We start from the raw sequence: 55817 nt of genomic DNA, 5'->3' as shown, positions 1-55817 counted from the left end.
CCTGCCACGCCTCGTACGGCCCGGTCTCGGAACCCGTCACCGGGTCCAGGTCCTTCTCCCGGTCCCACCCCAGGAACGCCAGGTAGGCCAGCGCGGCGGCGGCACCGAGCGCCACCATCCAGAGCACCGGCCGGGCCGGCGGGCGTGACTTCTCGTCCATGCGAACACTCTGCCGATCCTGGATCGAAAATGAGAAGGGTACGCACACCCGGACCGCGCCACCGTGGAAGGAGCGCTTCGGTGATCGACGAGTCCAGCGTGGTGACCTGGGTCCGGCGCTACGAGCGCGCGTGGCGGAGCGCGGGCACGAACCAGCTCGACGGGCTGTTCACCACCGACGCGACGTACCGGATGACGCCGTTCGCGCCGCCGCATCGCGGTCTCGACGCCCTCCGCGTCCTGTGGGACGCCGAACGTGCCGGCCCGGACGAGGAGTTCGTGATGGACTTCGACGTCGTCGCGGTCGACGACCCACGGGCGGTGGTCCGACTGGAGGTGCGCTACGGCCCGCCCGACCCGCAGCACTTCCGCGACCTGTGGATCCTCGACTTCGCTCCCGACGGCCGGTGCCGGGCCTTCGAGGAGTGGCCCTTCCGCTCCGAGCGTCCCGCACCGCACCGGGCCCCCTGACCGGACACCACCCCCGCGATGCGCCAGACGGCGTTCTGATACATCCGGGCCGGATCTCTGGCACCCTGCGACAAAAAGATGTTCGCCGATGCGTTGGCTGTTCTTCGGGCCCGTTCACCTCGGTAGATTCCGGGGACCATCCGAGGCCCACCCACTCGCTGAGCGAGTGTCGGACCGGCCTGAGCAGAAAGAGGCGTGGAGATGGATTTCCCGCGCAGGGTGACCGCCGTACGATCCCGTCGACCTGGGCTGGCGGCCGTGGCCGCCCTCGCCGCCACCACACTGGTTGCCGCCGTCCTGGCCACTCCGGCCACCTCGGCCCCCCGACCCGACCGGGTTCCGGGCCCCGTCGGAGAGATCCTCGGCGCCGGCTCGACCGCCGTCCCCGACAGCTACGTCGTCGTCCTGGCCGACAGCGCGGTCGGCGGTCGGGCCGGCACCCGCCAGTCCGCTGCCTCCCGGCTCGCCGCCGACGTGACCAGCCGGTTCGGCGTCCGGCCGGACCGGGTGTGGGGAGACGCTCTCAACGGCTTCTCGGTACGGATGTCGGAGGCGGTCGCCCGCCGCATGGCCGCCCACCCGGCGGTGGCCCACGTCGAGCGCGACCAGACCGTCCGGACGGCCACCATGCAGCCGAACGCCCCCTGGAACCTGGACCGGCTCGACGTCCCCCTCGGGCTCAGCACCACCTACAACTACGTCAGCGAGGGCTACCCCGCCCGGGTGTACATCGTCGACACCGGAATCCACATCAGCCACCAGGAGTTCGGCGGCCAGGCGTACTACGGGTACGACGCGGTCGACGGCACGTTGCCCGCCAACGACTGCACCGGCCACGGCACGCACGTGGCCGCCACCGTCGGCGGGACGACGTACGGGGTGGCCAAGGACGTCGCCCTCATCGCGGTCAAGGTCTTCGGCTGCTCGGGCAGCACCACCGTCTCGACGGTGATCAACGGCATCAACTGGGTGACCGCCCACCACGTGCCCGGCGACCCGCCGGCGGTCGCGAACGTCGGGGTGACGACCGGCCCGACCCTCGCGCTGAACACGGCGGTCGCCAATCTCGTCGCCGACGGCGTCACGGTGACGGTGCCCGCCGGCAACTCGAACGCCAACGCCTGCAACACCTCGCCGGGTGCGGTGCCGACCGCCCTGACCGTCGGCGCGACCCAGTCGAACGACGCCCGGGCGAGCTTCTCCAACTGGGGCACCTGCCTGGACATCTTCGCCCCCGGCGTGAACATCCTGTCGGCCACGTACACGTCGAACACGGCCACCACGTCGTGGAGCGGCACGTCCCACGCCTCGCCCCACGTGGCCGGAATGGCCGCGCGGGTGCTCAGCAACAACCCGACGTGGACCCCCGCCCAGGTGGCCAGCTACCTGACCACCGTCGCCAACCCGGCCGTGATCAACCCGGGCACCGGTTCCCCCAACCGTCTCCTGTACATGTCGCCCCTGCTCTGAACCGACCGGACCGCCACCGGAGAACCGGGACGTCTCACCGGCCCTGCGGCCGTGTGGTCAGGACAGGACACCGTCCCGGGGCTCCGGCCGGCGGCCGCCCGGGACGAGCAGTGGCAGGACCGACCGGCGCATGGCCGGGAAGAGCAGCCACCGGGGCAGGTGCCGGCCGGACCACGCCTGTGCCTTCGCCACCACCCCGGGGACGACCTCCCGCCGGTTGGCGGCCAGGCCGGCCAGGCCCGCCGCCGCCACCTGGTCCGGAGTCAGCCAGCGCAGCCAGCGGTGCTTCCGGATGCCCGGCACGCCGGCCACGTCGTACAGCTCGGTGCGCACCGGCCCGGGTGCCAGCAGGGTGCAGCGCACCCCGGTGCCCCGCAGCTCCTCGTGCAACGCCTGGCTGAACGAGTTGAGGAACGCCTTGGTCGCGCCGTAGGTCGCCGCCATCGGCACCGGCTGCTCGCCAGCGGTCGAGCCGGTGACCAGGATGCCACCCCGGTCGCGGGCCAGCATGCCCGGCAGGACGGCGGTGGCCAGCTGGTGCACCGCGACGACGTTCACCTCCACCTCGCGGGCCAGCTGCGCCGGATCGTGGTCGCGGAGGTGACCGCAGCTGGAGAAGCCGGCGTTGGCGCAGAGCACGGCGATGTCCCGTCCGGCCAGCTCCGTCGCCAGGGCGTCACGCGCCGTCCGGTCGGCGAGGTCGACCGGGCGGACGTCCACACCCACCCGGTACGTCTCGCGCAGCTCGGTCGCCAGCGCCGCCAGCCGGTCGGCGCGTCGGGCGACCAGCAGCAGGTCGTAGCCCTGCCCCGCCAGCCGGCGCGCCAGCGCGGTGCCGATTCCCGACGAGGCCCCGGTCACCACAGCCGACCCCGCCGGTCGGGTCACGGCCGCCCGCCGGCGAGCCGCGCCGCGATCCGCGCGCCGGCCTCGTGCCCGGACCGGAAACAGCCCTCGATCGACACCCCCCGCAGGTAGTCACCCGCCAGCGCCAGGCTCGGCACGTCGCCGACCAACTGGTGCACGCCGGCCAGGAACTCGCCATGGAACGGCGCGTAGCCGCAGTAGGCGGCCGGCCAGTGCCGGACGACGGACCGGACCCGGCGCCCCGGGGTCAGTCCGAGGTGCCCGCTGACCCGCCGTTCCGCATCGTCCACCCACGCGGCGACCAGGTCGTCGGTCAGCTCCCGCGCCCGGCCCTGCCGCCCGCTGAACGTGTACCGCACGATGTGCCGTTCGTCCATGCCGTAGGACCCGGCGTTGGTGCAGGGGCCGTCGTCCATCGCCAGGGCCCGCACGTCGGTGCGGAAGAACGGCCGGTCGTACTCCACCAGCACCACGGTGGACGGGAAGTACGTCGGTTCGCTGAGCCGCTTGGCCAACGCCGGGAACTCGCCGCGCAGGATGTCCGCCGCGGCGTGGGCGGTGGTGGCCAGGACGACAGCGGCGTACTCCCGGGTCTGCACCGGGCCGCCCCGCTCGCTCAGCCGCAGGCCCACCACGTCACCGTCCCGCACCACCGGCGCCACCACGGTGGTGCCCAGCCGGACGGGCACCCGTTCGGCGAACGCGGCGAGCACCGGCTCGATGCCGTTCTCGAGCTGGTCGTACGTGTCGAGCAGCATCGCCAGGTTGGTGCCGAACGTGCCCAGGTACACCTCGTCCGGCTCGGCCCCGTTGTTCCGGATGACCATCGGTCGCAGCAGCACCCGGGTCACCCGTGCACCGAACTGCTTGCTGAGCGGTTCGTGGTCGTTGGCCCGGGCGAGCTCGGTGAACAGCGGCGAGCCGAGGTAGCCGTTGGCCCGGTCCGCGCGGATCGCGCGGGCCAGCCGGACCAGCCGCAGCATGTCGCGCGGGGAACCCATCCGGGCGAAGTGCGCGAAGCTGCGCAGCCGCCGGTCGCTGTCGAGGGTCAGCACCTTCCCGCCCTCGACCCGGGACGCGTTGATCCCGAAGGGCACGTACGGGTGCTCACCCATCGCCGCGGTGAACGTCCGGAACAGCTCGTACCGGCGGCCGATGTTCTTGCCACCGGTCATCACCGGCCGGTCGCCGAGCCGGTCGATTCCGAACCGGCCACCCGGCACCTCACCGGCCTCGATCACCTCGACCCGGTGGCCGAGCCGGTGCAGGTGGTACGCGGCAGCGAGCCCGCTGGCTCCGCTGCCCACCACCGCGACCGTCGGGCCGTCCGCCGCCGTGGGCGTCATACCGCCACCTGCCTCTCCGTCACCGGGCCCCGGACCGGCCGACCGTCCGGCGGTCACCGGACCACCGGCCAGGACACGAGGGTGATCGTTCCGTCGATGAGCTGCTCGTCGAACTGGTGCATGGCGACCGCCACGTCGACGGCCCCGTCGGCCGTCACGCCCCTGACCCGGGCCACACACTCCAGCGGATGGTCGAGCTGGCCGAACGTGCCGAACGCGACGTCGCACCCGGTCACCACGCTGACCGGATGGGGCAGCGCACCGGCCCTGGTCGCCGCCAGCACCGCCGTCTGGCGTAGCCCTTCGACCGCCACCGGGCCGGGCAGGTGGTCGTAGGAGTGGTCGAAGAACGACGGGTGCCCCTCGTCGAGGACCAGCCGGCAGCGCACCTCGCCCGGCCCGGCGTCGGTCGGGGCACCGATGACGACGTTGCGCTCGTCGTAGCGGCCCACCAGTGCCGGCGGCACCGTCGGCACCGGCGCTGCCGGCACACTCTCCGGCTGCCGGGCCCGCTGGAACGCCCGCATCACCTCGTAGTCCCCGGGCGGCATCCCCACCACCTCGGCGGCGACCTCCATCGCGAGCCGACCGGCCAGGAACAGCTCACCGCGCAGGGTGAGCACACCGACCCCGGTGGACAGCCCCGTCCGGTTGCGGGTGCGGTACCGGAGCAGGCCCTCCGGCGGGGTCCGCCGGTCGTCGGCGAACGCGGTGAGGTCGACCACCCGCAGGGTGAAACTCCGCAGGGTGAACGGCTGCTCGCGGGGGATGCCCAGGTACGTGTGGACCAGCACGAAGACGGACTGGCGGGCCGCCTCGCCCATCGCGAACGGGTCGTGGCAGTCGATCCGCCGGTCGCCCCACAGGCTGTGGGCCCGGGGGACCTGCACGGCGAAGACGAACTCGTCCCGGTCGACCTGTGCGGAGTCGGCCACGAACACCTCGCCGAGGGCCCTGCGGTGGGCGATGGCGCAGGGCACCGTACGGCTGAAACTCAGGTCGACGTCCGGCACGTCGACGGCGTCGTAGCGGGTCATCGGCACCCTTCGGTCGATGCCCCGGCGACCACCGTCGGGGCGGTGGCAGCTTCGTGCCGTGGACGGCGGACCAGGCGGGCCCGGCGGAACTGGTCGCCCACGGCGGCACCGAACTCGGCGAGTACCCGGCGCCGTGGCACCCGGCCCCCGGCGAGCAGCCGGCCGACCGCGCCGACCGCCCGGCCGGGACTGAGCACCGTGGTCGGTTGTGCGTCGTGGCTGAGCACGGCCAGCAGGTCGGCTCCCCGGCCACGGTCCGTCATCCGCCGGACGATCTCCGGCAGGAAGGTCGGGATCTCGCCGGACCGGCCCAGGTCCGAGCCGACCCAGTAGTGGGCGAGGAACTCCCGGTCGCGCCACCGGGCGAAGGCGGCGGTGGCCCCGTCGAGGTCCCGCGCCGACCCGTCGAGCACCCCGGGCAGGGTGGCGGCGAGGGCGTCGACCTGACGGAACGCGTCCCCGATGCCCCGACCGGCGGCGGGGTCCTTGAAGTGGCCGGCGTCGCCGATCAGCACCCATCCGGGCCCGGCACCGTCCCGGAAGTACCCGTCGAACCCGGTCAGGCCGAAGATCCCGGCGACCCGTTGGGCTCCGGCGAGGGCCTGCGCCACGGGTGGGCAGGAGGTGGCGTCGGCCAGGAAGTCCTCGGCCGTGCAGCGATGACCGGCCGGTCCGCCGACGGGCAGGGTGTGCGCGGTGCCGACGAGGTAGAGGCCGCTGTCCGTCGGCGCCCCGAGAACGAACTGGTCGCCCCAGCGGTGGAAGACGAACGTCGGCGGCCCGGCAGGCGTCGCGTCGGCGAAGTAACTCCAGTGGTAGGCACGCGTCCCGGGCACCACGTGGTACCGGCGGGCCCCGACCAGGCGGGCGACGGTGGACTGCCGGCCGTCGGCCCCGACCACCAGCTTCGCGGCGATCTCCACGGGTCCGGATGCGGTACGCAGCCGCACCCCGGTCACCCGGCCGTCACCGATCAGCAGGTCGGTCACCTTGGCGCCGAGCACCGGTTGCACCCCGGCCCGGCGGGCGGCGACCAGCAGCAGCGGGTCGAGCATCTGCCGGCGCACGCAGATCCCGCCACCCGGGCCGTGCGTGGCACCGGGATACCTGAGCAGCCCGTGGAAGTCCTCCAGCCGGGTGTCGGCCGCGACGAACGGCGGCGCGCCGGTGGCGAGGACGTCCGGCAGGACCCCGAGCCGGTCCAGGAAGCGGAGCGTGTCGGCCTGCATGATGTGCGACGAGAGGGTGTTGCCGATCCGTTCGGCCCGGTCGACCAGGGCCACCGTGCGCCCGGCCCGGGCCAGCAGGGTGGCCAACGGGGCGCCGGCACACCGCGCGCCGACGATCACGACGTCGACCTGACGCGGCGGATCCGGTACGGCGTCCGCCGGTCCGAGCGCGGTTGAGGTGGATACGGACATCAACCACCCTCACCTCACGTCACCGCCGATGCCACTGTGCACCGACCAATATCGACAGTGAGGTTAGCCCCGGTCCCGCGGTCTGTCACCAACTGATTCCCGGTGGACAGCGCACATAGGACCGGCGTACCGGGGCTGCTACGCTGCGCGCTGCTGTGAGCGTCCCAGGAGGGAGCACCCGTGGCTGACCGGCACTCGGACCAGACGCCGTTCGTCACCCGGATCGGTGCGCAACCACCGGGCCGCCGCGCCGAACTCGTCCTGGGCATGGTCCGCGAGCTGACCGCGGCCCTGCTGGGCTGGGACGCGGCGGCGGTCGACGCCGACCGCCCCTACCTGGACTACGGCTACAACTCGCTGGCCGCGGTCGAGCTGACCCGGATGCTCTCCGTCGAACTGGGCGACACGCTGCCGCTGACCCTGCTGTACGACCATCCGACCCCGAGGGCCGTCGCGGCGCACGTGCTCGACCGGCTCGGTTTCGCCGAGGCCCCGGCCGACCACGCCGTCGCCGACCACGCCGTCGCCGACCGGGTCGACGACCCGGTCGCGGTCGTCGGGATGGCCTGCCGCTACCCGGGCGGGGTGACCGGGCCCGTCGGGCTGTGGCGGCTGGTGGCCGACGGGGTGGACGCGGTGTCGCCGCTGCCCACCGACCGGGGCTGGGACCTGGCCGCGCTCACCGACTCCGACCCCGACCGGCGCGGCACGACGATCGCCCGGGCCGGCGGTTTCCTCGACGACGTGGCCGGCTTCGACGCGGAGTTCTTCGGCGTCTCCGCCCGCGAGGCCACCGCGATGGACCCCCAGCAGCGGCTGCTCCTGGAGAACACCTGGTCGCTGCTGGAGGACGCCGGCATCGACCCGCAGTCCCTGCGCGGCTCCCGGACCGGCGTTTTCGTGGGCCTGAGCACCCACGACTACGCCCCGCTGGCCAAGTCCGGTCCCGACGAGTTGCAGGGGCTGTGGGGCATCGGGACGGCCGGCGCGACCGCCAGCGGCCGACTGTCCTACACGTTCGGCCTGGAAGGGCCGTCGATGACCGTCGACACGGCGTGCTCGTCGTCGTTGGTGGCCATCGACCTGGCCCGCCGGTCGCTGATGCGCGGCGAGACGTCGCTGGCGATCGCCGGCGGGGTCGCGGTGCTGGCCACCCCCGAACTGTTCGTCGAGTTCACCCGGCAGGGCGCCATCAACGCCGACGGGCGGTGCCGGTCGTTCGCCGACACCGCCGACGGGACGGGCTGGGCCGAGGGTGTCGGGCTGGTGCTGCTGGAACGGCTGTCCGACGCGCGGCGCCACGGCCACCGGGTGCTCGCGCTGCTCCCGGGCAGCGCGGTGAACTCCGACGGCGCGTCAAACGGGCTGACCGCGCCGAACGGGCCGGCCCAGCAGCGGGTCATCCGCCAGGCCCTGGCCGACGCCGGGCTGACCGCCGCCGACATCGACGCGGTGGAGGGACACGGCACCGGCACGGTGCTCGGGGACCCGATCGAGGCGCAGGCGCTGATCGCGGTCTTCGGCACCGACCGGCCCACGGACCGCCCGCTGCGACTGGGGTCGCTCAAGTCGAACATCGGCCACGCCCAGGCCGCGGCCGGTGTCGGTGGGCTGATCAAGCTGATCCAGGCGCTGCACCACGGCGTCCTGCCGCGGACGCTGCACGTCGACCGCCCCAGCACGAAGGTCGACTGGTCCGGCGGGGCGGTGTCGCTGCTCACCGACCCGGTGCCGTGGCCGCGCGGGTCACGTCCCCGGCGGGCCGGGGTCTCCGCGTTCGGGGTGGGCGGCACCAACGCCCATGTCATCGTCGCCGAACCACCGGTCGAACCGGCCGACCCTCCACCCGCCGCGCCCGCGTCCGCCGCCCCGGCCGTCGTGCCGCTGGTGCTGGCCGGGCGGTCCGCCGGGGCACTGCGCGACCGGGCCCGCGACATCCGGGACCTGCTCACCGCCACGCCGGAGCACCGGCCGGTGGACGTGGCCACGGCGCTGCTGCGTGCCCCCGGCCGGTTCGCGCACCGCGCGGTGGTGCTCGGCGCCGACCGCCGCACCCTGCTCGACGGCCTCGAAGCCGTCGCCGCCGGCCGGCCAGCCGACAGCGCCGTCGTCGGGGTGCCGCGCCGCAGCGGCCGGACCGCCTTCGTCTTCCCCGGCCAGGGCTCCCAGTGGCCCGGCATGGCGCTCGACCTGCTGGAGTCCGCTCCGCCGTTCGCGGCCCGGTTCGCCGAGTGCGTCGACGCCCTGCTGCCCCACGTGGACTGGGCGCCGTACGCCGTCCTGCGCGGTGAGCCGGGCGCCGCCGACCTCGACCGGGTCGACGTGACGCAGCCGCTGCTGTTCGCGGTGGCGGTGTCCCTCGCCCAGCTGTGGCGGTCGTACGGGGTCGTCCCGGACGCCGTCCTCGGTCACTCCCAGGGCGAGATCGCCGCCGCGTGCGCCTCCGGCGCGCTGTCGGTCCGCGACGCCGCCCGGGTGGTGGCGGTCCGCAGCCGGATGATCGCCGGGATCGCCGGCGGCGGCGCCATGCTGTCGGTCGGCGAGTCGGCCGACCGGGTCCGCGAGCGGCTCGCCGAGGTCGGCGGCAGCCTCGCCGTGGCCGGCTTCAGCGGGCCGAGGTCGACCGTGGTGAGCGGCGACGCGGCCGACGTGGCGGCGTTCGCCGCCGCCTGTGCGGCGCAGGACGTCTGGACCCGTCCGATCCAGGTCGACTACGCGTCCCACTCCGCCGGGATGGAGCCGCTGCGCGGCCGGCTCGCCGGAGCGCTCGGCGGACTGCGGTCGGCAGCCGGCGACGCCGAGTTCTGGTCCACCGTCACCGGCGGGCCGCTGGATCCGACGGCCACCCCCCTGGACGGCGAGTACTGGTACCGCAACCTGCGCGAGCCGATCCTCGCCGAGCAGACCGTCCGCCGGATGATCGACGCCGGGTACCGGACGTTCGTGGAGATGAGCCCGCACCCGGTGCTGTCGGTGCCGATGGAGCAGATCTTCGACGCGGTCGGTGGCGCGGACGAGGACCGGCCGGTCCTGATCGGCTCGCTGCACCGCGACGACGGCGGGCTGGACCGGTTCGCCCGCTCGCTGGCCGACGCCGACGCGGCGCAGGTGCCGGTCGACTGGAGCCCACTGACCGGCCCCGGGGACCCGTCCCGGGTGCGGCTGCCCGGATATCCCTTCCAGCGCCGCCGGTACTGGGTGGCGGCCCGGCCGGCCGGCTGGGACGCCGGGGCGGCCGGGCTCGGCCCGTCGACGCACCCGATGCTCGGCGCCGCGACCCGGCTCGCCGACGGCGGCGGCTGGGTGTTCACCGGGCGGGTCGAGCCGGGGCGGCCCGGCTGGCTGGCCGATCACGCGGTGCACTCCTCGGTGCTGATGCCCGGGACCGGTTTCGTCGAACTGGCCCTGTACGCGGCCACCGCGATCGGCTGCGACCGGGTGGCGGAGCTGACCATCGAGGCACCGCTGGTGTGCACCGACTCCGCGGTACACCTCCAGGTGACCGTCGGCGGCCCGAACGACGCCGGGGAGCACCCGGTCGCGGTGCACTCCCGACCGGCCGACGCGGATCCGCTCGACCCCGAGGGCTGGACCTGCCACGCGACCGGCTCGGTGGACCGGGCCGGGCCACCGGTGCCCGCCGACCCGGCACCGTGGCCCGGTGCCGCCGCGCCACTGCCGGTGGACGGGCTCTACGACACGCTGGCCGACCGCGGGCTGGAGTACGGCCCGGCGTTCCGTGGGCTGCGGGCCGCCTGGGTCGACGGGGCCGCGCGGCTGGCGGAGGTCGCCCTCGACCCGCAGGCCGTGGACACCGTCGGGCGCTACCTGGTGCACCCGGCGCTGCTCGACGCGGCGTTCCACGTCGGGCTGCCCGGCGACGACCAGACGTACCTGCCGTTCCGCTGGTCCGGGGTGCGGGTGCACCAACCGGGACGCGCGGCGCTGCGGGTGCGGCTGACGGCGGCGGAGCCCACCCGGGCCGCCCTGGTCGGCTACGACGACACCGGTATGCCGGTGGTGAGCGTGGACTCCGTGACCGCCCGCCCGGTGTCCGCCGCCGCGCTGGGCCGCCCGGCGGACCCGGTGTACCGGCTGGCCTGGGGCCCCGCCGGGACGGGCCCGTCGACGCCACCGGCATCCGTCGAGCGGTTGCCCGAGTTCCCGGACGCCGATCCCACCGCCCGGGTCCGGGCCGCGACCGGCTGGGCCCTGGCCCTGCTCCAGGAACTGCTGAGCCACGAGTCCGCAGGCGCACGCGTTGCCGTCGTCACCTCCGGCGCGGTGGCCGTGACGCCCGGGGAGGCACCGGACCCGGCGGCGGCAGCGGTGTGGGGGCTGGTCCGGTCGGCGCAGAGCGAGAACCCCGGCCGGGTCCTGCTGGTCGACGTGGACGTCGACGAGCCGCTCCCGACCGCGCTGCCCGACGACGAACCGCAGCTCGCGATCCGCGCCGGGACGGTGCACGTGCCCCGGCTGGTGCCGGTGACCGGTCCGGCACCGGACGGGCCGGTGCTGCGCACCGACGGCACCGTCGTCGTCACCGGCGGAACCGGCGGGTTGGGTGCCGTCGTCGCCGAGCACCTCGCCGCCGCGCACGGCGTACGTCACCTGCTGCTGCTGAGCCGGCGCGGGCCGGACAGCCCGGAGTTCGCCGGGCTGTCCGACCGCCTGGCGGCGGCCGGCGCCACCGTGCACGCGGTCCGCTGCGACGTCGGCGACCCGGCCCAGCTGCGCGCCGCGCTCGCCGGTGTGCCGGCGGACCGCCCGGTACGCGCGGTCGTGCACGCGGCGGGCCTGCTCGACGACGGGCTGGTCACCGCGCTCACCGCCGACCGGCTCGACCGGGTGCTGCGGCCCAAGGCGGACGCCGCGCTGCTGCTGGACGAGCTGACCGCGCCGCTGGACCTCGACGCGTTCGTGCTGTTGTCCTCGGTCGCCGGCACCCTCGGCGGGCCGGGGCAGGGCAACTACGCCGCCGCCAACGCCGTGCTGGACGCGGTGGCGGCCCGCCGGCACGCCGCGGGGCTGCCGGCCAGTTCGCAGGTGTGGGGCCTGTGGGGCGAGACCGGGGTGATGGCCGGGCAGGTGCGCGACGCGGACCGGGCCAGGGTCGCCGCCGCCGGGATCGCACCGATGTCCACCCTGGATGGCCTACGGCTGTTCGACCGGGCCCTCGGCGGAGCCGAGCCGGTGCTGGTGCTGGCCCGCTTCACCCGCGCGCAGCTGCGGGCCCAGGCGGCGGCCGGGCTGCTCCCGTCCGTGCTGCGCGGGCTGGTGCCGGCAGCCGCCCGGCCGGCCGACACCGGGCCGGACCTCGCCGAACGGCTGCGCGGCGTGCCCGAGCAGAACCGGGCGGTGGTGGTGGAGGAGCTGGTGCTCGACGCCGTGGCCGCGGTGCTGGGGCGCCCGTCGAGCGGCGGACTGCGCCCCGACCTGACCTTCAAGGAGCTGGGGTTCGACTCGTTGCTCGCGGTGCAGTTCCGCAACCGGCTGTCCCGCGTCACCGGGCAGCGGGTCGCCACCACCGTGGTGTTCGACCACCCGACACCGGCCGCGATCGCCGCTTTCCTGCTGGCCGGGCTCGATCCGGACGCGCCCGACGGGTCGACGGACGTCGACGCCGAGCTGGACCGGCTGGCCGTCCTGTTCGCCGGACTGGCCGCACCGGACCGGCCCCGGGTGGCCGCCCGGCTGCGCGGCCTGCTCACCGAGGTCGAACCCGCCGAGCCCGCCGAACCCGGGGCCGACGACGCCCTGGCCGACCGGATCTCCTCGGCCGGCCGGGCCGACCTGATCAACCTCATCGACTCCTGGGGGCTGGCGTGACCGGCACCGACGACGACACCCTGCTGGAGTACCTCCGGCGGGTCACCGCCGAGTTGCAGGACAGCCGCCGACGTCTGCGGCAGCTGCGCGACCGGGCCGACGAGCCGATCGCGGTCATCGGCACCGCCTGCCGGTTTCCCGGCGGGGTCAACGACAGCGCCGACCTGTGGCGGCTGCTCGACACCGGCGGCGACGTGACCGGGGACTTCCCCACCGACCGGGGCTGGGACCTCGACGCGCTGTTCCACCCGGACCCCGACCGGCCGGGCACCTCGCACGCCCACGCCGGAGGGTTCCTCGCCGACGCCGCCGGATTCGACGCCGACTTCTTCGGCATCGGGCCCCGCGAGGCGCTCGCGATGGATCCGCAGCACCGGCTGCTGCTGGAGCTGGCGTGGACCGCCGTCGAGGACAGCGGCATCGCCCCGCACTCGCTGGCCGGCTCGCGTACCGCCGTGTTCGCCGGGCTGATGTACCAGGACTACGGCTGGCTGACCCAGGCTTCGGACGCGGAACTGGGCGGCTACCGGGGCATCGGGGCGGCGGCGTCCGTGGCGGCCGGGCGGATCGCCTACACCCTCGGCCTGCACGGACCGGCGGTCACCGTGGACACCGCGTGCTCGTCGTCCCTGGTCGCCACGCATCTCGGGGTGGCGGCGCTGCGTCGCGACGAGTGTGACCTGGCCCTGGTCGGCGGCGCGACGGTACTCGCCACCCCCGGCGTGTTCACCGAGTTCTCCCGGCAGGGCGGGGTGTCCCGGGACGGTCGGTGCCGCTCGTTCGCCGAGGGCGCCGACGGCACCGGCTGGGCCGAGGGCGGGACGGTGCTGGTGCTGGCCCGGCTGAGCGACGCCCAGCGGCTCGGCCACCGGGTGCTCGCCGTCATCCGGGGCAGCGCGGTGAACTCCGACGGCGCGTCCAACGGGTTGACCGCGCCGAACGGGCCGGCCCAGGAGCGGGTGATCCGGGCCGCGCTGGCCGCGTCCGGCCTGACGACGGCCGACGTCGACCTCGTCGAGGGCCACGGGACGGGAACCAGCCTCGGCGACCCGATCGAGCTGGGGGCGCTGCTCGCCACCTACGGACGGGACCGGCCCGCCGACGCGCCGGTGTACCTCGGTTCGGTGAAGTCCAACCTCGGCCACACCCAGGCCGCCGCCGGGGTCGCCGGAGTGCTCAAGGCCGTGCTGGCGCTGCGGCACGGCCGGATGCCCCGGTCGCTGCACGCCGAGCAGCCGACCAGCCGGGTGGACTGGTCGGCCGGCGGGGTGGCCCTGCTGGGCACGGCACGCCCGTGGCCGACCGGTGCCCGGCCGCGCCGGGCCGCCGTGTCGTCGTTCGGGATCAGCGGTACGAACGCGCACCTGATCCTGGAGGAGGCGCCGCCGGCACCGGAGCCGGCACAGCGGCCGACGGTCGACGGTCCGGTGCCGGTGCTGCTGTCGGCCCGCTCGGCCGCCGCCCTGCGCGAGCAGGCCGCCCGGCTGGGCGCGCGGCTCGCGGGATCGGCCGGGGAGCCGGAACCGCCACTGGTGGACGTGGCCCACGCGCTGGCGTCCGGGCGTACCCGGATGGCGCACCGGGCGGTCCTCGTCGCGGCCGACCGCACCGAGCTGCGGGCCGCGCTGGACGAGGTGGCCGCCGGCGGCTATCCCGAGGACGGCGCGCTCGGCGTGGCCGGCGCGCCCCGCCGTGGGGTGGTGGCGCTGTTCACCGGGCAGGGCAGCCAACGGGCCGGGATGGGCCGCGAGCTGGCCCGGCGGTACCCGGTCTTCGCCGAGGCGCTGGAGGCGGCGTGCGCCGCACTGGACGCCCATCACCACGACGACGGTGACGACCCGCCGGTACGGGTGGCGCTGGCCGTCGAGCCCGGGTCGGCGCGGGCGGAGCTGCTGCACCGGACGGGCACCGCCCAGCGGGTGCTGTTCGCGGTCGAGGTGGCGCTGTTCCGGCTGCTGGAGAGCTGGGGCCTGCGGATCGACTTCGCCCTCGGGCACTCGGTCGGGGAGCTGGTCGCCGCGCACGTCACCGGCATGCTGTCGCTGCCCGACGCGGCCCGGGTGGTCAGCGCGCGGGCGCGGCTGATGCAGGCGCTGCCCGGGGCCGGGGTGATGGTCGCGGTGCAGGCGGACGCCGACGAGGCGGCGACGCTGATCGCGGGGGTCGCGGACCGGGTGGCGCTGGCAGCGGTCAACGGGCCGGAGGCGGTGGTGCTGTCGGGCGACCCTGCGGCCCTCGACCCGATCGTCGACCGGCTGCGGGCCCAGGGCCGGCGGACGAAACGGCTGGTCGTCAGCCATGCGTTCCACTCTCCGCAGATGGACCCGATGCTCGCCGCGTTCGCGCGCGAGATCGACGGGGTGTCGGCGGAGGCTGGCCGGGTGCCGGTGGTGTCCAACCTGACCGGGCTGCCGCTGGCCACCCCGGACGCCGGCTACTGGGCGCGGCAGGTGCGCGGTACGGTCCGCTTCCTGGACGGGGTTCGTTGGCTCGCTGCGGCGGGCGCGGGCACCTGGGTGGAGTTCGGGCCGCACGGCGTGCTGACCCCTGCGGTGCGGGACTGCCTGCCGGACAGCGGAGTCGCCCTGCTGGTCCCGACGTTGAGCGCCCGGCGGCCCGAGGTCCAGTCGGTACTGACCGCCGCCGCCGAGCTCGACGTGGCCGGGGTCGAGCTGGACTGGCCGCAGGTGCTGCGCGGTGACCAGCCCCGCCCGGTGCCGGTACCCACCTACCCGTTCCAGCACCGGCGCTTCTGGCCCGAGGCCCGGCTGGCGGGGCTGGCCAGCGTCGGGCTGTCCGCGACCGGGGACGGTCCGGCCGAGGACGACCCCGTACCGGCCACCTCGCTGCCGGACCGGGCGGCGGTGGCGGCGCTCGTCACCGGCCAGGCCGCCGGTGTGCTCGGGCACCCTCCGGGGACGGCGGTCCCCGGCGACCGCCCACTGCTCGAACTCGGTTTCGACTCGATGGGCGCGGTGAACCTGCACCGGCGGTTGGCCCGGGCGACCGGGCTCGACCTGCCGCCCCGCACGCTCGTGGAACACCCGACGCTGGACCGGCTGACCGACCACCTCTGGTCCCGGCTCGGCCGGCCGGCCGGGCCCGCACCGGACGGCGGGCCCGACGAGCCGGGCGGCGAGCCCGCGACCGGCGGCGAGTCGAAGCTGGGCAGCGATTCGAAGCTGGGCGGCGAGCCCGCGCCGGGCGGCGAGTCGAAGCTGGGCGGCGAGCCCGCGCCGGGCGGCCGGCCGGAAACGGTGCGGGGGTCCGGGCCGTTCACCGCGATGCTGCGTACCGCCGCCAGCGGGGACGACCTGCCGCGCGCGGTGCGGTGGCTGAGCGACTCCGCCCGCTACCGCCCGAGCTACGCCACCGCGTCGGAGGGCCCGGCGCCGGTGAGCGTGCTGATCTCCGACGGGACGGCACCCACCCTGGTGTGTCTGCCGTCGTTCCTCGCCGGATCAGGGCCGCACCAGTTCGCCCGGTTCGCGGCGGCCCTGCCGACCAGGCGGCGGACGACGGCGGTGCAGCTACCCGGTTTCGGCCCCGGGGAGCCGCTGCCCCGCGACTGGGACGCGCTGATGGACAGCCTGTGCGCCGCCGTCCTGCACGCCGCCGGGCCGGACGATTTCCTGCTGGTCGGATACTCGATCGGCGGAGTGCTGGCGCAGGGCGTGGCGGGCCGGCTCGCCGGCACCTCCCGGGCCCCCGGCGGGCTGGTCATGCTCGACACGTTCGAGCCGGGGCGGGCCGACCGGGCCGACACCTTCGCCTGGGCGATGGGCGCGATCCTGGACCTGGATCACGAGTACCTGTCGATCGACGACGACGTGGTGCTCGCGATGGGCGGCTACCTCGGGGCGCTGGACGGCTGGGCGGCCGAACCGGCCCCGGTGCCGACGCTGCTGGTGCACGCGCAGCCGACCGACGGCTCGGACCGGTGGCCCCGCTGGCAGGTCGCCGGCACGGTGGCCACCGTCGCCGGTGACCACTTCTCGCTGCTCCAGGAGGACGTGAAGGCGACCGCCGCAGCGGTCGACACGTGGCTGACCGGGCGGGAGGGCAGGCCGGGCGGGCGGTGACCCCGCCCAGCACGGCTGACCGGGCAGCACGACGGGCCGGACCGACGGTGACCCCACCCCGGCAGAGCGGGGTCACCGGTCCGGGTCAGGCCCCGGCCTGCCAGCGGAACGCGGCGGCGGCGGCGAAGTCCCCGGCGTGGGCGAACCCGGCCACGACCACCAGGTCACCGGGACGGACCCGGCCGCCGCGCAGCGCGTGGTCCAGGGTCACCGGCAGCCCCGCGCCGTAGAGGTTGCCGAGGTTGTCGTAGGTGTCCACGTGCCGCTCGGGTGGGATGCCGAGGGCGTCGCGCCAGTTGCGCAGGAAGGTCCGGTTGGGCTGGTTGGTGATGAACACATCGATGTCGTTCACCTTGACGTCGATGTCCTCGCACAGCTCACGGACCACCTCGGGCACCACGCGGTTGCCGAGGTCGAGTGTCTGCTGGGTGCGGGCCGGGTCGAACCGGACGTCGACCTGCCCGGTCCCCGGCTCCCAGTACTTGCGGCCCTCGGCGGCGACGCGCAGGTCGGCCGCTGCCGACGGGGTGTTCCGCACGGCGGTCCCGAGCAGCGGTGACCGGTCGTCGGCGGTGAGCACCGCCACCCCGCACCCGTCGCCCGGCGTACGGGCATGCGGCAGGAGGCGGACCTCCGACTGGCTGAAGACCTGACCGCCGGCGTTCTGCACGTTGGCCAGCAGGGCCGTCCGCGCCTGGCCGGTGGAGATCAGCGCACCGGCCAGCCGCATCATGTACGCGAACGAGGCGCAGCCGGTGTTGTGTAGGTCGATCGTCCATTCCGGGGCGCAGCCGAGCAGCGCGGCGGTCTCGGCTCCGCACCCGGTGAACAGCTCGTCGGGCACCAGCACGTTGGTGAGCAGGATGTCGATGTCGGTGGCGGCGATCCCGAGGCGGTTGAGCAGCGGCGTCGCCGCCCGGTGGATCATGTCGCTGGCCCGCTGGTCGGGTGCGACGTGGTGGCGCAGCGGGGGCGGCCCGACCAGCGGGCTGTGCAGCATCGGGTCGTCCGGCAGCGGTCCGTCGAAGAAGAAGTCCAGGCCCACCACCTTCTCCGGCAGGTAGGCACCGACCCCCGCGACGCTGACCGCGCGGCCGGCAGTGGACCCGCCCGTCACTGCGGTGCCCGCCCTCGCCCGTCCGCGTCGTCGGTCCGGCGCAGGAACTCGCGCAGCGCGGCGACGAGCGCCTCCGGCCGGTCCTCGGGGATGAGCGCGTACGAGTCGTCGATCTCGACCAGCTCCGCGTCGGGGAACTCGCGGGCCAGGCGACGGCCGTGCTCGACCGGCATGACCCGGTCCTCGGTCGCCCACACGATCAGGGTCGGCCGCTCGAAGGCGACGGCGCGCTTGGCGATGTCGGCGAGTTCCGCCTTGTCGGGGACGCTCAGCACGTACTTGCGCAGGTCGCGGCGGATCGCCGGATCCGTCTGCATCGGCTGCGACCAGCGGCGCATGACGTCGCGGGGCACCGGACGCTTGGCCATCAGGCCGAACGTGGTGGGCAGCCGCTGGAGCAGTCGGAAGCGCAGGGCGGTGGCGGCGAGCAGGAGCCCCCCGGGCAGCTTCGACATCTGGAACAGCGACTTGCCCGGCTGGCCGGGTGGGTAGTTGTCGTACGCCTCGCACGAGGACAGCACCAGGCGGCCGACCCGGTCGGCGAGCCCGTCGGCGATGAGCACCTGCGGCCCGCCCCAGTCGTTGGCGACCAACGCGACGTCACGCAGGTCGAGCGCGTCGAGGAACTCCGCGACCAGCTTCACCATGCCGTGCATGCCAAGGTCGGCGTCGGGACGCATCGGCCGACGGTGCCCGCCGAGCGGCAGGGTGGGGGTGATGCAGCGGTAATCCGGGGCCAGTGCCGGCACCACGTTGCGCCACAGGGAAGCGTCCATCGCCACCCCGTGCAGCAACACGACAACGGGCCCGGCACCTCCGGTGTCGTCGTAGTCGATGGTGCCCGCGGACAGGGTCACTTCCGGCACGTGGCCTCCTCGGGTCGCGACCGAACCTCCGGCACCGACAGCCCGATGCCCGGCGTCACTTTTCCAACAGCGGCAGAGGGCTGGCGACGTGTCGGAAAACATGGCGACTTCTGCCGCCAACCGGTCCGATGAAGCATCGCATCCCGCACCCGATCATGCGCGCCGATCGTATCCCGGGCGGGTCGGGGCGGGCCACCCGGACCGGCGCGGGTGTTCCTTATTGGAGGGAGCAGTCATCCCTATTGGAGGGATGGGGCCCGGACAGTCCGAGCGCGCCGGTCAGCGACACCGGCGGGCGTTGAGCCGGGCGGCCTGTCGCGTCAGGTGGTTGCGTTCGGCGAGGTTGAGGGCCTTCCGGGCCGCCTCGGCGTACAACCGTGCCGCCGTCGCCAGGTCGCCGTCGCGCTCGTGGAGGTACGCCGCCACGGCCGCGTGCCGGGGCAGTGAGTCGTCCAGCGCCGCGAGCGCCGCCAACCCGGCACGCGGTCCGTCGGCCTCGCCGACGGCCACCGCGCGGTTGAGCCGGACGACGGGGCTGTCGGTCAGGCGCGCCAGCTCGTCGTACCACTCGACGATCTGCACCCAGTCGGTCTCCTCGGCGGTGGGCGCGTCAGCGTGCAGTGCCGCGATGGCGGCCTGGGCCTGGAACTCGCCCAGCCGGTCGCGGGCCAGCGCCGCCTGCAGGATCTCGACGCCTTCGGCGATCGACGTCGTGTCCCACCGGGCGCGGTCCTGCTGGGCGAGCGGCACCAGACTGCCGTCGGGCGCGGTGCGGGCGGCGCGCCGGGCGTGGTGGAGCAGCATGAGGGCGAGCAGTCCCGCCACCTCGGGGTGGTCGATCGCGGCCGCGAGCTGGCGGGTGAGTCGGATTGCCTCGGCGACGAGGTCGACGTCGCCGGAGTAGCCCTCGTTGAAGACCAGGTAGAGGACGCGCAGCACGGTGGCGACGTCGCCGGGCTGGTCGAACCGTACGCCGGAGACGGTGCGCTTGGCCCGGCTGATGCGCTGCGCCATGGTGGCCTCGGGCACCAGATAGGCCTGGGCGATCTGGCGGGTGGTCAGCCCGCCGACGGCGCGCAGCGTGAGCGCGACCGCGGACGCCGGTGTCAGCGACGGGTGGGCACACAGGAAGTAGAGTTGGAGCGTGTCGTCCACCGCGGGCGCGGGCCCGGGAGCCGGCTCCTCGTCGACGAGATCCTCACGGCGGCGGCGGGCGGCGTCCGCCCGGGTCGCGTCGAGGAACCGGCGCCAGGCCACGGTGACCAGCCAGCCCAACGGGTCTCGTGGCGGGTCGGCCGGCCAGGCGCGGACCGCCTCGACCAGCGCGTCCTGCACGGCGTCCTCGGCCGCCGCGAAGTCGGCTCCGCGGCGGACGAGGATCCCGAGCACGCTCGGCGTGAGGCTCCGCAGCAGAGCCTCGTGCAGCGGGGAGTTCACTCCGTGATGGTGGGCGGCTCGGTCAGGAAGGGGCGCAGCTCGAGCCACTCGTGGATCGGCTTTCCGCCGGCCCCAGGGGCAGCCGACAGCTCCCCGGCCAGCTCGATGGCGCGCTCGTAGCTGTCGACGTCGATCACCATCCAGCCGGCGATGAGATCCTTGGTCTCGGCGAACGGGCCGTCGGTGACCGGCGGGCGCCCCTCACCGTCGTACCGGACGAAGGTCCCCTCGGGGGCGAGCGCCTGGCCGTCGACGAACTCGCCGGTCCCCTCGAGCCGGGTCGCGAAGTCGCTCATGTACTGCATGTGCGCCGAGATCTCCTCCGGCGTCCACTGATCCATCGGTACGTCGTTGACCGCAGCCGGAGCGCCGCGGTAGTGCTTGAGCAGCAGGTACTTGGCCATCGTGTTTCTCCTCGGTGCTGGTGCGACCCATTCTGGTCAGCTTCACCCCAGGGACGGAGCCAGCCACGGGTTCTCGACATCACCACCCGAAATTTCTCGGCCCCCGTCATGGCGAGCGCCTCCATGACAGGGTCGGACAGCCGGCACCGACCCCCATGACCACGGAGTCCAACCATGAAGCTGCCCCCGGAGCCACGGGCTTCAACCCGCCGCCCGGCGACCAGGCCGGCCTCAGGGCCGTCACTGACCAGATCACCTGCTGGCGGCCGGCCACCGTCGGCGAGCTGCTGTTCAACTTCTGGGACTGAACACCAGAACCCGGGCGCACGTGTACCGACGCTCGCCCTCAGCCCTGGACCGACTTGCCGGGTCCGGTCGGTTCCCGCCACGTCCGGCGCCGGTTGGCTATCGCGTGGACCAGGATGGCCACCCAACCGATCGCGGCAAGCACGCCGGCCACGGCGAGCCCGGTGAAGAGCAGCCAAGTGCCGCCGCCCTGGGCGGCGAAGACACCCCTGCGGGCACCGGTGTCGCGGGCCGCCACGGTGGCCCCCGAGGTCAGCTCATCCGGCCCGTCGTACACGATGACGTCGTTACGCGGCGTCCCGCCCCCGTCCGGGACGAAGTCGCCGTGCCAGGTGCAGTTGCGGCCGCAACTCTCGTAGCGCGCGGTGAATGTGCCCGCCGTACCGTCACCGGACTTCGCCTGCCAGGCCGGAGCGACGTCGGGTACGCCGAGGGCCAGCCCGAGGAGGGCGAGGAAGGGAAGCCCGACCCAGAGCAGGAACTTCATCCCCCAGCCAGCTGTCCCATCCGCCACGGGCACACCATAACGAGACCGGTCCAGCTGTCACGACTCACTGCCCCGCAGCACCGTCCAGTGGTCTCGACGTAGGGTCCGGCTCATCCGGCCTGCTGAGGCTCGTCCGGGTCGGGTGCGGTCGGCTCGGTTGCTGCACTCCGCTGCGGTACCACTTTCTCGGCGGTGCGGAGGACGTTCCGGGCGGCCGTCGCCACCGGGCAAGCTGCTGCCCGGCAGATCGGGCAGCGTCCGTCGGGTCCGGGTCGGTGGTCGCGGAGGATCGCTCGGGCGGTGAAGATCAGCCGGTTGCGGATCTGGGCCAGGGACAGGAACGGCGCGGTCACCGCTCAGCCCACCCCGAGGGCGGCGGCGAGGTGGATGAGCGTCGGCGGGGCGGCAGGGTCGCGGGCGACCTGGGCGAGCACATCTCGGCCGGCTGGTCGGTGGCGGATCTCGGCCGATGCGATCCGGTCGGCCTCCATCAGGATCCGGCCGGCGCTGACCGGGTCGTCGGCATGGAGGTACGCGCGGGCGATGTCGATGAGGTGGGCGGCCCGGTGTTCGGCGGCAAGCCACCGCCACCCGTCCCGCGTGATCACCTTCTCGTGCCGGGCCACGGCCTCCTCCACGTCGCCCCGTTCGACCGCCACGGCGATCCGGGCCAGCTCCACGGCCGTGGGTCCGAACCCGGTCCGGTGGTGGTCGTGACCGTCTCCCACCCACGCCGCCATCTCGGCAGCCTCGTCGACCAGCTCGACGGCGGTGCGGTCGTCCCCGTCGTGGGCGGCGGCCAAGGCAGCCTGCACCAGCAGCGTCCCGCACAGCGACAGCTCCGCCGGGGCACCGAACTCGGCCACCGGCGAAGCGATGCGGTACGCCGCCGTCAGCGTTACCGACTTCGCCACCCGAAGCCGCCCCGAGACACGCAAGACCTGACCGAGTTGCACCGCAGCGGCAGCCACCAGCACCCGGTCACCGGTGGCGGTGATCATGGCCCGGTCGACCGCCAGCCATGCCACGTCGGGGGCCCCGAGCTTCAGCAGCAGCGACGCGGTCACGCGGTACGCCTCCACCAACGGCACCCGGCCCGCCTCGGAATCGTGGGCGTGGGTGCGCTGCGCGTCGGCCACCAACTCCGGCACCAAATCGATGACCTGCGGGTAGCGGGCGTGCTGGAAGGTGGTCCACACGTGCGCGACCTCCTGCACCAGGCGGTCGGCCGGCAGCACGCGGCGGGCCGCCGGTCGTTCCAACGCGATCTCGTACGTCGACAGAGCTGCGCGGATCCGTTCCACACCTTCGACGCGCTCGGACACCCCGGCCGGCTGGGCGTCCCGACCGATCAGCACCGCCGTGTCGATCCGCAAGACCGCGGCGATGTCCTGAAGCGTCGACACCTTGTCCAGCGAACGAACACCCCGCTCGACCTTGTCCACCCAACTCTTCGACTTACCCAGCCGATCGGCCAACACCTGCTGCGACAGCTTCCGCCGCGCCCGCCAGTACGCCACTCGCCGGCCGACCGGAAGGATCTGCGGCCGATTCACGTTCATCCGGTCCACCCAAGAAACCGGTGATGCAGAACCCCGGCGGGCACCCAGGTCAAGTCCTCGGCGGCCCGCACCAACTGCCCGCTGAGGTAGAGCGACAGTGACACCGGAGCCTTGTCGAACTCGGCAAACAACTCCCGTTTTCGAGTAAGGCAGGGCCAGGAGCAGCCGCAGCCCCAACAGGTCCACGATGGTGGGACGGGTCCGTGCGTCGTCACCGAATATCACCCTTCCCTTCGCAAAACGCCCGGCCGCTATCTACGGACTCAGGCCTGGCACACTGGGTAACGGTGACGCTACGATCGCAACGGCGAGCGTTGGACTCACCCGCAGTACGAATGAACTCATCAGGGTCACCCTCACGTCGCTGTCCAAGACGGGAAACGTCGACTGCCGGTCAACGTAGGGATATCGATGACGCAGTTCGAACGATCCGCCCTGACGCGCGGCGATGTGACCGGCTACCTGCTGAAGCTGATTCGGGAATCCATACCCCTGACACAGGAACAGCTCGGCGTGGAACTCGGCGTCGACCGTGCGACCGTCCAGAGCTGGGAATCAGGACGGCGGCCCTTCCTCGCCGTCCCGTTCGGTCAGGCCGTCAGAACTCGACAAAGGCTCGGCAGCCTCGGGGCGAACCCAGTACTGCTCGATGCCGTCGCGGACGCGACCGAAGCGGATGTCATCCTCGCGGCCATCCTCGACCCGAGGATCGAGCAGGCAGACATCACCACGCAGCCCCTCGGCTCCGCTGTGCTCACCCACCGACTGACCGATTTGATCCTCTGGGCGGTGCTCGGCCAGACACCGACTTTCATCAGAAGTCTCCCGACCTCCCGCCGTCGACGCGGCCCCGTTGCCTCCGGTCCGACCCTCTACGCCGAGGAACAGCGTGCCTTCTTCACCAACCTGCACGTCCTCGCCGAACGCGCCACAGGTCAGCGCCGTCCGAAGGTGCTGCTCCACCGGCAGGCGTGCTTCCTCGCCGGCATGGACCCCACCGGCGCCTCCGCCGCCTGGCTCGCCCACAGCAACGCCCGCAAGGCGCACCGGGTGACCACCTTCCACACCTGGTCACCGCTGTGGCCCGACGCCCGCTCCGTCGTCACCTCCCTGGCCAACCAGGGAGACCCCGAGCCGCTACGGGAATTCATCGCTTACGCGCACCCCGACGACGCCTGCCAACGGGCGGCCCTCAACTACTCGGCCTACTGGGTCGGCGAAATTCCCTACCGCCAACCCGACGACTCCTTCATGCCCACCACCAACACCGACTGGCGCGGCACCCGACTTCTGCGCCACCTGGTCGAACGTCTCGACGCCGATCACCCGTTCATAGACCTCAACATCCACAACCTGTGGGCACTGCTCACCGCCCGACGCGGACTCGTCCACGACCACCCCACCACCGGACAGGCCCTCGCCGACCACGCCATCACAATCCTCGACAGTGACCGGATCTCCGCACAGTCCCGGCAGGAACTAACCTCTATCGTCTACAGCCTGCGGACAGAGGGAATCACCGGCACAGGGACGGGCAGATGAGCGACGACCACGACGCCGCAGCGATGAGGTTCATCTTCGAGGCCGGCGTCCTCAAACGCGCGGCCCGCACCGGCTGGTGGTTCGTCGGCGTCAAGCACCCCGAATCCATCGCCGAACACTCCCACCGCACCGCCCTGATCGGAATGATCCTCGCCGCCATGGAAGGAGCTGACCCTGCCCGGGTGACGATGCTTTGCGTCCTGCACGACACCCAGGAAACCCGGATCACCGACATCCCCCACATCGCCAAGCGCTACCTCGCCGCCGCGCCCAACACCACCGTCACCGCAGACCAGGTCGCCGACTGCCCACCCGCCGTCATCGACACCATCACCGCCGCCGTGACCGAATACGAAACCGGCGAAACCCGCGAAGCCATCGTTGCCCGTGACGCCGACAAACTCGAATGCCTCGTCCAAGCCGTTGAGTACCGCCACCAAGGCTTCGGCAACGTCCAACGCTGGATCGACAGCTCCCGCGCCGCACTCAAAACCGCATCCGCGCACCGCCTCGCCGACGCCGCGCTGACCGGACAGCCCCTCGGCTGGCTCACACCAGCTCCGAAACCGGAATAGCTGACCCCTTGCTGGTAAGCCTCTGGGCGCTCCGTCCAGCGGGTTCGTCAGCGTCTCTGGCCTCGGGCTACCGTCCGGCACCGCTCGGGAGAGTCTTTGGCTCCGTCCGCGCCGGTTACTCTCGCCGCTGCTGTCGACATCTACGGGAGCCGCTGCTGTACTTCGCTGCTGCACAAGATCGAAAAAGGCCGTCTCCGACTGGCGGAAACGGCCTTTGAACTGGGTGGAGCTGAGGGGATTTGAACCCCTGACCCCCTCGATGCGAACGAGGTGCGCTACCGGTCTGCGCCACAGCCCCTCCGCCGGCGAACCGGCTTCGGCCCCACCCGGCGTTCACCGGGCGGGCCGGCGACAAGGCTAACAGGTCCCCCGCCCCGAGAGCGAATCGCCCCGCCCTCCCGGGGGATCGTGGTGGGAAACGGCCCCCAGGAGGGCCGAAAGGCACCACGATCCGGCGCTCGGGAGGGTGCCCCGTCTGTGCGGGCAGCTCTACAGGACCAACGACCCGACCCGCCGCCCTTGACGACCACCGGGGGCGGTCGGGCGGGATCAGCGGCGGGACTGGTAGGGGCGGCCGCGCAGCCCGCCGGTGCGGCGGTAGGAGACCGAGCCGCCCCCGCTGGCCGCCGCCGGCAGGTCGTCGGGGCGGTCCAGGCCCATGGCGGTACGCCGTACCGCCTCGCGCTGGGCCGCCAGGCGGCGCTGCTGCTCCCGGCGGGCGGCGGCACGGCGGGCCTGTTCCCGGCGTACCTCGGCCTGCCGGGCGGCCAGCCAGGCCGCCTCCCGGGCCCGCGCCCGCCGCCGACGGCGCTCGGCCACCGCCCGCGCCCGCAGGTGGACGACGTACGCGACGAGCAGGGTGCCGGTGACCGAAACACTGATCCAGAACCCGGGGCCGGCCACGACCACGCCGATCAGCTCGACGAAGTTGAGCAGCAGCAGCGCGGCCAGCACCCGGCGACGGCGGTAGATCACCGGAGGGTGCTGCCGGCGCGGCGGTCGGCGGCGGGGGCGTCCGGGGGCGGGGGGCACGGCGCGTAGCCGCCCGGAGCGGCGGCCGGAGCCCCGGCCGGGTGAGCCGCCCCGGGGCGTACCCGATTCGGCGGCCGGGCCGGCGGCGGTCGGCGCGACGGCCGACGGACCGGCGGTCGACGCGGAGCGGACGGCGGTGGTCCCGCCCGCGCCGTCCGGACCGAGCGTGACCACCAGGGAACGGGACGGGTTCACCGGGCGGCGTCCGGGCACAGTGCGGCGCCGTCGGCGGCGCTGGAGCACCCGCGCCGTCGACTGCGCCCGCTCCGCCACCAGCCGCTCGGTGGCGTCGTACCGACGCACGAGCGCCGGGGCGAGAGCCAGCAGGCCGGCGGCGGCGAGGACGGCGAGGAGCACCGAGGTCGGCACCCTCACCCCTCCCGTCACCGAAGTTCGGACATTCGCGTGCCGGCCGCACGATCTTCGACCGGACATCGCCCGTTCCGCCGATCATGCGGTCACCGCAGCGCTTGCCACAGCTTGCAGTTACTTGAGGTTACGGGCGACCAAGCAGGAAGATTGTGCGCCGCGCCGGATTGTCGACGGTGGGACAGATCATCCGGCGGCGGCGCGTACCCGGTGCCAGCGGGCCAGCAGGCCGCCCTCGGCGGCCACCTCCTCGCTGGTCATCGCGTATCCGATGTGGTCGCGCCACGCGCCGTCGATGTGCATGTACCGCTGGTGGTACGCCTCCTCGCGGAAGCCGAGCTTCTCCACCACCCGCCGGGACGGCCCGTTCTCCGGGCGGATGTTCACCTCGACCCGGTGCAGTCCACCCGGGCCGAAGGCGTGGTCGACGGCGAGCGCCAACGCGGTGGGGATCACCCCGCGCCCGGCCACCCGACTGTCCACCCAGTAGCCGACGTAGCCGGAGCAGAACGCGCGCCGGACGATGTTGCCGATGTTCAGGTGCCCGACCAGGCGCTCGCGCCCGTTCTCATGCAGACAGACCGCGAAGGGCATCCCATCACCGACGCGCGCGGACCGGCGCTGGTCACGGTGGACGTAGCGGAACGCGGCGGGTGAGTTCATCTCGTCCCAGCGGCCGGGCACCGAGGACTCCCAGGGCGCCAGCCAGGCCCGGTTCGCCCGGCGTACCTCCGACCAGGCTGCCGCGTCCGAGCGGCGGTACGGCCGCAGCACCACCGGGCCGTCGGCGAGGACGGCCGGCCAGCCGGGGACGTTGCCGAACAGCATCCCGATCATCGCCCGCTCACCGGCGACGGTCCAGCAGCAGCACGTCCACGGTGGAACCGGCCGCGGCCGTGGTGACCCGCTCGCCGAGGACCATCAGCCCGTTCGCCTCGGCCAGTCCGGAGAGGGTGAACGGACCGCCCGGCAGCGGCTGGACGGTGTAGCCGCCGCCGCGCCGCTCGGCCACGTGCGCGGGGCGGAACTCCCGCAGCCCACCGGGGGACGTGATGGTTTCCAACAGGTGCGCGCGGACGCTCGGCCGGAACACCGGTTCCGCCCCGGCGAGCAGGTTGATCGCGGGACGGGCCAGCACCTCGAAGCCGATCATCGCGGCACCGGGCTCACCGGGCAGACAGACCACCGGCACCTCCTCGGCTCCGACCGTACCGAATCCGAGGGACGTACCGGGATAGAGGGCGACCTCGGTGAAGGTGACCGGGCCGGCCCGGCCGCCCTCCCGGCGGGTGAGGATCCGGCGGACCATGTCGCCCGGCCCGGTGCCGGTGCCGCCGGTGGTGATGATCAGGTCGGCCCGCAGCGTCTGGTCCTCCAGCAGGCCGCGCAGCGCCTCCGGGTCGTCGTCGCAGATACCCACCCGGTACGCCAGCGCGCCCACCTCCGCGGCGGCGGCGGTCAACGCGTGCGAGTTGGCGTCCACGACCTGCCCGGGCTGGCTGCCCCGGCCCACGTCGACCAGCTCGTCCCCGGTGGCCACGATGACCACCCGGGGGCTGGGGCGGACCACCACGTGCCCGAGCCCGGTGGCGGCGAAGACCGCGACCAGCGCCGGGGAGACGTACGTGCCGGCGCGGGCGAGCAGCGTGCCGGCGGGCAGCTCCTCACCGGCCCGGCGGACCCCGTACCCGCGCTTGGGTACGCGGAAGATCTCGACGGCGGCCATGCCCTGGTCGGTCCACTCCACCGGGACCACCACGTCCGCGCCGGACGGCAGCGGCGCGCCGGCCGCCACCGAGAAGCACGAGCCGGGGGTGAGCCGGACCGGCCGCCAGCTGGCCGCGCCGAGGTCACCGACCACGTTCAGCCGGACGGTACGGCCGCTCGGCGATCCGGCGCGGCCCGGGGCGTACCCGACGCCCCGGCCCGCACCGGAACCGATGTCCTCCCAGCGTGCCGCGTACCCGTCGACCGCGGCCTGGTCGAAGGCCGGGTACGAGTGCGGCGCGACGACGTCCTCGGCGAGGACGTTGCCGTACGCCTGGGTGAGGTCGAGGTCGAGCGGAGGCAGCGCGCGTAACCTGCGCAGCACGCTGCCCAGGTAGTCGGCGAGCGGCGTCAACTCGTTCGCGGCCGCCTCGGCGTCGGCCGTCGCGGTCATGTACTAGGACCGCCCGACGCGTCGGAGGCGACGAACTCCCCCAGCCACTTGCGGAACTCGTCGCCCAGGTCCTCCCGCTCACTGGCGATCTGCACCACGGTCTGGAGGTAGCCCAGCGGCATGCCGGTGTCGTAGCGGGTGCCCCGGTAGACGATGGCGTGCACCGGTGTGCCCTCGCTGCGCAGCAGCTCCATCGCGTCGGTGAGCTGGATCTCCCCGCCGCTGCCCGGCCCGGTCCGCCGGATCGCGTCGAAGATCGTGCCGGGCAGCACGTACCGGCCGAGGACGGCCAGGTTGCTCGGGGCCTCCTCCGGCTTCGGCTTCTCCACCATGCCGGTCACCCGGACGACCTCGCCGACGTCGGTCAGCTCCGGCTCGGCCGGTTCCACCGAGGCGATGCCGTACCGCTTGGTCTCGGCCGGGTCGACCTCGAAGAAGGCGAGCACGATGCCGCCGGTGCGGGCCTGGAGTTCCAGCATGGCCGGCAGCAGCGGCTCGGACGGCTTGACGAACTCGTCGCCGAGGAGCACCGCGAAGGGCTGGTCGCCGACGTGGGACTCGGCGTACCCGACGGCGTGACCGAGACCGAGCTGCTCGGGCTGCCGACAGGTGTAGATCTCGGCCAGCTCGCTGGGGCGGCGGACGGCGGCCAGCCGTTCCGCGTCGCCCTTCTCCTCCAGCCGGGCCTCCAGGTCGGGTCGGCGGTCGAAGTGGTCGACCATCGAGGTCTTGCCCCGGCCGGTGATCAGCAGGACGTCGCCGATCCCGGCCTGGGTGGCCTCCTCGACGATGTACTGCAACACCGGCCGGTCGACCACCGGCAGCAGCTCCTTGGGCACCGCCTTCGTCGCAGGCAGGAACCGGGTGGCCAGACCCGCGGCCGGGATGACGGCCTTGACCGCCCTCCGGCGGCCGGTCGAGGTGGACGCCGTTGAAGGATTCGCTGGTTGCTCCGACATGTCGCGAGACTATCGGCCACGGCTCTGTCGCGGCGGGTGTGGCCCGGAAGACGCGCCGCCGTCGGCCGCGTGACGCGTACCTCCCCCGGCACCCGCGCGGGGCATACCGTCCTCGGGTGGGGCCGCCCCCGCCCGGACCGTGATCTCCTCGGCCGTGGGGCGGACCGGCACCGGGGCCACCCGGTACGTGTCCCGGCCGGCCGCCTTCGCCGCGTACAGGGCGGCGTCGGCGGCGTCGAGCACCTGCTGGGCGGTGCTGGCGTGGTCGGGGTAGACGGCGATGCCCACCGACACGGTCACCGGGATCCGCACCGGTCCGGCCCCGGGCCCGCCGGAACGCGACTCCGTGACGATCGGGCTGTCCCGGACCGCCGCGCCGAGCCGCTCCGCCACGATCGCCGCGCCCCGCGCGTCGGTCTCCGGTAGCAGCAGCACGAACTCCTCGCCGCCCTGCCGGAAGGCCAGGTCCACCTCGCGGATCTCGCCGCGTACCCGGCGGGCGAACTCGACCAGCACAGCGTCGCCGACGGCGTGCCCGTACGTGTCGTTGACCTTCTTGAACAGGTCCAGGTCCAGGGCGAGGACGCTGAGCATCCGGCCGAACCGGCTGGCCCGTTCCACCTCCCGACGGATCGACTCGCGCAGGTAGCGGTAGTTCCAGAGCCCGGTGAGCGGGTCGGTCAGCGAGAGCCGCTGCGCCTCCTCGTGGACCCGGACGTTCTCCACCGCCACCGCCGCGTGCCCGGCGAACGTCCGCAGGGTCACCAGGTCGTCGTCGTCGAACCCGTCGGCGCCGAGCCGGTCGTAGAGGACCAGCACGCCGAGCGTGCCCGGGGCGGCCTCCCCGGTGACAGCGGCCCGCCCGGGGACGTCGGCCGCCGCGCCGGGCGCGGCGAAGGGCACCGCCACGTACGTCCGGCCCGGCTCGCCCGGTGGCGTGTCTCCCGGTTCGACCCGGCCACGCCGGGGCTCGCCGGTGGCCGCCACCGCTCCCACCACCCCACTGCCCACCGGCACCCGCAGTGCGGCCGGCTCCGGGGCTTCGTCGTCGCCGTCCGACCCGGCCAGGCAGCGTCCGACGAGGACGTCGTCCTCCTCCACCAGCAGCACCGCGCCGGACCGCGCGCCGGTCGCCGCGATCGCGCTGTGCAGGATGACCCGGAGGATGCGGTCCAGGTCGTGGGTGCTGGCGAGGGTGTCGCCGAGCACGGCGAGGTGGCCGCGCATCTGGTCCCGGCTGCTGGTCAGGGCGGCCACGTAGGACTGGGTCTCCCGGGTCATCCGGTTGAACGTGCCGGCCAGCCGGCCGATCTCGTCGTGGCTGCGCACCGGCACCCGGGCGGTCAGATCCCCCCGGGCGACCCGGTCGACGGCGTGCGCCAGCTCGGCCAGCGGTCGGGTGGTCACCCGGGCCAGCCGCCCCGCGGCGAGCACGGCGAGCAGCCCGGCGAGCAGGACCGCGGCGACCAGGGCCGCGTGCAGGCCCGGTGACTGGTCGCTCGGGACGGAGAGGAGCAGGGGCAGCGGCTGGCCGGGGACCGGGCCGGCACGACGGACGTACCGCCCGGCACCGGTGCCGGTGACCCGGTCGTCGCCGACCGGGGCGGCGGCGGCCAGCACCTCGTCACGTACCCCGGCCGCCTCGGTGGTCTGCGCGATGCCGGCGTCGCCGGTGAGGAGCGTGACCTCGACGCCGGTGACCGCGGCGAGCCGGGCCACGAAGCCCGGGTCGACGAGCTGGGCGGCGGCGACCCGGCCCAGCATGGCCCCGGCCTGGTCGCGCAGCTCCACCTCGGCGGTGAGCGCCCGGATCGGGCCGTCGGACCGGCGGGGGCCGGCGCAGTCCAGCCAGGGGCGCTCCGGCGCGCCGGGCGTGGTGTAGGCGGTCCCCCCGGTCACGTCGGTGACCAGGACGGCGGCGGCGAGTCCCCGGCTGACCACCTGGGTGGCGGCGCCCGCCCGGCCGACCGGGTCCGCGCCGCGCAGCGCCACCGCGTCGGCGGCGGCCCGCAGTTGCTGGCAGAGAGCGTCGACGGAGGTCCGGACGGCCCCGACGGCCAGCCCGAGCCGTTCGGCGGAGCGCCGCTGGTCGACCGTGGCCAGTGTGGTGCCGACGAAGAACGCCCCGAGCAGGACCGGACCGAGCACCACCGTGAGGAAGGCTGCGGTCAACCGCCCGCGTAGCGTCACTCTTCCCCCCGGAAGTCCTACGCCCGATGCTGCGATGCTGACACAGCGGCACCGCGGAACGAGCGTTGCGTCAGGAGTGTTGCGTGACGGATTTTTCTGATGAAGCGGAAGCGACCTCCGGGACGAAGCCCCGGACCCGCGCGGAGCTGCTCGCGCGCCGCCGGGCCCTGGGTGCCGTCGAGCGGGCCGCCGCAGCCGCCGCCGTCGGGGGCACGCTTGTCGATCTGGTACGCCGGCTGCGCCCGCGCCGGATGACCGGGTACGTGCCGGTGGGCTCCGAGCCGGGCGGGCCCGACCTGCCGGAGGTGCTGCGCGGGGCGCTCCCGGATGGGGCGGAGCTGCTGCTGCCGGTGCTCCTCGCGGATCTCGACCTGGACTGGGCCGGGTACGCCGGTCCGGACGCCCTGGTCGCGGCGGGCCGGGGGATGCGGGAGCCGGCCGGTCCCCGGTTGGGGCGGGCGGCGGTGGCCGGGGCGGAGCTGGTGGTGGTGCCGGCGCTGGCGGTGGACCGGCGGGGGATCCGGCTCGGTCGGGGCGGCGGGTCGTACGACCGGGCGCTGGCCCGGGTGCCCGCCGGGGCGTGGACGGTCGCCCTGCTGCACGACGGCGAGTTGGTCGACCGGCTGCCCGCCGAGCCGCACGACCGGCCGGTCCGGGCGGTGGTCACGCCGACCGGCGGGCTACGGGAGTTGACCACGGCTTGACCACACCGGCTGGACGAACCCGGGTCGGATGACGCACCATTGGCACTCGAACAGGTCGAGTGCCAACAGGCCGTGCCAGATCCGGAGGAAGACGTGCCCACGTACCAGTACGCCTGCACCGCGTGCGGCCACCAGCTCGAGGCGGTGCAGTCCTTCTCTGACGAGCCGTTGACCGAGTGCCCGGCGTGTACGGGTCGGCTGCGCAAGCTGTTCAACTCGGTCGGCATCGTCTTCAAGGGCTCCGGCTTCTACCGGACCGACTCGCGTTCCTCGGGTTCGGACTCGCTGACCGGCGGCAAGACGGGCAAGTCCGAGTCGTCGAACGGCTCGTCCGGCGGCGACTCCGGCTCGTCGTCCTCCTCGTCGTCCTCGTCGTCCTCCCCTGCCAGCGGCAACGGCTCCGGCGGCTCGTCGGGCGGCTCCTCGACGGCCAAGGCCCCCGCCGCCAGTTCCTCCTCCTGACCGCCTCCGGCACCGGCGAGGCCCTGCCATAGCAGATCCACTCCGCCGCCGGGGCGTCGTCCACAGGCACGCGGGTCGTCCACAGGCGGCCCGCGTCGCCGTCTCCCGCCGCCTAACCTGCTGACCCGGCGCGTTCCCGCGTCGATCCGGCGACGACCGGGGCGGACCAGCGGGTCGCCGCCACGGGTGAGGGAGGCGGGCATGCGCTTCGGCCGTACGGTCGGCGAAAGGTCACTACGTCCGGTCCGGTGGCCGGCCCGGCCCGGTGCGGGCACGCTGCTGCGGGCGGGGCTCGTCGCCACGCTCCTCGGGCTGGCCGCCGCCGTCCTGACCACCCCGCCCGGATGCGCTCCGGTCCCCGGTGCGGCTCCCGCCGGCACGGCCGCCCCGACCGGCTCCTCCGCCTCCTCGGCCCCGACCGGTACCGACCCGTCCGGCCCGCCAGCGGTGGCAGCGGGGGAAGGACGCGGGGACCGGACCGGTGGGTCGCTTCCGCTGCCCGACGGCACGGTCGGGGTGCCGGTCCGCCTGGCCGAGCCGGCCGCCCTCGCCGTCGTGGGCCCCGGGAGCCGGGTGGACCTGCTGGCGCTGCCCGCCGCCGGACCGGTCACGACCGTCCTGCTCGCCTCCGGGGCGCTGGTCCTCGACGTGGTCGGCGCGGGCGAACTGGACGGCTCGTCCGCGCTCTACCTGGCGCTCGCACCACCGCAGGCGCAACGGGTGGTGGGGCAACCCGAGGGCAGCCGGTTCGCGGTCGTCGTGCGCGGCTGACCGGCACGGGGGATCTCAGTCCCAGTGCGGCGGGCGCTCGGCGAGCAGCCGGTCGTCGTTGCCGCCGGTGGACTCACCCCAGCCCCGGTCGGTGTCGTCCGTGGTCTGCTCGGGCAGCACCACGAAGTCGTCGCCCAGGTCGACGACGCGGTCGTCGTCGCCGGGCGTGTGCAGCAGCCGATCCTCCGTGCTCACGAGCAGAGCGTAACCGAGCGCGGAGTGGTGCGGCCCGGGACCGGGCGGGACGACCGCCCACGGCGCGGCCCCGCCACGGTCGTCCCGCGCGCCGCGTCCCGGTGCCGCACGCCGGCTCCCGGTAGCGTCGGACGGCGTGACGACGCCCCACGGTTCCGAGGACGACTACTGGCGTCGGCCGCCGGACGGCGAGCCCGCGCCACCGGCGACCCCGCCGACGGCCGCCCCGCCGGCCAGCGGTTACGCCGGCCCCCCGCCCACCACCGCGCCCCCGCCGGGCTGGCGTCCACCGCTGCACCTGCTGCCCCCGCCGCCACGCCGGCTCCCTGGGCAGGACGCCGACGCGCTGGACGCCGCCGAACAGCGGGCCCAGCGGGTCACCCAGGTCGTGGGAGCGGTGGTCGGGGTGGTGCTGCTGGTGGTGATCTGCCTGCTCTGCTCGCGGGTGCTGTCCTGAGGGGTCAGGCCACGCCGTCCCAGACCGCGCGGGCACCCGTCTCACCGGTCAGGTAGACGTAGGCCATCGCGAGCACCGCCAGGGCGACCACCACGACCGTCAGCACCACCGGCAGCCAGGACGGCAGTGACCGGGCGCGGGCCCGCCCGCTCGTCACCAGCAGCAACGCGACCGCCGCGACGGCCAGCCCCAGGGTGGCCCGGAACAGCAGGTCGCCGTAACCGGAGTGGGTCTCGACCTGGGAGAGGATCTCCGGCGGGTAGCCACCGTCCCGGAGCACCTTCTCGAACGCCTCGCCGGACTCGGTCGCCACCCAGGCGAGCACGGGCGTCACCACCGCGAGCACCCCCACCGCCCAGCCGAGGCGGTCGCGCCACCGGGGCAGCACCCCGTACGCGACGGCCAGCAACGCCAGCAACGGCACGAACACCACGACGGCGTGCACGACCAGGACGTGTACCGGCAACCCTGCGACCGTCTCGAACACCCGCCACCTCCGATGGTTCCGCGCCCAGCAGCGTACGTCGCCTCCGGGTCCCGCCCGCATACACGCGTTCCGTGGGGGTCCGGTTCAGCGCCACCTGCGGTGACCTGGGCTGTGGCCGGGGCCACGTGCTCCGGAGGCGGGGTGGCGGCCCCACGACGGCGTGCTGTGATGAGTCCATGTCCGGTGCCGAGGAACTGCTCAGGTCGAAGGGCCTGCGGGTCACCCGACCCCGGCTCGCCGTCCTCGACGTCCTCGCCGCCGGCGGGCACCTCGAGGTCGACGAGATCACCCGGCGCGTCCGTGAGCGGTTGGACTCGGTCTCCACCCAGGCGGTGTACGACGTGCTCGGCGCGCTCTCCCGGGCCGGCCTGTCCCGCCGGATCGAACCGGCCGGCAGCCCTGCCCGGTTCGAGGCACGCGCCGGGGACAACCACCACCACGTGGTCTGCCGTGGCTGCGGCGACATCGCCGACATCGACTGCGCCGTGGGCAGCGCCCCGTGCCTCGACCCGAACACCGCCCACGGGTTCCAGGTCGACGAGGCGGAGGTCACCTTCTGGGGGCTCTGCCCCGCCTGCCAGACCCGCCGCCGCGCCGACGTCTGAACCGGCGGAAACCGTCGCGTCCACCGGCGTGGCACTCTTGATCGGTGGAATCCGATGACCTCGGCCTCTTCGGTCCCGACTCGGTGACCTGGAAGGTCCACGAGGAACCCGTCCTGCTCGTCGCCGGCCTGCGTGCGCTCTACCTCCAGGCCCTGCACCCCCGGGCGATGGCCGGGGTGGCACAGAACAGCAACTACCGCCGGGACTCATGGGGCCGGCTGCTGCGCACCGCCACCTACGTGGCGACCACGATCTACGGCACCACCGCCGAGGCGGAGGCGGCCGGCCGCCGGCTGAGGAGGCTGCACGCCCGGCTCCGGGCCGTCGACCCGGGCACCGGGGAAGAGTTCCGGGTCGACGAGCCCGACCTGCTCCGCTGGGTGCACGTCACCGAGGTCGAGTCGTTCGTCAGCACCGCCCGGCGGGCCGGGCTGTCGTTGACCGACGCCGAGGTGGACGGCTACTACACCGAGCAGCGCCGGTCGGCGGCCCTGGTCGGGCTGGACCCGGAGACCGTCCCGGGCACGGCGGCCGAGGTGGACGACTACTACCGGCGGATCCGACCGGAGTTGCGGATGACCCGGGAGGCGGCGGAGACCGCGCTCTTCCTCACGGCTCCGCCGCTACCCGGGGGGTTCAGCCTCCCGGTGCGGCTCGGCCTCACCCTCGGCCCACCCCGCTGGGCGTACTTCGGCGTCGCCGGTACGGCGCTGGGGCTGCTGCCCGGCTGGGCCCAGCGGCTCTACGGCGGGCTGGGGCTGCCCACCACCGCCCTCTCGGCCGAGGTGGGCCTGCGGGCGTTGCGGCTGGCGCTGGCCGCCGTTCCCCAGCGTTACCGGGAAGGCCCGCTCCAGCAGGCCGCCAAGGCCCGCGCCGCCCGGCTCGCCGGCCCGGCCGTGCCGGCCTGAGCGGCCCGGCGGTCAGTCCCGTGGGGTTGCTGCCAGGGTCCGTTCCACGGCGGCCCACGGCTCCTGGCCGGAGACCCGCGCCCCGTCGGGACAGATCCGCCGGAAGTCGCACCAGCCGCAGTGCGTGCCGGCGAGGGTGGGGAACGCCTCGTCGGGGCCGGCCCCGTCGGCGACGGACCGCTCGGCGGCCATGATGTCCCGCGCGGTCTGCTCGGCCCGGTCGACCTGCCGGGCGAGGGACTCGGGGGTGTGCTCGTGGGCGGCGACCGTGCCGGTGGGCAGGTGGTGCAGCTCGACCCGGCGGCACGGCCGGCGGAACACCCGCTCGGCGGCGTACGCGTAGAGCGCCAGCGCCTGCGATCCCCGGGCGTCGTCGGCGTCCAGCCCGGCGCGGCCGGTCTTGTAGTCGACGATGACCAGCTCGGGGCCGTCCGGGCCGGGGCGGGAGTCGATCCGGTCGGCGCGGCCGTTGAGCGCCAGCACGGCGGTCTTCGCCGCCACCGTCCGCTCCACCCCGACCGGCTCGTCGGCCGGGTCGAGGGTGTCGACGTACGCCTCCAGCCAGGACAGCGCCCGCCGGAAGGCGGTTCGTTCCTGCTCGTCGTCGCGGTAGCCGTCGCGGACCCAGGTGCCCTTGAGCAGGGCGGCCAGCGCCTCCGGGTGACGCCGGTCGACGGGGATCGCGTACCAGTTCTTCAGGGCGGTGTGCACGCTCGCGCCGAGGGAGTTGTGCGCCCACGGCGGCCCCTTCTGCGGGGCGGGACGGTCGACGTACGAGTAGCGGTAGCGACGGGGGCAGTCGGCGTACGCCCCGAGCTTGCTCGGGGTGCAGACGAAGAGCCGCTCCGGCATGCCGGCGAAGCCGAGCTGCTCGGGCTGCTCGGCACGGGGACGGGGCGGGGTGCCTCCGGCGGCGCGGCCGGACCGGTCGGCTGGGGAACGTCGCACTCCGCGATCCTGCCATCCGAGTACGACAGGTAGGTAACCGGCGAGTCAGGTCAGACTGGCGTACTGCGTCACGAACGCGGCGATGGCGTCCGCGATGAGCTGGACGGCGATCGCGGCCAGCAACAGGCCGGCGATCCGGGTGAGCACCTCGATCCCGCCGGGGCGGAGCACCTTGACGATCCCGCCGGAGAAGCGGAGCACGACCCAGACGGCGACCATCACCGCGACGATGGCGGCGGCGATGGCGGTGACGTCGGCGGCGCCGTCCGCCTGCTGGACGAAGAGCATCGTCGCCACGATGGCACCCGGTCCGGCCAGCAGCGGAGTGCCCAGCGGCACCAGGGCGATGTTGGTGGTGGACTGCTGGCTGGGATCGTCCGCCTTGCCGGTGAGCAGTTCCAGCGCGACCAGCACCAGCAGCAGCCCACCGGCGGCCTGGAGGGCCGGCAGGTCCACGTGCAGGTAGTCGAGAAGGGTCTGCCCGGCCACCGCGAAGACCACGATCACGCCGAGGGCCAGCGCCACCGCCTGCCAGGCCGCCCGGTGGCGGTCCCGGGCCGACATCGGGCCGGTCAGCGCGAGGAAGATCGGCATCATGCCCGGCGGGTCGGTGATGACCAGCAGGGTCACGAAGACCTCTCCGAACAGCTTGGCGTCCACCTGATCACGGTAGCGACGCTCTGGCCAGGCCGAACGCGGGTCAGCCCGAAGCGACCGAGGTCACCCCGCCGGCCTGCGCGACGATCCGCTCGTACGCCTGCGGACTGGTGGTGTGGGCGCCCAGCCGGACGGTCTTGTGCGTGCCGTGGAAGTCCGACGAGCCGGTCACGATCAGGCCGAGCCGGTCGGCGAGGGCCCGGACGTGCTCCCGTTCGGCCGGCGAGTGGTCCTCGTGGTCGGCCTCCAGCCCGGCCAGGCCCGCCTCGGCCAGCTCGACGATGAGCTCGTCCGGCACGATCCGACCCCGGCGGGTGGCCCGGGGGTGGGCGAGGACCGGCACCCCGCCGGCCGCCCGGACCAGCTCCACCGCCCGGAAGACGTCGATGTCGTCCTTGGCGACCCGGTACCGGTTGCCCAGCCACTGCGGGCCGAACGCCTCGGTGGTGGTCGCCACCAGCCCGGCGCGGATCAGCGCCGCCGCGATGTGCGGGCGGCCGACGGAGCCACCCGCGGCGGCGGTGTGGATCTCCGTCCAGCTCACCTCGATCCCGTCGGCCCGCAACAGCTCGACGATCCGCTCGCCACGGACCTCCCGGGAGGCCCGGACCCGAGCCAGTTCGGCGGCGAGCGCCGGGAAGTCCGGATCGAACAGGTACGCCAGCAGGTGCAGCGACACCCCGGGCCGCACCCCGTTCCACAGGCAGGAGATCTCCGCGCCCCGGATCAGGGTGAGTCCGGGCGGCAGCGCCCGTCGCGCCGGTTCCCAGCCGGCGGTGGTGTCGTGGTCGGTGATCGCCACGACGTCGAGCCCGGCGTCGGCGGCGGCCCGCACCAGCTCGGCCGGGGTCAGCGTGCCGTCGCTGGCGGTGGAGTGGGTGTGCAGGTCGATCCGGCTCGGGGCGGACGAGGGTCGCGGGGTCACGATCCGGACGCTACCCGGCTGCGGGAACCGGGGTGGCCCTCGGTCGACGGGCTGCGCTTCAGAGGGTCGCCGCGGTGACGAGCGCCGGCCACTGGCCCGCCGGCAGTCCCGGCACCGCCGCCGCGGTGGCCTGCACGGGGTTCCGGTCGGGGTCGAACCGCACCAGCGTCCCGTCGACCGCCGGGTACACGACCTCCTCCGCCACCGCCGGCCACGCCGCCGCACCGGCCACCCCCGGGCCGACGGGGCGGACCACCGGCTTCGCGCCGAACGCCTGCCCCAGGTCGACCAGCAGCGCCGTGCCGTTGGCGGACCGGCTGTCGGCGGCACCGTTCACCAGCAGCCACCGTCCGTCCGGGGAGACCGATCCCGGCCCGTCCCCCAGCGGGGGCCCGGAGCAGCCCGTGACCGATGCGGCCAGGGCACGGGCCGGGTCGAGCAGGGCCAGGCACTGCCGGGACGACGCGCCGGTGACCCGGGCGACCAGCCGCCCGTCCGGAAGGCGGCCGTAGACGTCGAGGACGGACCGGTCCGCACCGATCCGGAACGGGCTGCCGTCGGCCCGCCAGAGCGCGAAGCCCGGCCGGTCCGGGCGCACCCGCACGAGGACGTCGTCGCCGACGAAACCAACCGGCGTCGCCGACGCGGGAACCGTCGTGCGCAGCCCCGGGAGCAGCTGACCGTTGGCGATCGTCGCGACGAGGAGTTCGGTCCCCTCCCGCCAGACGAGCCGCCGGCCGGTCGGGTCCGCCGCCACCGCGTCCGCCCCGGCGAGCAGCACCCGGGACGTGCCGTTCGAGCCCACCAACCAGACAGTCCGGCCGGCCGCGCCGGGCGTGCCGATGAACAACCAGCCGTCCCCGGTACGCAGTCCGCGCGCGACCGGACCGACCGCGCCGAGATCCGTCCCCCGGCCGTCGACGACCAGGGTGGAGCCGGTGACCAGCGACAGCCCCTCGAACACCGGCCCGTCGAGCTGCACCGACGGCACGGCCGACGTGGCGGGCGGTCCGGTCGGGTCGCCGAGCACCACGGTCGGACTGGTGTACCGGGCGGTGCCGGTGCCCAGCTGTGCCATGCCGGTGCTGACCGCCACGGTCGCGACCGCGGCCAGGGCCACCCCGGCCAGGGTCCGTCGGCGTTGGAGCCGCTCGGCACGGCGTACCGCCCGGCCGGCGGGGTCGACCGCGAGCGGCCGGGGCGTGCCGGCCTGGCGGGCCAGGGTCTCCCGCAACGCCTGCTCCAGGTCCTCCCGCGCCACACCGATTGGACGCTGCGGATCGCCGCGCAGGTTGTCGGGGCGGTTCACCGGTGTTCCCCGGTCGACGCGGGCAGCCCGGTGGCGAGCACCGGTGGTCGGGCCGGGAGCGCCGGTGCCGGCCCGGAAGCGCCACCGAGGCCCACCGGGGCTGCGCTGTCGGCGACGGGTCGCGGCACCACCGGCCGCACCGGGGTACGCGGCACCGGGCGGGACCGGGCTGCCGGGGCGGGCGCCGCGGCGACGCCCGGGGCGGGTGCCGCGCTGCCGTCCGGACTGCTCGCTCCGGCGGACAGGCCGAGGGCGTCCTCGCTGCCGAGCCGGCGGCGCAGCGTGTTCAGGGCCCGCGAGGTCTGGCTCTTCACCGTCCCGACGGAGATGTTCAGCAGGGCCGCCGTCTGCGCCTCGGAGAGGTCCTCGTAGTAGCGGAGCACCAGCACCGCCCGTTGCCGGGCCGGCAGGGCACGCAGGTGCCGCCAGAGCGCGTCCCGGTCGAGCTGCTGCTCGATCTCGTCGGTCGCGGGCCGTTCGGGGAGCACCTCGGTGGGGCGTTCACCGTGCCAGCGCCGACGCCACCAACTCGTCGACGTGTTGACCAGCACCCGCCGGGCGTACGGCTCGACGGCGTCGATCCCACCGTTGCGCTTCCAGGCCAGGTAGGTCTTGGTCAACGCGGTCTGGAGCAGGTCCTCGGCGGTGGCCCAGTCCCCGGCGAGCAGGTAGGCGGTACGCAGCAGGGCTCCGGAGCGGGCCGCGACGAACTCGCGGAACTCCTCTTCCAGGTCGTTCCTGCCGGCCACCACTCACCTCCCGCCCCTCCTGCTGGCAGGCTGCCATGCTCCGGGGGTCGGGTCGACGGCAGAAAGGTGCGTGTTCCTCCGATGTTCGGACGAAAACCTACGCCCCGTCGTCCGCCTTCGCCTCGTCGGCCTCCTTGCCCAACCGGGCCTCCACCGCCTGCGGCTCGTACATCTCCTCGACCACACGCAGGTAGAGCTCGTTCGGGTTCGGCAGGTTCTTGATCTCGCGGAGTGCCTGGTCCTGGCCGGCGGACTCCAGCACGAAGGTGCCGTAGTTCAGGGCCCGACCGGTCGGCGTCTGCTCGTACTTCATGTCGGTGACCCGGGCCAGCGGCATCATCGCGACCTTGCGGGTGATGATCCCGTTGACCACCATGACCCGCTTGTTGGTCAGGATGAAGCGGTCGTACCACCAGTCCGCGACCTTCCACGCGACCCAGCCCATCACCGCGAACCAGAGCAGCACCGCGATGGTGGTCAACGGGCCGATGTTCCGGTTGGCGAGGGCACCGGAGAGGTAGCCGAGGACGAAGGTCGCGGCCACCCCGATCAGGATCGGGGTGGTGAGGTGGATCCAGTGCCGCTTCCACTCGCCCCGGTACCGCTCGGTGGGGAAGAGGTAGCGGGCGACCAGTGAGCTGGGCTCGTCCTCCAGGGGCAGCACCCGGCGCGGCGCCGAGCCGGCGGCGTCCGCCCGGAGGCCGGCCAGCTCGTCGTCGCTGAAGACCGGTGGCTGGTACTCGGCCTCCGGATCGCGGACCCAGGTGCGGCCCGAGCGGGCATCGTCCGGATAGGGCGGCCCGTCGGCGGGGTAACCGAGGTCGTCCGGATAGGACGCCCGGTCGCCACGCCCGGGGCCGTAGCCCGGAGGCGGATCGTCGTCGTCCCCCCGGTACCGGGGGATCGGCTCCGTGTCGCGCTCCCGGCGTTCCCGGTCGGGATCGTCGGGGTCTGGGGGCAGGCCGGAGGGGCTTCCCATCGCGGGTTAGGCGAAGAGGTTGGTGAAGAAGTCGCCGAAGCCCTGCGCAATGTCCATGATGCCGCCGCCGAGCGACTTGAAGACGTCAGCGGCGGAGTTGGGCTGGAACGCGATAAAGAAAATCAAGAACGCGACTCCGGCCCAGGTGAGGACCTTCTTGACCATGACGGGCCCATCCTCTCGCGCGGTGCCGGGTCCCATACCGCAGCGGCACCCAGAGTATCAGTCAGGTGTCGTACGGTGAATACTGCGTCTGTTCTCCGACATTCCGGGAGACTTGTCAAGCCTCGTCGCTCGTCAAGCCTTCCCGTGCAGGTACGGAGAGGGCGCACCGTACACGAGCTCGGGCGGAGTCCACTCGGTCAGGTCGTGGAGGACGACGTCTTCCGCGAGGAGGTGACCCGCGCTCGCCGGCCAGGCTATCGCATGAAGCCACATTCCCCGAGCCTCGCCGGCGTACGCGCTTCGATCCGGTGAGGAATCGACGGGCCACAGTGGAGTCGGATGGCCGCCCACCCTGATCTTCGCCGTGGCGACGTGCTCGGGATGACCTGGGCCGGGGTCGGCCAGCGCCTCGGTGAGCCGGGTGCCCGGGTCCGGACCGGGCATGCCGGCGAGGCGGGTGCCGAGCCCCACGCCGGGCTCCTCCGCGACGAAGACCACGTCGGCGGGGCCACCCCCGAGCGGGGCGGGGCCGGCACAGGCGACCACGGTGGCGCGGACGCCGGTGCGGTCGTCGCCGGCCCAGCCGACCCCGGTCACGGTCCAGCCGGGCGGCAGTGGCCAGGGGGACCAGAGCGGGACGGCCGGGGTCTCCCCGGTCGGCCCGGCCATGATCCGCTCCACCACGCTCGACACGATCTCCGGACCGATGTGCTCCGGGACGTGCAACGGGGGGACGGGCCCGCAGGCCAGACAACGCGACTCCGTGTGCATCAGGTCCGGCCCCCGTACCGGTCCGCCACACCGCGGACAACTCACCGAAACACTCATATCCACACGGTCACCCCGGATCGTCACCCCGTCAAGCGGAGCGGCCTTTTCGGTCACGTCCGGTCCGCCACCTGGTAACGGGTCGGGAAAGCGCAGGTCAGGCCGGTGGCGCGTCGGCGTACGCCCGGATCCATGCGTGCATCGCGATACCGCTGGCCACACCGGCGTTGATCGACCGGGTCGAGCCGTACTGGGCGATCGAGAAGAGCTGGTCGCAGGCGGCGCGGGCCGCCTCGGAGAGACCGGGCCCCTCCTGGCCGAAAAGCAGCACGCAACGCCGGGGCAGCGTGGTGGTCTCCAGCGGACAGGACCCGGGCAGGTTGTCGATGCCGACCACGGGCAGGTCCCGCGCGGCCGCCCAGGCGACGAACTCGTCGATCGTCTCGTGGTGCCGGACGTGCTGGTAGCGGTCGGTGACCATCGCGCCGCGCCGGTTCCACCGCCGCCGCCCGACGATGTGCACCTCGGCGGCGAGGAACGCGTTGGCGTTTCGCACCACGGTGCCGATGTTGAAGTCGTGCTGCCAGTTCTCGATCGCCACGTGGAAGTCGTGCCGGCGGCGGTCCAGATCCTCGACCACGGCCTCCCGCCGCCAGTAGCGGTACCGGTCGACCACGTTGCGCCGGTCGCCCTCGGCGAGCAGCTCCGGGTCGTAGCGGGGGTCGTCGGGGGGATCTCCGGGCCACGGGCCCACGCCGACGTCGAGCTGGTCACCGGTCACGCTGGCACAGCGTACGGTGCCCGCCCGGCCCCTCAGCGCAGGCCCAGCGCCGCACCCAGCCGGTCGAGGAAGTGCTGGTCGGCCGGGCTGAGCGTGGGCCCGCCGGGAGCCGCCCGGCAGACCCGGGCCGCGACCGTCTGCACCCACTGGCGGTACGCCGCCGAGTCGGCCGGGTCGGCCCGGCGCCGGAGCACCCGGGCCGCCGTCCGGCAGTCGGCGAGCAGGTCCGCCGGGTCGGTGGGGGCCGATCGACCACGGCGACGGCCCCGACCGGTCCGAGCGGGTGGGGCGGGTTCGTCATGGCGGGCGTAGATGGTGGCGACCACGGCGCGTACGAGGTCGCTGTCGAAGGCCCGTCCGGCGGCCACCGCCTCCAGGCCGGCGAGCCCGGCGGCGACGCCACGCAGTGGCCGACCGGGGGCCGGGGCGGTGGCGACGACCACCACCCGCCCGGGTAGTCCGGTGAGCAGATCCCACTCGGCGGCGGAGTAGACGGCGGTGGTCAGCGGGGCGGCGCGACGGCCGGCGGCGGGCGGCTCTCCGGCGAGGGAGTGGCTCATGGGAACCTCCGGCGTCAGCATATGCCGGCCACCGGGCGCCCGGACGCCGGACCACCCGGACGCCGCCGGGACCGGCACCCGGCCCCGGGTCAGCGGGGTTCGGGGAAGCTGGGCCGCTCCGGGTCGACACCCTCCGGGACGGCCGCCACGGCGTACTCACGCTTGGGGACCATCACCCGACGGCGGAAGACGCAGACCAGGGTGCCGTCCTGCTTGCGGCCCCGGGTCTCCACCGAGACCACGCCCCGGTCCGGCCGGGACGCCGACTCGCGCTTGTCCAGCACGGTCGTCTCGCCGTAGATGGTGTCGCCGTGGAAGGTGGGGGCGACGTGGCGTAGCGACTCGACCTCGAGGTTGGCGATGGCCTTGCCGCTGACGTCCGGGACCGACATGCCGAGCAGGAGGGAGTAGACGTAGTTGCCGACCACCACGTTCCGCCCGAACTGGCTCGCGGTCTCCGCGTAGTGCGCGTCCAGGTGCAGCGGATGGTGGTTCATGGTGAGCAGGCAGAAGAGGTGGTCGTCGTACTCCGTGACGGTCTTGCCGGGCCAGTGCCGGTACACCGCGCCGACCTCGAACTCCTCGTAGTAGCGGCCGAACTGCATCCGGGTCTCCCTGGTGCGGGCGATGGAGTTCGGCACAGCATGCCTTATCGAGAGTTAAGGCAGCTCTGGAGGGGTGCGGACGCAATGAGCGGCGGGGCCCTCCCCGGCACCCGCCGCCCACGCTCTGATGGGAAAGATTCTGCCCCACGGGATGTAACACAGAACAGAGATGCAAGTCACATTTATCTTTTCGTTACCGCACGCAGAGTGACCGAGATCCACCGACGGAGCGATCACCGCAGGTGAGATCCCCCCTTGTCAAGAGGGAGTCGATGGAACATCGAGCGGGATGATCGTCAATCTCCGTGGGATCGCTCCCATCACGGCTTGTCACGCAAGTGCAGGCTGCAAGTGCAGAAGGCACGCAACTCGTTAACAGACGTGTTTCGATCCCCCCGGTGAGCTGCCGAGTTTCGACACCGCACCCACGGGAATTCGGAACCACCCCACCCGGTTCCACCTGACGTACGCAATCCGCGCTGATCGGAGACTGGAATGGCAACCGTTGAGCTGACCACGGCGAACTTCGAAGAGGTGACCGGCCGGGACGGCATCGTCCTGGTCGACTTCTGGGCGGAGTGGTGCGGCCCGTGCAAGCGGTTCGCCCCGGTCTTCGAGCGCTCCTCGGAGAAGCACCCGGACATCGTCTTCGGCAAGGTCGACACCGAGGCGCAGCAGGCCCTGGGCGCGCAGTTCGACATCCGGTCGATCCCGACCATCATGGCGATCCGCGACGGGGTGATCGTTTTCGCCCAGCCGGGCGCCCTTCCCGAGTCGGCCCTGGAGAACCTGATCGAGCAGGTCCAGGCGCTCGACATGGCGGACGTTCGCAAGAAGCTGGCCGAACACCAGCACTGACCCGACGCGCACCGGCTCCGGACGGGCCCGGCCCGTCCGGAGCTGACGCCTGCCCGCGACCACCTGGCGACACGGACCGCCACGGATGGACGACGGAGGGATCCCCGACGGCCGGAACATTCCGTATCGTCGCCATGCGATGGAGACCTTGACCCCGCAGGGCCGGGCCGTCCGGCTGGGCGCCACCGCGCTCGGCCTCGCGCTGCTGCTCACCGGCACCCTCGTCGGTTCCGACGACCACTTCCCGTTCGGGCCGTTCCGGATGTTCGCCACCACCAACTCGCCGGATGCCCCGGCACCGGACACCCGGGTCGAGGGGGTCGACGCGACCGGCGCGCTGATCGAACTGGGTCAGGACGCCACCGGCATCCGCCGCGCCGAGATCGAGGGTCAGCGCGGCCGGTACGAGGCCGACCCCGAACTGCTCCGGGAGGTCGCCGACGCCTACGCCGACCGCCACCCGGGCGCGCCCGAGGTGGTCGAGGTCCGCATCGTGGTGCGCTGGCACGGCATCGAGGACGGACGGCCGACCGGCCGGCACGTCGACGAGACGGTGGTCCGGTGGGAGGCGGCCCGGTGACCGCCGTCGGCCGATGGCTGACCGAGGCGGTGCCGCTCGGCCGGATCGCGGCCTTCCGGACCCTGGTCTACCTCTTCGTCGCCGGTGACCTGGTCTTCTTCACTCCCTGGGTGCGCACCCACGCCAACGTGCCGGGCGAGCTGTACCGACCGCTGTTCGTCAGTCGGCTGCTGCACCTGCCCACCCCCACCGAGTGGCTGATCACCGGGATCTTCTGGACGCTGCTCGTGCTCGCCCTGCTGGCCGCGACCGGCCGGGCGCCCCGCCTGCTCGGCTGGTCCGTCTTCGCGCTGTACCTGTACTGGATGATCATCGGGATGAGCTACGGCAAGGTCGACCACGACCGGTTCGGCCTGCTGGTGGCGCTGGCCGTGCTCCCCACCGTGGGTCGGGCCCGGCACGGCGACCCGACCCGCACCGAGGCGGGCGGCTGGGCCCTGCGGGTCACCCAGATCGCCGTGGTCTGCACGTACTTCCTCGCCGCCTGGGCGAAGCTGCGCTTCGGTGGCCCCGACTGGATGACCGGCTCGGTGCTGGCCCGGGCGATCCTGCGGCGGGGCACCGACCTGGCCGACCTGATCGCGCAGGTGCCCTACCTGCTGATCGCCGCACAGTTCGGGATCATGGCCTTCGAGCTGCTCAGCCCGGTGGTCTTCCTGCTGCCCGCGCGCTGGCGTACGGCGATGGTCGGGTTCTTCTACTCGTTCCACGCGGTCACCATGGCGACCATCACCATCTCGTTCGCGCCGCACCTGGTCGCGATGGCCAGCTTCCTGGCACTGGAGCGGGTCCGCCCCCTCGTCCTGCTCCGCCGGCTGGCCCGCCGCGTCGGTGGCGCGTCGGCGACCGAGACGTCACCCCCGCGCACGACGACCGGCCCCGACCGGACGGTGAACCCTCCCGGTCAGGCGGTGGTGGGCGGGCCGCCCGCCGGCCCGTAGAGCCGTTCCCGGACCTCCTGCGGCAACGAGCAGGCCGCCGTCCCACCGGGCAGGCGGTGCCGGTTCCGGGCCACCCAGCGGTACACCGGCCAGGCGGGGAGGCGGACCGGCGGCAGGCGCAGCACGGCACCGGCCGCCCGCCAGCCGACGGTGCTGGCGCCGAGCAGCCGGGCGATGGCGTCCGGTCCGGCCGCCCGGCCGCCGTCCGCGCCGACCCACTGCACGGCCTCCTCGCACTCGGCGACGGTCAGGCCGAGGGCCGCCAGGTCCGCGAACTGCCAGGGCAGCACCCGGACGTCGGTGGGGATGCGCCGCTCGATGAACTCGGCACACCGGGTGCAGAACGCGCAGTCCCCGTCGTAGACGAAGGTCGACCTCTCCATGTGCCCATCCTCCCCGCCCGGGGCTCGCGCTGCGGCACCGGGCTCGCGCCCCGGCGGCGGGCATGAAGTCCGGGGACCTCGTCCGGGCAAAGGCCCTCGACGTGGACGTGCCGCGCCGCCGCCGTCCGGGGCGGTGGCCGACGCCCCCCGCCGCGCCGGCCTGGCCCGATCCGGCCTGGCCCGATCGCTCTGGTCCGATCCGGTCTGGTCCGATCCGTCCTGGCCCTCCGGCCCGGGACACCGTCTGCGGGGTGGCGGGGTGCCACCCGCCGTCCTTTCGAGCTGCCCGCACAGACGGGGCAGCTCCAAAGGACGCCACCCTCCACCCTGGTCCCGCCGTGACCTCACGGACGGACGAGCGGGATCCGGAGCGCCGTAACCCGGTGAACCCGGTCACCCGGCCCGCCGGGGTTACAGTCGGCTGGTGCGTACTGCCCAGCAAATCCTCGCCGACGCCGCCGTGATCGCCGTCGTGGGCGCGTCCCGCGATCCCCGCAAGGCCGCGCACAGCGTGCCGGCCCAGATGCAGCGGTACGGCTGGCGGATCATCCCGGTCAACCCGACCGCCGACGAGCTGTTCGGTGAGCCGGTGTACCGGTCCCTGGCCGACATCCCCCACCCGGTGGACCTGGTGGACGTCTTCCGTCCAGCCGAGGACGCCGTCGAGGTGGTGCGCGAGGCGGTCGCCATCGGCGCTCCGGCGGTCTGGTTGCAGCTCGGAATCGTCTCGCCCGAGGCCCGCCGGATCGCCGAGGAGGCGGGCATCGACTACGTCGAGGACCGGTGCCTGATCGTCGAACGGGCCGCCGCGGGCCTCAGCCGTCGCTGAACCGCTCCTGCCCCGTGGATCCACGAGCCGCGGGCCCGAGCCGCTGCCCTGAGGCTCAGAGCCGGTACTCCCGGAGCAGCCCGCGAGAGATGATCGTCTTCTGGATCTCCGAGGTGCCCTCGCCGATCAGCAGGAACGGAGCCTCCCGCATCAGCCGCTCGATCTCGTACTCCTTGGAGTAGCCGTAGCCACCGTGGATGCGGAACGCGGCCTGCACCACCTCGGCGCAGTACTCGCTGGCGAGCAGCTTGGCCATGCCGGCCTCGACGTCGTTGCGCTGACCGGCGTCCTTGAGCCGGGCGGCGTTGACCATGAGGGCGTGGGCCGCCTCGATCTTCGTACCCATCTCGGCGAGGGTGAAGGCGACGGCCTGGTGCTTCACGATCGGCTGGCCGAAGGTGCGGCGCTGCTGGGCGTACGCGACGGCCAGTTCGAAGGCGCGGATCGAGATGCCGCAGGCTCGGGCGGCCACGTTGACCCGGCCGACCTCGATGCCGTCCATCATCTGGTAGAAACCGCGGCCGACCTGGTCCGGGCCGCCGAGGACGGCGCTCGCGGGAACGGTGACCCCGTCGAGCACCATCTCGGTGGTCTCGACGCCCTTGTAGCCCATCTTGTCGATCCGGCCGGGGATGGTCAGGCCGGGGGCGGTCTCCCCGAAGCCGGGCTCCTTCTCCAGCAGGAAGGTGCTCATGTTGCCGTAGACCGAGTCGGCCCCGGTCTCGGTCCTGACCAGGGTGGCCACCACCGACGAGTACGCCCCGTTGGTCAGCCACATCTTCTGGCCGTCGATGACGAAGGTGTCGCCGTCCCGGACGGCCCTGGACCGGATCGCGGCCACGTCGGAGCCGCACTCCGGTTCGGACATCGAGAACGCGCCCCGCACCTCACCGGTGGCCATCCTCGGCAGCAGCCGGGACCGCTGCTCCGCCGAGCCGTACTGGGAGATCAGGTACGCCACGATGAAGTGCGTGTTCACGATGCCGGAGATCGACATCCAGCCCCGGGACAGTTCCTCGACCACGAGGGCGTACGTGAGCAGCGACTCGCCCAGGCCGCCGTACTCCTCGGCGATGGTGAGCCCGAACAGGCCCATCTCCCGCATGCCGTCGAGGATGTCGGTGGGGTACTCGTCGGCGTGCTCCAACCGCTGGGCGTGCGGAATGATCTCCCGGTCGGCGAACTCCCGGACGGTTTCCAGGATCGACCGCTGCACGTCGGTCAGACCGGGGGTCTGGGCGAGTCGGGCCATCTCCGCCTCCGGGTCCACGGCCTACCGAGCGGTAACTGAACGTTCGGTCAGTATCTGCCCGACCCGCTGACCGGGCCAAGGCAACCGCTCCACACATCCGCTGTGACAAGCTTCACCACGACTGCTAGCGTCCGGCAGGTGAGAACGTTCCGCCCGTGGGCGGCGAGGAGGAAGTCTTGAGTTACCCGCCACCGTCCGATCCGGGTTGGGGCGAGCAGCCGCACAAGGGCGACCAGCCCCACTGGGGCGAACAGCCACAGCCCCACTGGGGCGGGCAGCCGCCGTACCCGCCGCCGCCTGCCTACGGGTCCTACGGCCCGGCGCCCGCCAGCGGGAACATGAACGTGATGGCGATCCTCTCGCTGGTCTTCGCGTTCGTGTTCGCCCCGGTCGGCATCCTCCTCGGGCACATGGCCCGCCGGCAGATCCGGCAGACCCACGAGCAGGGCGAGCAGCTCGCCTTCTGGGGCCTGATCGCGAGCTACGTCATCACCGGGCTGTACCTGCTGTTCTGCTGCGGCTGGCTCAGCCTGGTGGTGTGGGCCGGCGCGAACAGCGGCACCACCACCTGACGTCAGCGGAACTGCGCCTCGCGGACGCTGTTCCCGCCGTCCACCACGAGCATCTGCCCGGTGATGTACGAGGCGGCCGGCGAACAGAGGAAGACGATGGCGGCGGCCACCTCGTCCGGCGTACCGGGCCGGCCGACCGGGGTGCCGAGGCCGTGCCGGATCTCCGCCACCGTCGACGCCGCGGTGTGGATGGTGCCCGGGGCGACCGCGTTGACGGTCACCCCGTCGGCGACCATCTCCATGGCCAACGCCCGGGTCAGGCCCACCACCCCCGCCTTGGCCGCCGAGTACGCCGCCTCGGTCGGCAGGGCGTTGACCGCCCCGGCGGTGGCCGCGAGGTTCACGATCCGCCCCCAGCCGCGTTCGGCCATCCCCCCGATGAACGCCCGACTGCACAGGAACGCGGTGTTCAGGTTCCGGTCGATCTCCGTACGCCACTCGTCGTAGCTGAGCTGGGCCACCGGGCGGAGCACCTCCGGGCTGGCCCGGCTGGCGAGACCGGCGTTGTTGACCAGGACCTCCACCTCGCCGAGCTGGTCGGCGACCGCGTCGGCCAGCGCACCGACCTCCGCCTCGTCGGTGAGGTCGGCGACGAATCCGGTGGCCCCCAGCTCACTGGCCCGCTCGTGGATCCGCCGGGTCGTGGAGACGATGGCGACCCGGGCACCGAGGTCGGTGAGCCGACGCGCCGTGGCGTACCCGATGCCGTCTGGACTGCCGGCGCCGGTCACCAGCGCCACCCGCCCGTCCAGTCGCATGGTCACCGGCTCGGGCAGGGGCACCGGCTCGTCCTGGTCGGTCAGGGCCGCCGCGAGCGCGGCACGGCTCCGCCGGGCCACCCCCGGTCGGCTCACGTCCCGACGGGATCGGCCGGAACGGTCCGCGGCACGCGCGTCAATCGCCATGCCGCGATCCTGCCCGCTCGACGGGGTCCGGGCAACGCGGCACCACGCGGTGTTCCGCTTTCGCCCCGGGTGACTACCCTGACGGCGCAGCCCGGACTCGACGGAGAAGAAGACCTCATGACATATCCCTCGCCCTCCCAGTGGCAGGACCCGGCCCGGTCGGATCCCTCCTCCGCCCCACCGGTCGACCCGTACGCGGCCGCCGGCTACCCGGCTGGCTATGCCGCTCCGCCGGGTTACCCGGTTCCCCCGGCGGGTTACGCGCCGTACCCGTACCCGCCGGTGCGCCAGACGAACAGCCTCGCCCTGGTGTCGCTGATCCTGTCCGTGATGGGGGTCGCCTCCTGCGTCACGGCTCCGATCGGCGCGATCCTCGGGCACGTCGCCCGGCGGCAGATCCGGGAGCGGGGCGAGGACGGCGACGGCCTGGCGAAGGCCGGGATCATCGTCGGCTGGGTGCTCACCGGTCTCATCGGCCTGGCGATCGTCGCCTACATCGCGCTCATCGTCTTCGCGGTGTCGCAGTCGGACACCACCTACTGAGCCCACGTGGGCTCAGGACACACGGACCGTACGGGTGCCGGACCGACCGCACCGGACCGGCACCCGGTCCGGCGGTCCGGTCAGCGGCTCGGCGGGGTGAAGGTGGAGGTCCGGGTCATCCCGGCGGCCCGCCCCTTGGCCGCGATCACCAGCGCCATCTTGCGGGACGCCTCGTCGATCATCTCGTCGCCGAGCATCACCGCGCCGAGCCTGCCGCCGGCCTCCGAGGTGTAGTGCTCGTACGCGTCGAGGATCAGCTCGGCGTGGTCGTAGTCGGCCTGGGCCGGTGAGTACACCTCGTTCGCGGCGTCGATCTGGCCCGGGTGCAGCACCCACTTGCCGTCGAAGCCGAGCGCGGCGGAACGCCTCGCCACCTCGCGGAAGCCGTCGACGTCGCGGATCTGGAGGAACGGCCCGTCGATGGCCTGCTTGTCGTGCATCCGCGCGGCCATCAGGATCCGCATCAGGATGTGGTGGTACGGGTCACCCGGGTAGTCCGGGATGAGCGCCCCGACCGCCAGCGACCTCATGTTGATCGAGGCCATGAAGTCGGCCGGGCCGAAGATGATCGTCTCGACCCGGGGCGAGGCGGCGGCGATCCGGTCGACGTTCACCAGGCCGGCGGCGTTCTCGATCTGCGCCTCGATGCCGATTCGGCCGACCTCCAGGCCCAGCGTCTTCTCCAACTGGGTGAGGGTGAGGTCGAGCCACTGGACCTGGCCGGCGTCCTGCACCTTGGGCAGCATGACGCAGTCGAGGTTCGCCCCGGCCCCCTCGACCACGTCGATCACGTCCCGGTACGTCCACGGGGTGGTCAGGTCGTTGACCCGGACCACGCGGGTCTTGCCGGCCCAGTCACCCTCGTTGAGCGCGGCGACGACGTTCTTCCGCGCGTCCGGCTTGGCCAGCGGGGCGACCGCGTCCTCCAGGTCCAGGAAGACCTGGTCGGCGGGGAGGCCCTGGGCCTTGCCGAGCATCTTGACGCTGGAACCCGGCACCGCGAGGCAGGACCGGCGGGGACGCCCAACTGCGGCCATCGACTCGCTCCTTATCCCGCCCGACGACGACGGCGGACGTGACGACACGGGGGCTCGGCTACGCCACGGTAACCTCGCGCCATGACGCGGGAGAACGCACCTGTGGAAGATGTCACGCGACGTCGACTGGTGGTGGTGACCGGTGCCAGTTCGGGCATCGGCCTGGCCGCCGCCGTGGCCCTGGCCCGCCGGGGCGACCAGGTGGTGCTGGTCGGCCGGGATCCGGCCCGGCTCACCGCCGCCGGGGAGCGGGTACGGGAGGCGGGCGGGGAACAGCCCGAACTGTTCCGGGCCGACTTCGCGGTGCTGGACGACGTACGCGGGCTCGCCGAGCGGCTGCGTGCCGCGTACGACCGGATCGACGTGCTGGCCCACAACGCCGGCGCGATCGTGTTGCAGCCGGTGACCACGATCGACGGGTTCGAACTCTCCATGCAGGCGAACCACCTGGCCCCGTTCCTGCTGAGCAACCTGCTCCGGGACCGGATCGGCCGCATGGTGGTGACCGCCTCCGCGGCACACCGCAGCGGGGCGCTCGACCCGGACGACCTGAACGCCACCCTGCGTCGGTACCAGCCGTTGCGCGCGTACGGCACCAGCAAGCAGGCGAACATCCTGTTTACCGCGGAGGCCGCACGCCGGTGGCCGGAGGTGCCGGCGCACTGCTTCCATCCGGGCGTGGTCCGAACCCGCTTCGGCAACGAGAGCCGGCTGGTCGCGTGGGGCATGCGGATGCTGCCGTTCCGGAGCCCGGAGCGGGGCGCGGACACGCTGGTCTGGCTGGCCCACGAGGACCCCGCGCGGCTCGTCGACGGCGGCTACTACGTCGACCGGCGCCCCCGCCGTCCGCGGCCGAAGGCCGCCGACCGGCAACTGGCCGCCCGACTCTGGACGGCCAGTGCGCGGGCGGTCGGCTGCGACTGAGGCATCGCCACCGAGGTTGGTCGTCGCGGGCGCAGCGCTGCGCTGAGGTTGCCTGCCGGGGTGGCGTGCACTGCTCGGGTGGTTGCAGGGGGCCCTTCCTACCGGTTTTTGGTGTGGAGGGGTCCCCTGCAACCAGGTAAGGGGGTTAGGTGGTTTCGACGATCATGGCGGCGGCGACGGTGCGGTTGGTGGCTTCGTCGATGATGATGAATCCGCCGGTGGTGCGGTTACGGCGGTACTCGTCGGCGAGTAGGGGCACGGTGGTGCGGAGTCGGATCCGGCCGATCTCGTTGAGTTTCAACTCGGTCGCGGTGTCGTCGCGGTGCAGGGTGTTGATGTCGAGGCGGTAATGGATTCCGCGGACGATCGCCCGTGCGGTGCGGGTGGTGTGTTTGATGGTGTACCGGCCGCCGATGTGTAGTGGGCGGGTTTCGTCCATCCAGCACACCATCGCCTCCACATCCTGGGTGGGGGTGGGGGCGTTGTTGGGTCGGCAGATCATGTCGCCGCGGGAGATGTCGATCTCGTCGGTCAGTCGGACGGTGACGGACATGGGTGGGAACGCCTCGGCGACGGGTCCGTCGGCGGTTTCCACGGCGGCGATGCGGGAGGTGAACCCCGACGGCAGGACCATGACCTCGTCGCCGGGTTTGATCACACCGGAGGCGACCTGCCCGGCGTAGCCGCGATAGTCCGTGACTGTGGTGGATTGGGGGCGGATGACGTACTGGACGGGGAACCGCACGTCGACGAGGTTGCGGTCGGAGGCGATGTGCACATGCTCCAGGTGGTGCAACAACGAGGGGCCTTCGTACCAGGGGGTGTTCTCGGAGCGGGTGACGATGTTGTCGCCCTTCAACGCCGAGATCGGCACCACCGCCAAATCGGGGACGTCGAGCTTGGCGGCGAAGGCGGTGAACTCGTCGGCGATCTGGTCGAACACGTCCTGGGACCAGTCGACCAGGTCCATCTTGTTCACGCACAGCACGAGGTGCGGGACGCGCAGCAGACTGCACAGGAACGCGTGGCGGCGGGACTGTTCGACCAGGCCCTTACGGGCGTCCACGAGGATCAGGGCCAGATCTGCGGTGGACGCGCCGGTGACCATGTTCCGGGTGTACTGGATGTGCCCCGGGGTGTCGGCGATGATGAACTTCCGCCTCGGAGTGGCGAAGTACCGGTAGGCGACATCGATCGTGATGCCCTGCTCCCGCTCCGCCCGCAACCCGTCGGTCAACAACGCCAGGTTCGTGTACTCGTCACCCCGCGCCGCCGAAACCGCCTCCACGGCCTCCAACTGATCCGTGAACAACGACTTCGTGTCATACAGAAGACGCCCGATCAGGGTCGACTTACCGTCGTCCACACTGCCCGCCGTGGCAAAACGCAACAGGTCCATCGACCGGAACGCGGAATCGCTGTCGAGTAACGGCATGGTGTCGGTGCTCATCAGAAGTAGCCCTCCCGCTTGCGGTCCTCCATGGCGGCCTCACTCACCCGGTCGTCGCCCCGGGTCGCACCCCGCTCGGTGATCCGGGTCGCCCCGACCTCCTCGATCACCAACTCCACGGTGTCCGCATCCGACCGCACCGCAGCCGTGCAGGACGCATCCCCCACCGTCCGATAGCGGACGCGTGCCACGAAGGGCGTCTCCGACGCCCGGGGCTGGATGAACTCGTTGACGGCGTAGAGCATCCCGTCCCGCTCGATCACCTCACGCTCATGGGCGAAGTAGATCGACGGCAACGCGATCCGCTCCCGAGCGATGTAGTGCCACACATCCAACTCGGTCCAGTTCGACAACGGAAACACCCGAATCGACTCACCCGCATGATGCCGACCGTTGTACAACGACCACAACTCCGGCCGCTGATTCTTCGGATCCCACTGCCCGAACTCATCCCGGAACGAGAACACCCGCTCCTTCGCCCGCGCCTTCTCCTCATCCCGACGCGCCCCACCGAACAACGCATCAAACCGATGCTTCTCCACCGCGTCCAACAACACCGGCGTCTGGATCCGGTTCCGGGTGCCGTCCGCCGGTTCGGTGACCAGGCCCCGGACCAGGGCCTCCGGCACGCTGGCCACGATCAGGTGCAGGCCGAGTTCGTCGACGCGCCGGTCGCGGTACTCCAGGACCTCGGGGAAGTTGTGCCCGGTGTCCACGTGCATCACCGGGAACGGGATGTTCGCCGGAGCGAACGCCTTCTCCGCCAGCCGGAGCATCACGATCGAGTCCTTGCCACCGGAGAAGAGCAGCACCGGCCGC

At 73.4% G+C, this 55817-nt stretch carries 56 protein-coding genes, 1 tRNA gene and 1 pseudogene (2 of these 58 running past the window's edge); 20 read left to right on the top strand and 38 right to left on the bottom strand.

Annotated features, from left to right (window positions below; genetic code table 11):
• Nucleotides 1-160, bottom strand: partial view of a hypothetical protein gene (locus IGA62_RS16460; protein ID WP_145820176.1) — the 5' portion only. 242 nt of this gene lie to the left of the window's left edge; only the first 160 of its 402 coding nucleotides appear in the window; the start codon lies at nt 158-160; its stop codon lies beyond the left edge, outside the window.
• A gap of 80 nt (nt 161-240) precedes the next feature.
• Here IGA62_RS16460 and IGA62_RS16455 point away from each other — a divergent pair, with 80 nt between their 5' ends.
• On the top strand, nt 241-630 hold the full coding sequence (locus IGA62_RS16455; protein ID WP_232624669.1) for a nuclear transport factor 2 family protein: 390 nt from the start codon (nt 241-243) through the stop codon (nt 628-630).
• Between the two features lie 219 nt (nt 631-849).
• Nucleotides 850-2100, top strand: coding sequence for a S8 family peptidase (locus tag IGA62_RS16450; RefSeq protein WP_232624668.1), 1251 nt, complete (start codon nt 850-852; stop codon nt 2098-2100).
• Between the two features lie 57 nt (nt 2101-2157).
• Here the strand turns inward: IGA62_RS16450 and IGA62_RS16445 are convergent, their stop codons facing one another.
• Genes IGA62_RS16445 through IGA62_RS16430 form a run of 4 tightly spaced genes read right to left on the bottom strand, consistent with a single transcriptional unit; the run spans nt 2158 to nt 6771 of the window.
• Nucleotides 2158-2961: an SDR family NAD(P)-dependent oxidoreductase gene (locus IGA62_RS16445; RefSeq protein ID WP_222433333.1), complete on the bottom strand. Its 804-nt coding sequence runs from the start codon at nt 2959-2961 to the stop codon at nt 2158-2160.
• Between the two features lie 23 nt (nt 2962-2984).
• Complete coding sequence (locus IGA62_RS16440; protein WP_145820182.1) at nt 2985-4313, bottom strand: protoporphyrinogen/coproporphyrinogen oxidase; 1329 nt, start codon at nt 4311-4313, stop codon at nt 2985-2987.
• Between the two features lie 53 nt (nt 4314-4366).
• Nucleotides 4367-5350 carry an AfsA-related hotdog domain-containing protein gene (locus tag IGA62_RS16435; protein ID WP_145820184.1) on the bottom strand — a complete coding sequence of 328 codons (984 nt, stop codon included), beginning with the start codon at nt 5348-5350 and terminating at the stop codon, nt 4367-4369.
• A complete protein-coding gene (locus IGA62_RS16430; RefSeq protein ID WP_145820186.1) occupies nt 5347-6771 on the bottom strand; it encodes an NAD(P)/FAD-dependent oxidoreductase in 1425 nt (474 codons plus the stop codon). The genes IGA62_RS16435 and IGA62_RS16430 overlap by 4 nt, the downstream gene beginning before the upstream one ends.
• A gap of 180 nt (nt 6772-6951) precedes the next feature.
• On the opposite strand from IGA62_RS16430, the gene IGA62_RS16425 reads away from it, so the two are divergent.
• Together IGA62_RS16425 and IGA62_RS16420 are read left to right on the top strand one after the other, a co-directional pair.
• The gene (locus IGA62_RS16425) at nt 6952-12600 is read left to right on the top strand and encodes a type I polyketide synthase (RefSeq protein ID WP_145820189.1); all 5649 of its coding nucleotides are present in this window, start codon (nt 6952-6954) and stop codon (nt 12598-12600) included.
• 5 nt (nt 12601-12605) lie between these two features.
• Nucleotides 12606-16682: pseudogene (locus tag IGA62_RS16420) on the top strand (type I polyketide synthase); the annotation flags it as partial.
• Between the two features lie 85 nt (nt 16683-16767).
• Here the strand turns inward: IGA62_RS16420 and IGA62_RS16415 are convergent.
• The 4 genes from IGA62_RS16415 to IGA62_RS16400 form a co-directional block, all read right to left on the bottom strand.
• A complete protein-coding gene (locus IGA62_RS16415; RefSeq protein WP_198501074.1) occupies nt 16768-17799 on the bottom strand; it encodes a 3-oxoacyl-ACP synthase III family protein in 1032 nt (343 codons plus the stop codon).
• On the bottom strand, nt 17796-18665 hold the full coding sequence (locus tag IGA62_RS16410) for an alpha/beta fold hydrolase (protein WP_145820193.1): 870 nt from the start codon (nt 18663-18665) through the stop codon (nt 17796-17798). The genes IGA62_RS16415 and IGA62_RS16410 overlap by 4 nt, the downstream gene beginning before the upstream one ends.
• A 279-nt stretch (nt 18666-18944) precedes the next feature.
• Nucleotides 18945-20090 (bottom strand): RNA polymerase sigma factor, encoded by a 1146-nt coding sequence (locus IGA62_RS16405; protein WP_145822183.1) that lies wholly within the window; start codon nt 20088-20090, stop codon nt 18945-18947.
• A gap of 8 nt (nt 20091-20098) precedes the next feature.
• Entirely contained in the window at nt 20099-20506 is a 408-nt protein-coding gene (locus tag IGA62_RS16400) for a YciI family protein (protein WP_145820195.1), read from the bottom strand.
• A 155-nt stretch (nt 20507-20661) separates the two neighbouring features.
• Between IGA62_RS16400 and IGA62_RS16395 the strand changes: the two genes are divergently transcribed.
• Nucleotides 20662-20814 (top strand): hypothetical protein, encoded by a 153-nt coding sequence (locus tag IGA62_RS16395; RefSeq protein ID WP_186500042.1) that lies wholly within the window; start codon nt 20662-20664, stop codon nt 20812-20814.
• A 38-nt stretch (nt 20815-20852) separates the two neighbouring features.
• Here IGA62_RS16395 and IGA62_RS16390 read toward each other — a convergent pair whose 3' ends face one another.
• The 4 genes from IGA62_RS16390 to IGA62_RS30780 form a co-directional block, all read right to left on the bottom strand.
• Complete coding sequence (locus tag IGA62_RS16390) at nt 20853-21326, bottom strand: hypothetical protein (RefSeq protein WP_145820197.1); 474 nt, start codon at nt 21324-21326, stop codon at nt 20853-20855.
• 83 nt (nt 21327-21409) lie between these two features.
• Nucleotides 21410-21652, bottom strand: coding sequence for a hypothetical protein (locus IGA62_RS16385; RefSeq protein ID WP_145820199.1), 243 nt, complete (start codon nt 21650-21652; stop codon nt 21410-21412).
• A gap of 3 nt (nt 21653-21655) precedes the next feature.
• Nucleotides 21656-22861, bottom strand: a complete 1206-nt coding sequence (locus IGA62_RS16380; RefSeq protein ID WP_145820201.1) for a helix-turn-helix domain-containing protein — start codon at nt 22859-22861, stop codon at nt 21656-21658.
• Nucleotides 22858-23076 carry a hypothetical protein gene (locus tag IGA62_RS30780; RefSeq protein WP_145820203.1) on the bottom strand — a complete coding sequence of 73 codons (219 nt, stop codon included), beginning with the start codon at nt 23074-23076 and terminating at the stop codon, nt 22858-22860. Before IGA62_RS30780 ends, IGA62_RS16380 begins: the two co-directional genes overlap by 4 nt.
• 196 nt (nt 23077-23272) lie before the next feature.
• On the opposite strand from IGA62_RS30780, the gene IGA62_RS16375 reads away from it, so the two are divergent.
• Complete coding sequence (locus tag IGA62_RS16375; RefSeq protein WP_145820205.1) at nt 23273-24403, top strand: helix-turn-helix domain-containing protein; 1131 nt, start codon at nt 23273-23275, stop codon at nt 24401-24403.
• Nucleotides 24400-24978 carry an HD domain-containing protein gene (locus IGA62_RS16370; RefSeq protein WP_145820207.1) on the top strand — a complete coding sequence of 193 codons (579 nt, stop codon included), beginning with the start codon at nt 24400-24402 and terminating at the stop codon, nt 24976-24978. The genes IGA62_RS16375 and IGA62_RS16370 overlap by 4 nt, the downstream gene beginning before the upstream one ends.
• Nucleotides 24979-25202: 224 nt before the next feature.
• On the opposite strand, the gene IGA62_RS16365 is transcribed toward IGA62_RS16370, so the two are convergent.
• From IGA62_RS16365 to IGA62_RS16340, 6 genes are all read right to left on the bottom strand, one after another.
• Nucleotides 25203-25276: transfer RNA gene (locus IGA62_RS16365), tRNA-Ala, on the bottom strand.
• Between the two features lie 251 nt (nt 25277-25527).
• Nucleotides 25528-26385, bottom strand: a complete 858-nt coding sequence (locus tag IGA62_RS16360; RefSeq protein ID WP_186500043.1) for a hypothetical protein — start codon at nt 26383-26385, stop codon at nt 25528-25530.
• Between the two features lie 180 nt (nt 26386-26565).
• Nucleotides 26566-27207, bottom strand: coding sequence for a GNAT family N-acetyltransferase (locus IGA62_RS16355; protein WP_145822184.1), 642 nt, complete (start codon nt 27205-27207; stop codon nt 26566-26568).
• Nucleotides 27208-27223: 16 nt separating this feature from the next.
• Nucleotides 27224-28540: a molybdopterin molybdotransferase MoeA gene (locus IGA62_RS16350; RefSeq protein WP_145820211.1), complete on the bottom strand. Its 1317-nt coding sequence runs from the start codon at nt 28538-28540 to the stop codon at nt 27224-27226.
• Nucleotides 28537-29499 carry a UTP--glucose-1-phosphate uridylyltransferase gene (locus tag IGA62_RS16345; protein ID WP_145820213.1) on the bottom strand — a complete coding sequence of 321 codons (963 nt, stop codon included), beginning with the start codon at nt 29497-29499 and terminating at the stop codon, nt 28537-28539. Before IGA62_RS16345 ends, IGA62_RS16350 begins: the two co-directional genes overlap by 4 nt.
• A gap of 9 nt (nt 29500-29508) precedes the next feature.
• The gene (locus IGA62_RS16340; protein ID WP_186500052.1) at nt 29509-31689 is read right to left on the bottom strand and encodes a diguanylate cyclase; all 2181 of its coding nucleotides are present in this window, start codon (nt 31687-31689) and stop codon (nt 29509-29511) included.
• Nucleotides 31690-31772: 83 nt separating this feature from the next.
• Between IGA62_RS16340 and IGA62_RS16335 the strand changes: the two genes are divergently transcribed.
• From IGA62_RS16335 to IGA62_RS16325, 3 genes are all read left to right on the top strand, one after another.
• Complete coding sequence (locus tag IGA62_RS16335; RefSeq protein ID WP_145820215.1) at nt 31773-32393, top strand: 5-formyltetrahydrofolate cyclo-ligase; 621 nt, start codon at nt 31773-31775, stop codon at nt 32391-32393.
• Nucleotides 32394-32486: 93 nt separating this feature from the next.
• On the top strand, nt 32487-32855 hold the full coding sequence (locus IGA62_RS16330; RefSeq protein ID WP_145820217.1) for an FmdB family zinc ribbon protein: 369 nt from the start codon (nt 32487-32489) through the stop codon (nt 32853-32855).
• A 201-nt stretch (nt 32856-33056) separates the two neighbouring features.
• The gene (locus tag IGA62_RS16325) at nt 33057-33626 is read left to right on the top strand and encodes a flagellar biosynthesis protein FlgA (RefSeq protein ID WP_145820219.1); all 570 of its coding nucleotides are present in this window, start codon (nt 33057-33059) and stop codon (nt 33624-33626) included.
• A gap of 15 nt (nt 33627-33641) precedes the next feature.
• On the opposite strand, the gene IGA62_RS16320 is transcribed toward IGA62_RS16325, so the two are convergent.
• Nucleotides 33642-33821 carry a hypothetical protein gene (locus tag IGA62_RS16320; RefSeq protein ID WP_091456701.1) on the bottom strand — a complete coding sequence of 60 codons (180 nt, stop codon included), beginning with the start codon at nt 33819-33821 and terminating at the stop codon, nt 33642-33644.
• Between the two features lie 136 nt (nt 33822-33957).
• On the opposite strand from IGA62_RS16320, the gene IGA62_RS16315 reads away from it, so the two are divergent.
• Nucleotides 33958-34278 (top strand): hypothetical protein, encoded by a 321-nt coding sequence (locus IGA62_RS16315; protein ID WP_190289184.1) that lies wholly within the window; start codon nt 33958-33960, stop codon nt 34276-34278.
• Nucleotides 34279-34282: 4 nt separating this feature from the next.
• Here the strand turns inward: IGA62_RS16315 and IGA62_RS16310 are convergent, their stop codons facing one another.
• Nucleotides 34283-34765, bottom strand: coding sequence for a DUF2231 domain-containing protein (locus IGA62_RS16310; protein ID WP_145820221.1), 483 nt, complete (start codon nt 34763-34765; stop codon nt 34283-34285).
• Between the two features lie 176 nt (nt 34766-34941).
• Here IGA62_RS16310 and IGA62_RS16305 point away from each other — a divergent pair, with 176 nt between their 5' ends.
• Complete coding sequence (locus tag IGA62_RS16305; protein ID WP_145820223.1) at nt 34942-35370, top strand: Fur family transcriptional regulator; 429 nt, start codon at nt 34942-34944, stop codon at nt 35368-35370.
• Between the two features lie 44 nt (nt 35371-35414).
• Nucleotides 35415-36278, top strand: a complete 864-nt coding sequence (locus IGA62_RS16300; protein WP_145820225.1) for an oxygenase MpaB family protein — start codon at nt 35415-35417, stop codon at nt 36276-36278.
• Between the two features lie 12 nt (nt 36279-36290).
• Here IGA62_RS16300 and IGA62_RS16295 read toward each other — a convergent pair whose 3' ends face one another.
• The 11 genes from IGA62_RS16295 to IGA62_RS16245 form a co-directional block, all read right to left on the bottom strand.
• A complete protein-coding gene (locus tag IGA62_RS16295) occupies nt 36291-37130 on the bottom strand; it encodes a RecB family exonuclease (RefSeq protein ID WP_145822186.1) in 840 nt (279 codons plus the stop codon).
• A gap of 141 nt (nt 37131-37271) precedes the next feature.
• On the bottom strand, nt 37272-37886 hold the full coding sequence (locus tag IGA62_RS16290) for a MarC family protein (protein WP_091456688.1): 615 nt from the start codon (nt 37884-37886) through the stop codon (nt 37272-37274).
• Between the two features lie 40 nt (nt 37887-37926).
• Complete coding sequence (locus IGA62_RS16285; RefSeq protein WP_145820227.1) at nt 37927-38808, bottom strand: PHP domain-containing protein; 882 nt, start codon at nt 38806-38808, stop codon at nt 37927-37929.
• 58 nt (nt 38809-38866) lie between these two features.
• Complete coding sequence (locus tag IGA62_RS16280) at nt 38867-40117, bottom strand: hypothetical protein (protein WP_145820229.1); 1251 nt, start codon at nt 40115-40117, stop codon at nt 38867-38869.
• Nucleotides 40114-40866: a SigE family RNA polymerase sigma factor gene (locus IGA62_RS16275; RefSeq protein ID WP_232624667.1), complete on the bottom strand. Its 753-nt coding sequence runs from the start codon at nt 40864-40866 to the stop codon at nt 40114-40116. Before IGA62_RS16275 ends, IGA62_RS16280 begins: the two co-directional genes overlap by 4 nt.
• Nucleotides 40867-40963: 97 nt before the next feature.
• The gene (locus IGA62_RS16270; protein ID WP_145820231.1) at nt 40964-41845 is read right to left on the bottom strand and encodes a PH domain-containing protein; all 882 of its coding nucleotides are present in this window, start codon (nt 41843-41845) and stop codon (nt 40964-40966) included.
• Between the two features lie 6 nt (nt 41846-41851).
• Entirely contained in the window at nt 41852-42010 is a 159-nt protein-coding gene (locus tag IGA62_RS16265; protein ID WP_170107933.1) for a hypothetical protein, read from the bottom strand.
• Nucleotides 42011-42142: 132 nt separating this feature from the next.
• The gene (locus IGA62_RS16260; protein ID WP_342353916.1) at nt 42143-42838 is read right to left on the bottom strand and encodes a DUF6758 family protein; all 696 of its coding nucleotides are present in this window, start codon (nt 42836-42838) and stop codon (nt 42143-42145) included.
• Between the two features lie 97 nt (nt 42839-42935).
• On the bottom strand, nt 42936-43559 hold the full coding sequence (locus IGA62_RS16255; protein WP_145820235.1) for a TrmH family RNA methyltransferase: 624 nt from the start codon (nt 43557-43559) through the stop codon (nt 42936-42938).
• 32 nt (nt 43560-43591) lie between these two features.
• Entirely contained in the window at nt 43592-44119 is a 528-nt protein-coding gene (locus IGA62_RS16250; RefSeq protein ID WP_145820237.1) for a hypothetical protein, read from the bottom strand.
• An 89-nt stretch (nt 44120-44208) separates the two neighbouring features.
• Nucleotides 44209-44724, bottom strand: a complete 516-nt coding sequence (locus IGA62_RS16245) for a MaoC family dehydratase (RefSeq protein WP_145822187.1) — start codon at nt 44722-44724, stop codon at nt 44209-44211.
• Nucleotides 44725-45219: 495 nt separating this feature from the next.
• On the opposite strand from IGA62_RS16245, the gene trxA reads away from it, so the two are divergent.
• From trxA to IGA62_RS16230, 3 genes are all read left to right on the top strand, one after another.
• Nucleotides 45220-45582 (top strand): thioredoxin, encoded by a 363-nt coding sequence (trxA, locus tag IGA62_RS16240; protein WP_145820239.1) that lies wholly within the window; start codon nt 45220-45222, stop codon nt 45580-45582.
• Between the two features lie 139 nt (nt 45583-45721).
• Nucleotides 45722-46162 (top strand): hypothetical protein, encoded by a 441-nt coding sequence (locus IGA62_RS16235; protein WP_145820241.1) that lies wholly within the window; start codon nt 45722-45724, stop codon nt 46160-46162.
• Nucleotides 46159-47103 (top strand): HTTM domain-containing protein, encoded by a 945-nt coding sequence (locus IGA62_RS16230; protein ID WP_145820243.1) that lies wholly within the window; start codon nt 46159-46161, stop codon nt 47101-47103. The genes IGA62_RS16235 and IGA62_RS16230 overlap by 4 nt, the downstream gene beginning before the upstream one ends.
• Here the strand turns inward: IGA62_RS16230 and IGA62_RS16225 are convergent.
• Nucleotides 47067-47486, bottom strand: a complete 420-nt coding sequence (locus IGA62_RS16225; RefSeq protein ID WP_145820245.1) for a thiol-disulfide oxidoreductase DCC family protein — start codon at nt 47484-47486, stop codon at nt 47067-47069. The genes IGA62_RS16230 and IGA62_RS16225 overlap by 37 nt on opposite strands.
• Nucleotides 47487-47910: 424 nt before the next feature.
• On the opposite strand from IGA62_RS16225, the gene IGA62_RS16220 reads away from it, so the two are divergent.
• Entirely contained in the window at nt 47911-48315 is a 405-nt protein-coding gene (locus IGA62_RS16220; RefSeq protein ID WP_091458981.1) for a CoA-binding protein, read from the top strand.
• 55 nt (nt 48316-48370) lie between these two features.
• On the opposite strand, the gene IGA62_RS16215 is transcribed toward IGA62_RS16220, so the two are convergent.
• A complete protein-coding gene (locus IGA62_RS16215) occupies nt 48371-49567 on the bottom strand; it encodes an acyl-CoA dehydrogenase family protein (protein ID WP_145820248.1) in 1197 nt (398 codons plus the stop codon).
• Nucleotides 49568-49743: 176 nt separating this feature from the next.
• Between IGA62_RS16215 and IGA62_RS30145 the strand changes: the two genes are divergently transcribed.
• Nucleotides 49744-50139: a DUF4190 domain-containing protein gene (locus tag IGA62_RS30145; RefSeq protein WP_145820250.1), complete on the top strand. Its 396-nt coding sequence runs from the start codon at nt 49744-49746 to the stop codon at nt 50137-50139.
• Between the two features lie 2 nt (nt 50140-50141).
• Here IGA62_RS30145 and IGA62_RS16205 read toward each other — a convergent pair whose 3' ends face one another.
• Nucleotides 50142-50978 carry an SDR family NAD(P)-dependent oxidoreductase gene (locus tag IGA62_RS16205; RefSeq protein WP_377465567.1) on the bottom strand — a complete coding sequence of 279 codons (837 nt, stop codon included), beginning with the start codon at nt 50976-50978 and terminating at the stop codon, nt 50142-50144.
• Between the two features lie 183 nt (nt 50979-51161).
• Between IGA62_RS16205 and IGA62_RS16200 the strand changes: the two genes are divergently transcribed.
• Nucleotides 51162-51587 carry a DUF4190 domain-containing protein gene (locus IGA62_RS16200; protein WP_145820252.1) on the top strand — a complete coding sequence of 142 codons (426 nt, stop codon included), beginning with the start codon at nt 51162-51164 and terminating at the stop codon, nt 51585-51587.
• Nucleotides 51588-51667: 80 nt separating this feature from the next.
• Here IGA62_RS16200 and IGA62_RS16195 read toward each other — a convergent pair whose 3' ends face one another.
• Complete coding sequence (locus IGA62_RS16195) at nt 51668-52624, bottom strand: HpcH/HpaI aldolase/citrate lyase family protein (protein WP_145820254.1); 957 nt, start codon at nt 52622-52624, stop codon at nt 51668-51670.
• Nucleotides 52625-52726: 102 nt separating this feature from the next.
• Here IGA62_RS16195 and IGA62_RS16190 point away from each other — a divergent pair, with 102 nt between their 5' ends.
• The gene (locus IGA62_RS16190) at nt 52727-53548 is read left to right on the top strand and encodes an SDR family NAD(P)-dependent oxidoreductase (protein ID WP_186500350.1); all 822 of its coding nucleotides are present in this window, start codon (nt 52727-52729) and stop codon (nt 53546-53548) included.
• 145 nt (nt 53549-53693) lie between these two features.
• On the opposite strand, the gene IGA62_RS16185 is transcribed toward IGA62_RS16190, so the two are convergent.
• Together IGA62_RS16185 and cysD are read right to left on the bottom strand one after the other, a co-directional pair.
• Nucleotides 53694-54998, bottom strand: a complete 1305-nt coding sequence (locus IGA62_RS16185) for a sulfate adenylyltransferase subunit 1 (protein WP_145820256.1) — start codon at nt 54996-54998, stop codon at nt 53694-53696.
• Nucleotides 54998-55817 carry the 3' portion of a sulfate adenylyltransferase subunit CysD gene (gene cysD, locus IGA62_RS16180; RefSeq protein WP_145820258.1) on the bottom strand. It continues 95 nt past the right edge of the window, so the window shows 820 of its 915 coding nt (coding positions 96-915); its start codon lies off the right edge, out of view; it ends in the stop codon at nt 54998-55000. The genes IGA62_RS16185 and cysD overlap by 1 nt, the downstream gene beginning before the upstream one ends.

Origin of the sequence: Micromonospora sagamiensis (assembly GCF_014680085.1) — a bacterium.
Lineage (GTDB): Bacteria > Actinomycetota > Actinomycetes > Mycobacteriales > Micromonosporaceae > Micromonospora > Micromonospora inyonensis.
The sequence above is the reverse complement of the archived record's forward strand: the minus strand, read 5'-3'. Positions and strand labels throughout refer to the sequence as shown.

Excerpts from the sequence above, each read along its gene's own strand:
- IGA62_RS16440 (WP_145820182.1), bottom strand. The coding sequence starts at position 4,313 with ATGACGCCCACGGCGGCGGACGGCCCGACGGTCGCGGTGGTGGGCAGC.
- IGA62_RS16435 (WP_145820184.1), bottom strand. The coding sequence starts at position 5,350 with ATGACCCGCTACGACGCCGTCGACGTGCCGGACGTCGACCTGAGTTTC.
- IGA62_RS16430 (WP_145820186.1), bottom strand. The coding sequence starts at position 6,771 with ATGTCCGTATCCACCTCAACCGCGCTCGGACCGGCGGACGCCGTACCG.
- IGA62_RS16400 (WP_145820195.1), bottom strand. The coding sequence starts at position 20,506 with ATGGCCAAGTACCTGCTGCTCAAGCACTACCGCGGCGCTCCGGCTGCG.
- IGA62_RS16395 (WP_186500042.1), top strand. The coding sequence starts at position 20,662 with ATGACCACGGAGTCCAACCATGAAGCTGCCCCCGGAGCCACGGGCTTC.
- IGA62_RS16380 (WP_145820201.1), bottom strand. The coding sequence starts at position 22,861 with ATGAACGTGAATCGGCCGCAGATCCTTCCGGTCGGCCGGCGAGTGGCG.
- IGA62_RS16375 (WP_145820205.1), top strand. The coding sequence starts at position 23,273 with ATGACGCAGTTCGAACGATCCGCCCTGACGCGCGGCGATGTGACCGGC.
- IGA62_RS16370 (WP_145820207.1), top strand. The coding sequence starts at position 24,400 with ATGAGCGACGACCACGACGCCGCAGCGATGAGGTTCATCTTCGAGGCC.
- IGA62_RS16355 (WP_145822184.1), bottom strand. The coding sequence starts at position 27,207 with ATGCTGTTCGGCAACGTCCCCGGCTGGCCGGCCGTCCTCGCCGACGGC.
- IGA62_RS16350 (WP_145820211.1), bottom strand. The coding sequence starts at position 28,540 with ATGACCGCGACGGCCGACGCCGAGGCGGCCGCGAACGAGTTGACGCCG.
- IGA62_RS16345 (WP_145820213.1), bottom strand. The coding sequence starts at position 29,499 with ATGTCGGAGCAACCAGCGAATCCTTCAACGGCGTCCACCTCGACCGGC.
- IGA62_RS16325 (WP_145820219.1), top strand. The coding sequence starts at position 33,057 with ATGCGCTTCGGCCGTACGGTCGGCGAAAGGTCACTACGTCCGGTCCGG.
- IGA62_RS16305 (WP_145820223.1), top strand. The coding sequence starts at position 34,942 with ATGTCCGGTGCCGAGGAACTGCTCAGGTCGAAGGGCCTGCGGGTCACC.
- IGA62_RS16295 (WP_145822186.1), bottom strand. The coding sequence starts at position 37,130 with ATGCCGGAGCGGCTCTTCGTCTGCACCCCGAGCAAGCTCGGGGCGTAC.
- IGA62_RS16270 (WP_145820231.1), bottom strand. The coding sequence starts at position 41,845 with ATGGGAAGCCCCTCCGGCCTGCCCCCAGACCCCGACGATCCCGACCGG.
- IGA62_RS16265 (WP_170107933.1), bottom strand. The coding sequence starts at position 42,010 with ATGGTCAAGAAGGTCCTCACCTGGGCCGGAGTCGCGTTCTTGATTTTC.
- IGA62_RS16260 (WP_342353916.1), bottom strand. The coding sequence starts at position 42,838 with ATGAGTGTTTCGGTGAGTTGTCCGCGGTGTGGCGGACCGGTACGGGGG.
- IGA62_RS16250 (WP_145820237.1), bottom strand. The coding sequence starts at position 44,119 with ATGAGCCACTCCCTCGCCGGAGAGCCGCCCGCCGCCGGCCGTCGCGCC.
- IGA62_RS16245 (WP_145822187.1), bottom strand. The coding sequence starts at position 44,724 with ATGCAGTTCGGCCGCTACTACGAGGAGTTCGAGGTCGGCGCGGTGTAC.
- trxA (WP_145820239.1), top strand. The coding sequence starts at position 45,220 with ATGGCAACCGTTGAGCTGACCACGGCGAACTTCGAAGAGGTGACCGGC.
- IGA62_RS16235 (WP_145820241.1), top strand. The coding sequence starts at position 45,722 with ATGGAGACCTTGACCCCGCAGGGCCGGGCCGTCCGGCTGGGCGCCACC.
- IGA62_RS16225 (WP_145820245.1), bottom strand. The coding sequence starts at position 47,486 with ATGGAGAGGTCGACCTTCGTCTACGACGGGGACTGCGCGTTCTGCACC.
- IGA62_RS16215 (WP_145820248.1), bottom strand. The coding sequence starts at position 49,567 with ATGGCCCGACTCGCCCAGACCCCCGGTCTGACCGACGTGCAGCGGTCG.
- IGA62_RS16200 (WP_145820252.1), top strand. The coding sequence starts at position 51,162 with ATGACATATCCCTCGCCCTCCCAGTGGCAGGACCCGGCCCGGTCGGAT.
- IGA62_RS16195 (WP_145820254.1), bottom strand. The coding sequence starts at position 52,624 with ATGGCCGCAGTTGGGCGTCCCCGCCGGTCCTGCCTCGCGGTGCCGGGT.
- IGA62_RS16185 (WP_145820256.1), bottom strand. The coding sequence starts at position 54,998 with ATGAGCACCGACACCATGCCGTTACTCGACAGCGATTCCGCGTTCCGG.